Raw genomic sequence first — 57,671 nt, forward strand, 5'->3', positions numbered from 1 at the left:
TAGACGCACCAGATTTAGGTTCTGGCGCCGCAAGGTGTGAGAGTTCAAGTCTCTCCTTCCGCACCATCATTGAAAACCCAGCATTAATTTGCTGGGTTTTTTCTTTTTTCCGATTCTGGACTCGGTAGATCTTTGATTTACCGAATTAAAAAAGCGAGCTCATGGCTCGCTTTTTTTCTATCTGGTTTGCTACGTAATACTTAGCCTACATACCTAACGCGTATTTCAATACTTGTGCTTTGATCGGCCCTGAATTTTCAGCCAGCTTTAATGCTGCATTGCGTGCAAACTTCAAAGGCCCCAAATCATTGCTAAAGCCTTTGTAGAAAAAATCCATACCGGTCTGCATTAGAAGATTGTCCGGGCGACGAGTACGCTCATATTTTGCTAATAGAGCATCCGTTAACTCATCTTGCCCTTGTGTCACTGATAGCAATACATCAACGTCTTTAAAGCCTAAATTCACGCCCTGCCCCGCTAATGGATTGATTGTATGCGCTGAATCACCAACTAGCACACAACCTCTATGCGAATAGGACTGCGCGTGTCGACGTGTCAAAGGGAAAGAACCAAACTGCAGAACTTCGATATCTCCAAGCTCTTTAGGAAAGTGACGCACGATCTCTTCTCTTAATTGAGGTTTGGTCATAGCGCAAAGCTGTTTGATTCGTTTTGGGGAATCATACCAAACTAGAGATCCTTGCCCGACTTCTTGTCCATCTTCTGTCAATGAACACAAAGGTAGGAAAGAGCGAGGCCCACTAGGAGTGAACTGTTGCCAAGTAATGTCTTGTTGTGGCAACTCAGTCTTAACATTGATGAGCATACAATGTTGACGGTAATCCCAAGCAGTTAGGCCAATACCCGCTAGCTGACGTACTTTAGAATTGGCACCATCAGCGCCAATGATCCAGTTCGCATCAAACTGTTCGCCGCTTTCTAGCGTGATACGGTTTCCATCATTGAAATCGATGTCTTTTAATCGCTCAGGACACTTCACCGTTAAGTTGTCGAATTGCGCGAAAGCTTGCCAAAGGCCAAGTTGGATTAGGCGGTTTTCAACGATGTAGCCAAGTTGATCCAATGAAAGCTCATCAGAATGAAAACGAGTACGACACTCAGGATGCTCCCACGTTTCCAGACGACGATAGGGACAGACGCGCATTGCTTCGATCGCCGACCAAGCATCTAATGATTCAAGTAACTTCACCGATTGATGTGAAATAGCAGAAACTCGCACGTCCAGAGCTTGAGCAGCATCAAATGCTTTAGGCTCCGCTCCTTCAACTACCACTACGCTTCTACCTTGCTTGGCAAATCCAACCGCGACAGCTGCCCCGACCATGCCGCCACCGATTACGGCGATGTCATACTTGTTCATTTTTTGCTCTTCATCATGCTGATTATTTGGCGTTTTTCAATTGTACGTTCCGAGGCTATTTTTACAAAATTGTTTAACAAAAAACCTTGCTGTATATAGGGCAAAAAACTAGATTTCATCAGGGTTTGCAGAGAATTCGTCAGATCACTAGTCAGGTGCTTTTTAAAGCAGTACAATACGCCGCTTACCGCCGTGATGGCGGCTATAATTTGAGCAATAGCTCTCCAATTTAAGTACAACTGAACGAGCGAAAGTGAGATGAGTAAGAAACTGCTAATTAAAACCTGGGGCTGCCAGATGAACGAATACGATTCATCAAAAATGGCCGACCTGCTTAATGCTGCAAACGGCTATGAGCTGACGGAAGAGCCAGAGGAAGCAGACGTACTTCTACTTAACACCTGTTCGATCCGTGAAAAAGCGCAAGAAAAAGTTTTCCACCAGCTAGGCCGTTGGAAAACACTAAAAGATAAAAAACCTGGCGTAGTTATCGGTGTAGGTGGTTGTGTAGCAACACAAGAAGGTGACCACATCCGTGAGCGTGCACCATACGTTGACGTAATCTTTGGCCCTCAAACTCTGCACCGCCTACCTGAGATGATCAAACAATCTCAAACTGACGATGCACCGGTAATGGACATTTCGTTCCCAGAGATTGAAAAGTTCGACCGCCTACCTGAGCCACGTGCAGAAGGTGCGACGGCGTTTGTTTCTATCATGGAAGGCTGTTCAAAATACTGTACTTACTGCGTTGTACCATACACTCGTGGTGAAGAAGTTAGTCGACCAATGGATGACGTGTTATTCGAGATTGCACAGCTAGCGGAACAAGGTGTACGTGAAGTTAACCTACTAGGTCAAAACGTAAACGCATACCGTGGCCCTATGCACGACGGCGAGATCTGCTCTTTTGCTGAACTGCTTCGTCTCGTTGCATCTATCGATGGTATCGACCGTATTCGTTTCACGACTAGCCACCCGCTAGAGTTCACTGACGACATCATCGCGGTTTACGAAGATACCCCGGAGCTTGTGAGTTTCCTACACCTGCCAGTACAAAGTGGTAGTGACCGTATTCTAACGATGATGAAGCGTCCTCACACAGCTATCGAGTACAAGTCAATCATCCGTAAACTACGTAAAGCGCGTCCTGATATCCAAATCAGTTCTGACTTTATTGTTGGTTTCCCTGGTGAAACAGACAAAGACTTCCAAGACACAATGAAGCTAATCAAAGACGTAGACTTTGACATGAGCTTCAGCTTTATCTTCTCACCTCGTCCAGGTACACCAGCGGCAGATTACCCTTGTGATATACCAGAGCAAGTGAAGAAAGAGCGTCTATACGAGCTGCAGCAAACCATCAATGCACAAGCAATGCGTTACTCACGCCTAATGCTTGGTACTGAGCAGCGTGTACTGGTTGAAGGCCCTTCTAAGAAAAACCTAATGGAACTGCGCGCTCGTACAGAAAACAACCGTGTAGTAAACTTTGAAGGTAGCGCAGACCTAATTGGTCAGTTCGTTGACGTGAAGATTACGGACGTATTTGCAAACTCGCTACGTGGTGAGCTAGTACGTACAGAAAAAGACATGGACCTTCGTAGTGTGATTTCTCCAACACAAATGATGGCGAAAACACGTCGCGAAGATGAGCTAGGTGTAGCTACTTTTACGCCATAAGCTCGTATAAATCGCCATGGAGAGCCTGGTCGTCATCAGGCTCTCATTGAGTGGCATAAAATGAGAGGCAACATTGAGCAATAAAATCGTAACTCTAGAAATTAACCTAGAACCTTCAGATAACCGCCGACTTGCTAGCCTGTGCGGTCCATTCGACGACAACATCAAGCATTTAGAACGCCGTCTAGGCGTTGAAATCAACCATCGTAGTGACCATTTTACCATTGTTGGTAAGCCTCACACCTCAGCGGCTGCGCTGGACATTTTAAAAACGCTTTATGTAGATACTGCGCCTGTACGTGGCGAGATCCCAGATATCGAACCAGAACAAATTCATCTGGCGATCAAAGAATCTGGCGTATTAGAACAAAATACCGAGTCAAGTATTGCGCACGGTAAAGAAGTGTTCGTAAAAACCAAAAAAGGCGTCATTAAACCGCGCACACCAAACCAAGCTCAATACTTGGTCAATATGGTTACGCACGACATCTCTTTTGGTATTGGTCCTGCAGGTACAGGTAAGACTTACCTTGCCGTTGCAGCAGCAGTTGATGCACTAGAACGCCAAGAAATTCGTCGCATTCTTTTGACACGTCCGGCGGTAGAAGCGGGTGAAAAACTGGGTTTCTTACCTGGTGATTTAAGCCAAAAGGTTGACCCATACCTTCGTCCACTGTACGACGCATTATTCGAGATGCTAGGCTTCGAGCGAGTTGAGAAGCTGATTGAACGCAACGTTATAGAGGTTGCTCCTCTGGCATACATGCGCGGTCGTACGCTGAACGATGCTTTCATCATTCTAGATGAAAGCCAGAACACCACCGTTGAACAGATGAAAATGTTCCTGACTCGTATTGGTTTCAATTCTCGTGCGGTTATTACTGGTGACGTCACTCAGATCGACTTACCTCGTGGTGCGAAGTCAGGTCTTCGTCATGCGATTGAAGTGCTCAGTGAAGTCGACGACATCAGCTTTAACTTCTTCCAAGCAGATGACGTTGTTCGCCACCCTGTGGTTGCTCGCATCGTCAACGCCTACGAGAAGTGGGAAGCGCAAGATCAAAAAGAACGTAAAGAGTTCGAGAAACGTCGCCGTGAAGAGCGTGATGCTAAACTGTTAGAAGCAGCGAAAGCAGAACTTAGCGCTCAAGTCGCTGCAACTAAGGAATAAAAATGGCAATTGAACTTGATCTGCAACTGGCAGTCGAAAATGAAGAAGGCTTACCTTCGCAGCAAGACTTCCAACTTTGGTTAGACAAGACCATCCCTCTTTTCCAACCTCAAGCAGAAGTGACAATTCGAATTGTCGATGAGAAAGAAAGCCACGATCTTAACCATGAGTATCGTGGTAAAGATAAGCCGACGAATGTGCTTTCTTTCCCATTTGAAGCGCCTCCTGGCATGGAGATTGACCTTTTGGGCGATCTTATTATTTGCCGCCAAGTTGTTGAAAAAGAGGCAATTGAACAGAATAAGCCTCTGTTAGCACATTGGGCGCATATGGTTGTACATGGCAGCTTGCATCTGCTAGGTTATGATCATATCGAGGATGACGAAGCTGAAGAGATGGAGTCACTCGAAACCGAAATCATGCAAGGTATGGGTTATGAAGACCCTTATATTGCTGAAAAAGAGTAACCCTTTGGGTACTCGACAGGGAAAGGCGAACCAATAAAACAGTTCTCGCGTTCGCCTCTCTACGTGAGCTATCACACGTCTGATAGCGTTACTTAATTGAGAAACAATGAACGAAGATAATTCTCCCTCTTCTAACGAAGGTAAGAAAGAAAAGGCAGAAGGTCCGAGTAGAAAGTCCTTCTTTGAACGCCTAGGTCAACTATTTCAAGGCGAACCAAAAGACCGCCAAGAGCTTGTGGATGTAATCCGCGACTCAGAAGTAAATGACCTGATTGACCACGACACTCGCGATATGCTCGAAGGTGTTATGGAAATCTCCGAAATGCGTGTGCGTGACATCATGATCCCGCGTTCGCAAATGGTCACCGTTGAGCGCACTGACGATTTAGATACTCTAATCGCACTTATTACCGATGCTCAGCACTCTCGCTACCCAGTAATCAGCGAAGATAAAGACCATGTGGAAGGTATTCTTCTTGCGAAGGACTTACTTAAATACTTAGGCTCAGGCAGTAACCCATTTGATATTGAAGAAGTAATTCGACCTGCAGTTGTGGTACCGGAAAGCAAACGTGTTGACCGCCTGCTAAAAGAGTTCCGTGAAGAACGCTATCATATGGCGATTGTTGTCGATGAATTCGGTGGTGTTTCTGGTCTTGTGACCATTGAAGATATCCTGGAAGAAATCGTCGGGGATATCGAAGATGAATTCGATGAAAGCGAAGAAACAGACATTCGTAAGCTAAGCAAGCATACGTTTGCTGTCAGAGCGCTGACAACCATCGAAGAGTTTAATGAGACATTCGGTACCAACTTCAGCGATGAAGAAGTAGATACGGTAGGTGGCATGGTCATGACGGCCTTTGGTCACTTACCTTCTCGCGGCGAATTGGTCGAAATTGAAGGCTACAACTTCAAAGTGACCGCTGCCGATAACCGTCGTGTCATTCAACTCCAAGTGACCATTCCAGACGAAGAAACGCTGGTTGAAGCCACTCAAGAGTAACGCGATACCCTACTACCGGGAATATCAGAAAACAATAATGATGAATTTACTCTTTCATCGCCTCAAGCGGCCCTTAGTGGCCGCTTTTGTTGGCGCCTCCACTACCCTAGCATTTGCTCCTTACCAGTTGTGGCCGATTGCCATTCTTAGCCCTGCAATATTGCTAATTCTTCTTGCAAACCAAACGCCTAAGCGCGCACTTTGGATAGGTTATGCTTGGGGATTAGGCCAATTTGCAACAGGTGTTAGCTGGGTTTATGTCAGCATTTCTGGCTTCGGCGGGATGCCGCTGATTGCGAACCTCTTCTTGATGGGTATGCTCATTGCTTACCTTGCAGTTTATTCCGGATTGTTCGCTTGGCTAAACAATAAGTTTTTCCCTCAATTTAGCCTCAGTAAAGCGCTTCTTGCTGCTCCTGCATTATGGCTAATTACCGATTGGTTGCGCGGTTGGGTGATGACCGGCTTCCCTTGGTTGTGGTTGGGCTATAGTCAAATTGATGCGCCACTAGCAAGCTTTGCACCGATCGGTGGTGTAGAACTGCTTACGCTGTTTGTTCTTATTAGTGCAGGAGCATTAGCATATGCGTGGATTCACAAACAGTGGTTGATGATTATCATCCCTGTTGTTTTGATGAGCGCAGGTTTTGGGATTCGCCAATATGATTGGGTAACACCTCGCCCAGAAGACACCACCAAAGTGGCCTTGATTCAAGGTAACGTCGACCAGAACCTCAAATGGCTGCCAAGCCAACGCTGGCCAACCATCATGAAGTACGCCGACCTGACGCGTGAAAACTGGGACGCCGACATCATTGTCTGGCCAGAAGCAGCAATCCCTGCATTTGAAGTTGAAGTGCCTTCCTTCTTGAGCAACATCGACAGTGCCGCGAAGATGAACAACAGCGCCATCATCACAGGCATTGTTAATCAATCGGAGGACAGGCAGTTCTATAACAGCATTCTGTCGCTAGGCGTCACACCATACGGTGATTACAGCTTTGATATGAGCGAACGCTACCACAAGCATCACCTATTACCGTTTGGTGAGTTTGTTCCGTTTGAAGATATCTTGCGCCCGCTGGCTCCATTCTTCAATTTACCAATGTCGTCGTTTAGTCGTGGGGCGTTCGTGCAACCTAATATCGTTGCGAACGGCATGCACATGGCACCAGCGCTCTGTTACGAGATCATTTTTAATGAACAAGTGCGTCAAAACGTTACTGACGAAACCGACTTCATTCTAACGCTTTCGAACGATGCATGGTTTGGACATTCGATTGGACCACTTCAACATATGGAAATCGCTCGCATGCGTGCTCTGGAACTGGGCAAGCCGCTGATCCGTTCAACAAACAACGGCTTAACAGCAGTAACCGATTATAAAGGCAAGATTGTAGAGCAAGTTCCTCAATTTGAAACAGCTGTACTACGTGCAGAGCTCACCCCAACAGATGGAACAACACCATACCGAACGTTTGGCACTTGGCCATTGTATTTTTGGGTTGCGCTGAGTTTAATGCTGGCTTGGTGGTTACCGAGAAAGAAAGACTAAAAACGTCATTTTTTGACATAAGACGAATAACGAAAAAGAGGCCACACGGCCTCTTTTTTCTTATCAAGCAAATACAAAAAGATTGTATAGGTGGCTATGGTTTCAAGGACTGACGACTAAAGCCTTTGTGGCCACATTTGATACATGGAATGATGATAGTTGGATGGTTGTAGGTAGTTTTATGTCCGCACTCATCACAGACAAGTGTGCCTAAGCCGATAACCTCGCCAGCTTCATACAAGCCTTGATGCTCCAAGTCATCAAAAAGCTCTACCCATTCAACTTTGGTACGGTCCGTAATCTCTAGTAAGCCTTGCCAAATGGAATCCGCTACCGTTAAGTAAAAAGGACCGCTTTTGCTGTCTTCATAGCTCTCAGAAAACTCTTTTAAGTCGGCTTTCACATACGCGGCAATTAAGGCCAACTCATCTTTGGTCAAGTCATTGGCGGCTTCCACCACTTTGCCCGACGTTTCTAAAGCTTTGTTAACTTCTTCCGGACTTTGCTTCAAGGTTTCAATCACATCCTCGAGCATTTCCTCATAACCTGTTTTACGTTTAGGCATAACTGACCTCCATTCTTTCTCCTACCTAGGCGCATTCAGTGCGCATGGGTACAGATTGGCTATTGTTGTGATCCCTAGCTTTAGGTATTCTATGACGATCTATTTAAGTCTGTTCTAACCGAACTCACAAATTCCAAGATAACCGGATATCATCGATGCAAGAACAATACAATCCACAAGACATTGAACAGAAAGTTCAAAAGCACTGGGATGACAACAAGACCTTTGTTGTAAGTGAAGACCCAAATAAAGAAAAATTCTACTGTCTATCTATGTTCCCATACCCAAGTGGTCGACTGCACATGGGTCACGTGCGCAACTACACCATCGGTGACGTAGTATCTCGCTTCCAACGCCTACAAGGCAAAAATGTAATGCAACCAATTGGTTGGGATGCGTTCGGTCTACCAGCAGAAAACGCAGCGGTGAAAAACAACACAGCTCCTGCGCCATGGACTTACGAAAACATCGAATACATGAAAAACCAGCTTAAATTGCTAGGTTTTGGCTACGACTGGAATCGTGAATTCGCAACTTGTACGCCTGAGTACTACCGTTGGGAACAAGAGTTCTTCACTAAGCTTTACGAAAAAGGCCTAGTTTACAAGAAGACGTCTTCTGTTAACTGGTGTCCAAACGACCAAACCGTTCTTGCAAACGAACAGGTTGAAGACGGCTGCTGCTGGCGTTGTGACACTCCAGTAGAGCAAAAAGAGATCCCTCAGTGGTTCATCAAGATCACAGAATACGCGCAAGAGCTACTTGACGATCTAGACAAACTTGAAGGTTGGCCAGAAATGGTTAAGACCATGCAACGCAACTGGATTGGTCGCTCTGAAGGTGTGGAACTGAAGTTTGAAGTGAAAGGTCAACAAGACCTAGAAGTTTACACAACGCGTCCAGACACACTGATGGGTGTGACTTACGTAGGTATCGCAGCGGGTCACCCTCTAGCAACGCTAGCTGCAGAGAACAACCCAGAGCTTGCTGCATTCATCGAAGAATGTAAGAACACCAAAGTTGCTGAAGCTGAACTGGCGACAATGGAGAAGAAAGGTATGGCAACTGGCCTTACTGCTATTCATCCATTGAACGGTCGTGAAGTACCAGTTTACGTCGCAAACTTCGTATTGATGGACTACGGTACAGGTGCTGTAATGGCAGTACCTGCACACGACCAACGCGACTTCGAATTCGCAACTAAGTACGGTCTAGACATCATCCCAGTGATCAAACCAGCAGATGGTAGCGAACTGGACATCTCTGAAGCGGCATACACAGAGAAAGGTGTATTGTTCGATTCAGGTGAGTTCGACGGCCTAGAATTCCAAGCGGCATTCGATGCAATCGCAGCGAAGCTAGAAGCGGAAGGTAAAGGTACTAAGACCGTTAACTTCCGTCTACGTGACTGGGGTGTATCTCGTCAACGTTACTGGGGTGCACCAATCCCAATGGTAACCACTGAAGACGGTGAAGTTCATCCAGTACCTGCTGACCAACTACCAGTGATTCTTCCAGAAGACGTGGTAATGGACGGCGTAACCAGCCCAATCAAAGCAGACAAAGAATGGGCGAAGACCACATTCAACGCCGAACCGGCTCTACGTGAGACAGATACGTTCGATACGTTCATGGAATCTTCTTGGTACTACGCACGTTACTGTTCTCCACAAGCTGACGACATCCTAGATCCAGAAAAAGCAAACTACTGGCTACCAGTAGACCAGTACATCGGCGGTATCGAGCACGCTTGTATGCACCTATTATACTCACGCTTCTTCCACAAATTGCTGCGTGACGCAGGCTACGTAACGTCTGACGAGCCGTTCAAACAGCTACTATGTCAAGGCATGGTACTGGCTGACGCGTTCTACTTCGAGAACGAGAAAGGCGGTAAAGAGTGGGTCGCACCAACAGATGTTGCTGTAGAACGTGACGGTAAAGGCCGCATCATCTCTGCTAAAGACAACGAAGGCCGTGATGTAACACACTCAGGCATGATCAAAATGTCTAAGTCTAAAAACAACGGTATCGACCCTCAAGAGATGGTAGACAAGTACGGTGCTGATACAGTGCGTCTATTCATGATGTTCGCATCTCCAGCAGACATGACGCTTGAGTGGCAAGAGTCTGGCGTAGAAGGTGCAAACCGCTTCCTAAAACGTGTTTGGAAACTAGTGAAAGAACACGCAGAGAAAGGCGCAGCAGAAGCAGTGGATACAGCAGCACTTTCTGGTGAGCAAAAAGCACTTCGTCGTGACGTTCACAAAACTATCGCGAAAGTGACTGACGATATCGCTCGTCGTCAAACGTTCAACACAGCAATCGCAGCAATCATGGAACTGATGAACAAGCTAGCGAAAGCACCTCAAGAATCTGCACAAGATCGTGCAATTCTTGATGAAGCGCTAAAAGCGGTTGTAACGATGCTTTACCCAATCACTCCGCACATTTCATACGAGCTATGGACTGCGCTTGGTGAGTCAAACATCGACAACGCAGCATGGCCAACGTTTGATGAAAAAGCACTAGTTGAAGACGAAAAAACTATCGTTGTTCAAGTTAACGGTAAGCTACGTGCGAAGTTAACAGTAGCGGCAGACGCAACGAAAGAACAAGTTGAAGAGCTTGGTCTAAACGACGAAAACGTTACTAAGTTCACAGATGGCCTAACAATCCGTAAAGTAATTTACGTACCAGGTAAACTGCTGAACATCGTTGCAAACTAAGCGGTCACTGTAAGCAAATTACAGCTTGCAATAACGCAACGCAGAGCGAACTAATTCGCGCGCTAAGAGTCTTTAAACAGGGTAGTTCACTACCCTGTTTATTTACCTCAAACCATTCACAGTGAGTGGTTTAAGGTAAATAACCCCTTCAATTTAGGATGAATACAATCAATGCGCTTTTTCTCTTTGATTAAACTACCAGTGGTATTGGTACTAGCGGGGCTTCTTTCTGCCTGTGGTTTTCACCTTCGTGGCGAGTATTCCGTTCCGGAAGAGCTGCACACCATGTCATTCTCTAGCTACGATGAATACAGCAAACTCACACGCTATGTACGCTCTCAGCTGCAACTCAACAAAGTTGACCTAGTTCAGCCGTCATCTTCAGTACCAAATCTGCATTTAATCAAAGCAACCATGGATGAGCGAACGCTCTCGCTTTACCAAAACAGTCGTGCGGCAGAAAAAGAATTGACTTACGTGGTGCAATATCGCGTCACAATTCCAGGGTTTGGCTCAAAAAATTTCACCACAACCGTGAACCGCAACTACTTAGACAACCCGCTAACAGCATTGGCAAAATCGGTTGAACGTGACGTAATCGAAGACGAGATGCGTCAACAAGCAGCGAAACAGATGATGCGTCAACTTGGCCGAATCCGTGCTGAGTACGAAGCGGGGCAAATTGCAGCGCCAACTGAGAAAACAAACTCTTAATCAACATGCGAATTTATGCTGACAAGCTAGCTGACCATCTAGCCAAACACTTAAAGCAGGTTTATCTGATCTTCGGAAACGAACCGCTACTGATCCAAGAAAGCCGCCAAGCGATTCAAAAAACCGCTCTACAACATGGTTTTGAAGAAAGACACCGTTTTGCTGTCGATGCAAGTTTAGATTGGAACCAAGTGTATGACTGCTTTCAAGCTCTGAGCTTATTTTCTAGTCGACAACTCATTGAGCTTGAGATCCCAGAAAGCGGTGTCACCACAGCCATCAGCAAAGAGCTACAGACTCTGTGTGACATGCTGCATGATGACATCATGCTAGTGATCATCGGAACGAAGCTGACTAAAGCGCAAGAAAATGCCAAATGGTTTAAAGCACTGAATGCCAAAGGCGACTGGGTCAGCTGCTTAACGCCGGATCTTCAGCGTTTGCCTATGTTTGTGCAAACGCGCTGCCGCGCATTGGGTTTAAAGCCCGATCAGCAATCCTTACAGATGTTGGCACAGTGGCATGAAGGCAACTTATTTGCACTTTCTCAGAGTCTAGAGAAACTGGCTTTGCTCTATCCTGATGGCGAACTGACAGTTGTACGCTTAGAGGAAGCCTTAAGTCGACACAACCACTTTACGACGTTTAACTGGATTGATGCGTTACTTGCAGGTAAAGCTAATCGTGCTCAACGCATCCTGCGTCAATTAGAAGCCGAAGGCATTGAAACGGTCATTCTCATCCGAAGTGTGCAGAAAGAGTTCAACCAACTATTAAGCATGCATCAAGATCTGACTCAAATGCCGATTAGCCAAGTCTTTGAGAAGTATCGCGTTTGGCAAAATAAACGTCCGCTTTATAACGCCGCGTTAATGCGCTTATCAGCAAGCCGTATTTGCGCCCTAATCTCCTTGCTTGCGCAAGCTGAGATTAAAGCCAAAACCCAGTATGACGAGTCCGTCTGGCCAACTATTCATCAATTGAGCTTACAAACCTGCTCTCCTGATATTAAGCTGGCAATTTAAAAATCAAAGCGTGCTATAGTGCGCGACCTATTTTGCCCAACTACACGCAAAATAGGTGAGATGTAAAAGAGATAACCCGAGGAAAACCGAGTGCTTCGCGAAGAACTGAAAGACTTTTTAGCAGACAAAGCCGACGATATGAAAGCGGAAGATATTGTCATCCTAAACGTGGAAGACAAATCCAGCGTAACAGACTACATGATCATTTGTACGGGTACGTCTAAACGCCACGTTTCATCCATCGCCGATCACGTTGCATCTGAAGTAAAAAAAGCAGGCCTTGAACCTTTAGGTATGGAAGGAGAAAACGAAGGTGAATGGGTTGTCCTAGATATGGGCGACGCGATGCTGCATGTCATGCAGGAAGAACACCGCTCTCTGTACCAACTAGAAAAACTCTGGGGTTAATCTTTTGAAAATTCAACTAATTGCCGTTGGCACAAAAATGCCAAAGTGGGTTGAAGAAGGCTTCCAAGAATACCGTCGTCGTTTCCCTCATGATATGCCACTAGAGTTGGTTGAAATCTCAGCAGGAAAACGTGGCAAAAACGCTGATATTGCTCGAATTCTACAAAAAGAAGGCGAAGCGATGTTAGCAGCAGTGCCAAAAGGCAATCGTATCGTGACCCTAGATATTCCCGGTAAAAAGTGGGACACCCCACAACTGGCAGAGCAGCTAGAAGCTTGGAAACTCGATGGTCGTGACGTTTCTATTCTGATAGGTGGTCCTGAAGGTTTAGCACCTGCATGTAAAGCCGCAGCCGACCAAAGTTGGTCACTGTCAGCGCTGACGTTACCGCACCCACTTGTGCGTATCGTCATGGCAGAGAGTTTATACCGAGCGTGGAGCATTACCGCTAACCACCCTTACCATCGCGAATAATCGTTGTTTAACTTTAGAGCCAAGCGTTAATGATTCGTAGACGCCGCAGTCAAATCCGAGATTATCAAGCCGAAGCGCGCCTGTTCGCTAGCCGCGCTATCGTTGCTTTTCTCGGCATCGTTATATTGATGGGCTTGCTGGTCGCCAATATGTACAACATTCAGGTGAACCAGTTTCAAGATTATCAAACCCGTTCAAATGACAACCGCATCAAAGTGGTTCCTATTGCGCCAAACCGCGGTCTTATCTACGACCGAAATGGTGTCCTGTTAGCCGAAAACCGTCCTGTCTTTAACTTGGAGCTGACTCCAGAAAAAATCAAAGACATCGACGCTACTATCCAAGAATTGCAAACCATTCTGGAAATCACACCAGAACAGATCGAACGCTTCCATCGTGAGCGTAAGCGTACCCGTCGATTCAAATCCGTCCCATTGCTAACCCAGCTGAACGAAAAGCAGGTCGCGGTCTTTTCCGTCAACCAATACCGTTTTCCTGGTGTTGAAATTAGTGCCACACTCAAACGTTACTACCCTTACGGGGAAGTGTTAACGCACGTAATCGGCTATGTTTCTCGTATCAATGACCGCGACATGCAGCGTTTGATTCGAGAAGAAAAAGACGCCAACTACCAAGCGACTCGTGACATCGGTAAGTTGGGCATCGAAAAATACTACGAAACGCCAACTACCAAGCGACTCGTGACATCGGTAAGTTGGGCATCGAAAAATACTACGAAGATCTGCTGCACGGCACTGCTGGCTACCAAGAAGTGGAAGTCAACAGCCGAGGACGCGTGATTCGCACGTTAAAGTACGTACCGCCAGTTCCGGGCAAAGACATTGTCTTAAACCTCGATATCAACTTGCAGCTTTACGTTCATCAGCTTTTGGATGGTCGACGTGGCAGCGCTATCGTGCTTGATCCTCGTGACAATGGGGTGCTAGCTATGGTGTCTAGCCCAAGTTACGACCCGAACGCTTTTGTCCACGGCATTTCTGGTAAAGCCTATCGCGATTTGTTGAACGATAAAAACCGCCCGTTGGTAAACCGCACGACGCTAGGTATTTATCCGCCAGCTTCAACAATCAAGCCATTTATGGCTGTCGCAGCGTTGCAAGAAGGCGTAATCACGCCAAATACTACTCGCAACGACCCAGGTTATTGGCGCATTCCTAACTCAGACACTCGTCCATTCCGTGACTGGTTGCGTTGGGGACATGGCCGCGTGGATGTCATTAAATCCATTGAAGAGTCTGTTGATACGTTTTACTACCAAATTGCTTATGACTTGGGGATCGACCGAATTTCAAACTGGATGATGATGTTTGGTTTTGGTGACTACACAGGCATCGATATCTACGAAGAAAGTAAGGCAAATATGCCAACTCGTGATTGGAAAATGTCTCGTCACAAAACGCCTTGGTACAAAGGTGACACTATTCCTGTTGGTATCGGTCAAGGCTATTGGACGGCGACACCAATGCAAATTGCGAAAGCAACATCGGTGTTAGTGAATAATGGTGCGGTTTCCGCTCCTCACCTCCTAAAGTCCACCATCGATAATGGTGATAACTTTGAGGAACAAGAAACCTCTGAATACGTAACCTACCCACCGATTCAAAATGTGCCAGAAAAATACTGGGATATTGCGAAAGAAGGTATGCGCCGTGTAAACCATGGTACTCGTGGTACAGCTCGTCGTTCTTTCTACAATATGAGCTACCAGACAGCCGGTAAATCAGGTACAGCGCAGGTCTTTGGCTTGGGCGAGAACGAAGAGTACAACGCAGATGAAATCGCGGAACACTTGCGTGACCACGCCCTGTTTACGGGCTTTGCTCCGTTTGACGATCCAAAAGTTATCGTTACTCTCGTGCTAGAAAACGCAGGTGGTGGCTCAAGTAACGGTGGTCCAATGGCGAGAAAGATCTTTGACCGAGTGGTACTTGGCCCAGAAGAAATCAAACCAGAAGATGACAAAACCAACGCGCAAAAAGAGGTTACACGCTAATGAAGATGGATCCCTCTACAGGTAAAAACCGCGCCTTGTTTGAGCGCTTCCATATCGACTTGCCCCTCCTACTCGGCATCTTTGCTTTAATGGGATTTGGTCTTGTGATCATGTACAGTGCCAGCGGACAAAGTTTGGAGATGATGGATCGCCAAGCAATGCGCATGGTATTGTCTCTTGTCGTGATGGTGGTTCTGGCTCAACTTTCTCCACGAACGTATGAAAGCCTGGCGCCACTAATGTTTGTTGCCGGTGTAGTTTTACTATTTGGCGTACTGTTCTTTGGTGAGGCCTCGAAAGGTGCGCAACGCTGGCTCAACCTAGGCTTTGTTCGATTCCAACCGTCCGAATTACTCAAACTTGCGGTACCGTTGATGGTTGCGCGCTATATCGGTCGCCAACCATTACCACCAACATTCCGAACGCTGATTGTTGCGCTAATCATGGTGTGCTTACCAACGATTCTTATCGCGAAACAACCAGATTTGGGAACGTCGATTCTGATTGCGGCTTCAGGTATTTTCGTTATTTTCCTAGCAGGCATCAGTTGGAAGATCATCGCAGCGGCTGCCATTGCCTTAGGTGGTTTCATACCAATTTTGTGGTTCTTCTTGATGCGCGAATACCAAAAGGTTCGCGTTCGTACTCTGTTCAATCCAGAATCTGACCCACTTGGCGCGGGTTACCATATTATCCAAAGTAAAATTGCGATTGGTTCTGGCGGTATTTCCGGTAAAGGTTGGTTGCACGGTACGCAGTCACAACTGGAATTTCTTCCTGAACGACACACTGACTTTATCTTTGCAGTAATTGCTGAGGAATGGGGTATGATTGGCTTCCTTTGCCTATTAGCCATCTATCTCTTCATTATTGGTCGAGGTTTGTACCTTGCTAGCCAAGCACAAACCGCGTTTGGACGAATGATGGCAGGCAGTATTGTACTTAGCTTCTTTGTGTATATTTTTGTAAATATCGGCATGGTGAGTGGCATCCTACCTGTTGTAGGTGTACCGTTACCACTGATCAGCTACGGCGGCACCTCGATGGTGACCCTAATGGCTGGTTTTGGCATTTTGATGTCGATTCATACGCACCGAAAAGCATTCTCTAAGGCGACCTAGACATGCAAAAACGCGCTTTATATTCCTTAGTTTTTTCTGCACTGATTTTGGCTGGTTGTTCATCCACCAGCCAAAAGACACAAGAAGGCCGTTACGAACTTGAATCCGATGTAGCACCCGATACGCCGCTTTCAGTCGAACACATCGAGGATGCGCATCCCAAATACGAACCTTACAGCCTAGGTGGTAATACCGATTACCACTTGCGCGGTAATAATTACAAGATCGTTCGCGACGCAAAAGGGTTTACTGAAAAAGGTCGTGCATCTTGGTACGGTAAAAAGTTCCAGGGGCATTTGACGTCTAACGGTGAAATCTACGACATGTACTCCATGACGGCTGCGCATAAAACGCTACCGTTACCAAGCTATGTGAAAGTGACCAACACCGACAATGGCAAAACCACAGTCGTTCGAGTAAATGATCGAGGTCCGTTTCACGATGGCCGTATCATCGACTTGAGCTACGCCGCTGCGCATAAATTGGATGTCATAAAAACAGGAACGGCGAATGTTGAAATCGAAGTTATCAGCGTAGAGAAACCTACCGATCAAAAATCGCTAGGATCTCACCCAAAGTACGTCATTCAAGTCGCATCTTCAAAAAATGAAGATCGCGCACGAACTTTAGGCGCAGAGCTTGGTCAAAAGCTGGATACCGAAACTTTCTTGGAAAACGCGAAAGAGTCTTATCGCTTGTTATTGGGTCCATTTACTGACTATTCCCTGACGCAAGCCACACTGGATAAAGTAAAGTTGCTCGGCTATTCGTCCGCATTTATTAAAAAACACAACACTGCGAAATGACCTTGAGTCATGAATTTCTAAACGAAGCCCCTCTTACATAAGTGGGGATTCTGGTAAGATGTGTGCAGTTAAACCCAAAAATTTGAATTACCATGAATAAAAATAAGTTTGTGAAATCTATTCTCGTTTCTTCGGTTGCCCTTTCTGCAACCTTCGCTCAATCTGCTTTTGCATCACCAGTCGTTGTTCCAGATGCGCCTCAAATTGCGGCAAAAGGCTACGTACTGATGGATTACCATTCAGGTAAAGTGCTAGCAGAAAAAGAAATGAACACAAAATTGTCTCCTGCTAGTCTAACTAAAATGATGACCAGCTACGTAATCGGCCAAGAGCTAGCACGTGGTAATATCTCAGAAGATGATGACGTAACCATCAGTAAGAATGCATGGGCGAAAAACTTCCCAGATTCTTCAAAAATGTTCATTGAAGTAGGTACTACGGTAAAAGTACGTGATCTTAACCGTGGCATCATCATTCAATCAGGTAACGATGCGTGTGTGGCAATGGCTGAACACATCGCAGGTTCTGAAGATGCATTTGTTGACCTAATGAACGCGTGGGCAAATACCCTAGGCATGAAGAATTCTCATTTTGCCAACGTTCACGGCCTAGATAACTCAGAACTGTACTCAACACCTTACGACATGGCGCTACTTGGTAAAGCTCTGATTCGTGACGTGCCAGACGAGTACCGTGTTTACTCTGAAAAGAAATTCACTTACAACGGCATCACCCAATACAACCGCAACGGTCTACTTTGGGATAAGAGCATGAACGTTGATGGCATCAAAACTGGACACACAAGCAACGCAGGTTACAGCCTAGTAAGCTCAGCAACAGAAGGCCAAATGCGTTTGGTTGCTGTAGTGATGGGCACTAAAGATGCAAATGCTCGTAAATCAGAAAGTAAAAAACTACTAAGCTACGGCTTCCGCTTCTTCGAAACAGTAGCGCCTCACAAAGCGGGTGAAACCTTCGTAGAAGAAAAAGTGTGGATGGGTAACAAAGACACCGTTGCTCTGGGTCTTGATCAAGACACTTACGTAACACTGCCACGCGGTGAAGCGAAAAACCTAAAAGCAAGCTTCGTACTTGAAAAAGAGCTAGAAGCCCCAATTAATAAAGGTGATGTAGTCGGTAAGCTATACTATCAAATCGATGGTGAAGATATTGCTGAATACCCGCTAATGGCACTAGAAACCGTAGAGCAAGGCAGCTTGTTCAGCCGTTTATGGGATTACATCGTATTGTTATTCAAGAGCTTCTTCTAAACGAGTCGCAGAATAGCAAACTTATTCGCAAAGCCGCCAATTATGGCGGCTTTTTAAGTCTGTGATCCTCACCTTGAGTTCACCCTAATTTGACTGTACTATTTCGCACCGCAACGAATACCAACTGGAGTTATCGATATGCTAACCATCAACTCTGATGCAAAATTGAAAGACCTGCTTGAGTTCCCTTGTTCTTTTACTTACAAGGTAATGGGTCATGCAAAGCCTGAGCTTCCAGAACTCGTTCTTGAAGTAATCCAGCGCCATGCTCCAGGTGACTACAGCCCAAAAGTCAAACCAAGCGCTAAAGGCAACTACCACTCAGTGTCTATCAACATCACTGCAACGTCTATCGAGCAGGTTGAAACCCTATACAAAGAATTGGGTGAAATCGACATCGTTCGTATGGTTCTATAATTTTTTGATAGATTAAATTTTTTTTGAAAGCAGCTTAGGCTGCTTTCTTTTTATTTATCAACCAGATAACTCGATATCCTTGTGCTTTCAGTTAAAAATCTGTTACTCAGCGGTAGAGCATCTGGGTCATCCGGTTTATAATCCAAAAACTTTATATATTAGCGACAGGAATTCCCATGCAACACCAACTTGTTGTAAAACGACTTGGCCGCCAAGACTATGAGCCTGTATGGAAGGCGATGCATGAGTTCACCGACCAACGCACAGAAGAAACCCCTGATGAAGTCTGGTTGGTAGAACATAACCCAGTATTTACCCAAGGGCAGGCAGGCAAAGCCGAGCACTTAATTAACACTGGTGATATTCCTGTCGTACAAAGTGACCGTGGTGGTCAGGTAACCTATCATGGTCCTGGTCAACTCGTGGCTTACTTCTTGATCAACCTACGTCGCAAAAAATTAGGCGTACGAGATCTCGTTACAACCATCGAGAACCTCGTGATCAACACATTAAAAGCATACAATATCGACTCTGCCGCAAGACCAGACGCCCCTGGCGTTTATGTCGATGGCAAGAAAATATGCTCTCTCGGTCTACGTATTCGTAAAGGTTGCTCATTCCATGGGTTAGCCCTGAATATAAATATGGACTTAACGCCGTTCCTACGCATCAACCCTTGTGGTTATGCAGGTATGGAAATGGTTCAAGTGAGCCAATTTAACGGCCCGAGTGACGTAGAAACCGTAGAAAAACAATTAATAGAAGAACTCGTTACTTTGCTCGATTACGAGCGAGTAGAATTCAGCACAGAAGCACCTTCTCAAGGTAATAAAGCATGAGCAAACCAATCCAGATGGAAAAAGGCGTTAAATATCGTGACGCCGATAAAATGGCATTGATTCCCGTAAAGAACATGCCTACAGAGCAGAAAGAAGTGCTACGTAAGCCTGATTGGATGAAGATCAAGCTACCAGCCGACAGCCAACGAATTCAAGACATCAAAGCTGCGATGCGTAAGAACAAACTTCACTCCGTATGTGAAGAAGCGTCTTGCCCTAACCTAGCGGAATGTTTTAACCACGGTACAGCAACCTTCATGATCCTAGGTGCAATCTGTACTCGTCGTTGTCCTTTCTGTGATGTTGCTCATGGCCGTCCATTACCACCAGAAGCAGAAGAGCCACAAAAACTGGCAAGAACTATCGCCGACATGAAACTGAAGTACGTTGTTATTACTTCAGTAGACCGTGACGACCTACGTGATGGTGGCGCACAACACTTTGCCGATTGTAACCGTGAGATCCGCGCGTTAAATCCAGACATCAAGATCGAAACACTAGTTCCTGACTTCCGTGGTCGTATGGACGTGGCGCTTGACCTGATGAAAGACAACCCGCCAGATGTCTTCAACCACAACCTAGAAACTGCACCGCGTCTTTACCGTAAAGCTCGCCCAGGTGCGAACTACAAGTGGTCACTTGAGCTTCTTAAGAAGTTCAAAGAACAGCATCCAGATGTACCGACCAAATCAGGTCTCATGATGGGCCTTGGTGAAACCAAAGAAGAAATCATCGAAGTGCTTAAAGATCTGCGTGCACACGGTGTAACGATGCTGACTCTAGGTCAGTACCTAGCGCCAAGCCGTCACCACTTGCCTGTAGAACGTTACGTTCCACCATCAGAGTTTGACGAACTAAAAGAAGTCGCACTAGAGCTAGGCTTCACGCACGCAGCATGTGGTCCATTTGTTCGCTCTTCATACCATGCCGATATGCAGGCACAAGGTCTTGAGATCAAATAAGCATCTTGAACTCGAAAACTGAAAAGGTTGGCTTAGTGCCAACCTTTTTTGTATCTGCCAACCAAGAGATGCCCTGCACCACTCTCTTTTATTCGATGGCACGATTAAACAATCCCAGACGCCAGACAAACAAAAAGGCCCTCAGCTGAGGACCTTTAGTATTTTCAAACTGATTCGTTTCTAGTTCAGGGAAAAGGCGCGTAGTTTACAACTGTAAATGAGCACCTTTGACGCAGAAATAGAGCGAATCAGGCAGAACAATTAGGCGTAAACCGGTAGACGCTTACAGATTTCTAATACTTTCTGTTTAGTCGCTTCGATAACTTCTTCGTTGCTGATGTTATCTAGAACGTCACACATCCAGTTTGCTAGATCTTTTGCGTCTTCTTCAGTAAAGCCACGACGAGTGATCGCTGGTGTACCTACACGAATACCAGACGTTACGAATGGGCTGCGTGGGTCATTTGGCACTGAGTTCTTGTTTACTGTGATGTTTGCTGCACCTAGTGCCGCGTCTGCATCTTTACCAGTGATGTCTTTGTCGATTAGATCAACAAGGAACAAGTGGTTTTCTGTGCCGTTAGATACGATTTTGTAGCCACGCTCTTGGAACTGACCAACCATTGCTTTTGCGTTTTTCACTACGCGAGCTTGGTAAGCTTTGAACTCTGGCTCCATCGCTTCTTTGAACGCTACTGCTTTACCAGCGATAACGTGCATTAGAGGGCCACCTTGACCACCAGGGAACACAGCTGAGTTCAGCTTCTTGTACATATCTTCGCCAGCATTAGACAAGATAAGACCGCCGCGAGGGCCTGCTAGTGTTTTGTGCGTCGTTGTTGTTACTACGTGAGCGTGTGGAACAGGTGTTGGGTATTCGCCTGCTGCGATAAGACCAGCTACGTGTGCCATATCAACGAAAAGGTAAGCATCTACTTTGTCCGCGATTTCACGCATGCGCTTCCAATCAACGATTTGCGAGTAAGCAGAGAAACCACCGATGATCATTTTAGGCTTGTGCTCAAGCGCTAGCTGTTCCATCTCGTCGTAATTGATTTGACCCGCTTCATCGATACCGTAAGGGATAACGTTGTAATGCTTACCAGAGAAGTTTACTGGAGAACCGTGAGTCAGGTGACCACCGTGCGCTAGGCTCATACCTAGTACTGTATCGCCTGGGTTAAGAAGCGCCATGTAAACTGCGCTGTTTGCTTGAGAACCTGAGTGAGGTTGTACGTTCGCGTACTCACAACCGAATAGTTTGCATGCACGATCGATAGCAAGCTGTTCTGCTTTATCTACGTACTCACAACCGCCGTAGTAACGCTTGCCTGGGTAGCCTTCAGCGTATTTGTTCGTTAGCTGAGAACCTTGCGCTTCCATTACACGTGGGCTTGTGTAGTTTTCAGAAGCGATAAGTTCAATGTGTTCTTCCTGGCGAAGGGTTTCTTCCTGGATAGCTGCGAACAGTTCCGCATCGTAATCTGCGATGTTCATATCACGCTTAAGCATCTGTATCTCCTGACTCAGATTAGTACTGAAAGTTGCAAAAAAACTGGTTAACGACCTAACGCAAACGTTTTCGTCGCATCAATGGCGCGCATTCTACATAATTTGATCTAGGTCATAAAGAGAAATTTACAATTTTTCTCATGCAGTTTTTTCATGATGACAAGCAATAGTTATCATGGTGATGTTGCAATTGTTCAACCACGATTTATTGCCTGTCAATTTTGTGCTTTACACCCTGTAAAACAGCAATTACATAGGTTTACCGCAAATTTTACCCTCTAGCTACCGAAAAGATCATCTTTTTACTACTATGCACGCCTTATTTCTCACCGATGACTGCACTTTTGATGGAAAAACACTCAAGAAAAGAAGACTGGATAGCAATTCTCACTGGTACCTTTTTGGTAGCTCAGGGCGTTTTCTTTCTCCAATCCGCGAACCTTCTAACAGGAGGCACGACTGGATTGGCATTGCTAATAAGCCAATTTACACCTTTTACCTTTGGTGTGCTGTACTTTTTGGCAAACTGTCCTTTTTACTTACTCGCATGGAAACGCTTCGGCCGTCATTTCGCAATCAATAGCGCTATTTCTGGCGCTTTGGTTTCTATCTTTGCCGATCACCTTTATTTGCTGATCTCACTCGAATCCGTTAACGAAATTTATTGCGCGGTAGCAGGTGGCCTATTGATGGGATTAGGTATGCTGATTTTGTTCCGACATCGCTCCAGCCTAGGTGGCTTTAACGTGTTGTGTTTGTTTATTCAGGACAAGTTTGGCATTTCTGTTGGCAAAAGCCAGATGGCAATCGATGCATGTATCCTGTTTGCTTCGTTCTTCTTTGTCACTCCAGAGGTGATTGGCCTTTCGATTTTGGGTGCCTTTGCACTGAATGTCGTATTGGCGATGAATCACAAACCACACCGATATTCCGTTACCTACGGTTCATAAACTTTTGATGATAATTGACGCGCGATTTATAAGATTTCGCGCTTCAATAACTATATAATATTTCGCGATTTCCAAATAACTCGGTACGGTATGCGCGACTTTCTACAACAAGCCAAACAAACTCACAGTTGTATTGCGATTGGCGAGTTGGTCTACAATCCGAAAACTCAGACTCTTCATCAAGACACTATCGCGATTGATCTCGAACCTCGTACCATTGAGTTATTAGAACTGCTGCTAACAAGCGTGGGGCATCCGCTCTCTGCCGACACCATTATCGAAACCATTTGGCAGAGCAAATTCATCTCCAAAAATGTGCTCACTAACCGCATTAGCACCTTACGTGCGCTGCTACAGCAACACCTACCCGAGTACGATGCGGCTAAGCTCTTGGTCACTTATCCTCGCAAGGGCTATTTTCTTAACCCTGCCAATATCCGTTTAATACCACCAGCGAAAAGCCATCGACGCGTTATTCCAACTCAGGTTGCGAGTAATAAGAACTTCAAGCTAATTTTTGCTTATGGCTTGTGTGCCATACTTGCGGTTTGTAGCGTGACGCTCGCAAGCTTGCTATGGCAACGCCAAGAGATTTCAACACAACAAACACGTCATCAGTTACTTATCCCCAAAGTCGAGTTGCTGCTCAACCGTGTCGATGCAATCGGCTCTCAGGCGCGAAAATATCGCACACTAGTCAAAGCCGTCTTACTTCAACAACAAGTCGAATATCCATATACCGACATCGCTAACCAAGACGCTCCAAGTTACTTTCTGGATCCCATTGGTCATACACCGTATTTCCCTGGTGCACGAAATATGCAGACCAGTGATTACGAACTCAACATAGAGTTAAAAGACGGCGCAGAACAAGGCACCTTGAAAGCGCAGATGAACCTTATTTATCCTGCGACAGGGAAGCTGGCATTTCGCAATGAATACACACTGCGCTTATCCGACCTACAATCGGACATCTTCCAAATTCACTCGGATGTCGCACAATACTTCAACTTGCCTGCACCTTCGGCAAGCACATGGCAACTGTCAGACGTTCACCAAAAAATGCTGTTTGAGAATGTCTTTTCTAACCAACCTCTCCAACAAGCTGATGAGTTTGCAGCTATCACAACCGCAAGGCATCTCGCGTTATACGAGCAAGAGCCTCAAAAGCTGGAAGCGTATTTGACGCAAGTGCAGTCGTCGAGCTAAGCCTCTGGTTGGGCGTATTGCATTTCAAACTAGGTAACCTAGACCGAGCAAAAGTTCTGTTGACTACTCCAGATGGCGACTCACGCATTCAAAACGCGCTGATTTATACGTTTGTGTCTCACATCGCTTATAAGCAAAACAAACTTGAACAGTTCCGTCTCAACTACATGGAATCACTGGTGGCACTGCTGCGCGTTTTACCCTCCGAGACATTGTTTGAACGTCTTTCTCAATCAGAATCGAAAGAAACTTGCCTTCAACCATGGAAAACGTTGCATGTCAGTTTGACCGATCAAGAAATTATCAGCCGATGGAAAGCGCTCATCAATGAGTATTGCACCAACGTAGCTAACGAAATAAGCCCAAATAAAACAAAGATCTAAATATAAAATTAAGCTTTCGTTAAGCGCTATTAGCTTTTGTTTTTTGCCCTTTTTATCTCACTGAACTTAGCATGCTCGCATTCAAGCAACGGCCCAACATGAAGCGGCCTTATCAATCAGGAATGTAAACCATGCTAAACAAAATGACGCTTATCGCAGCCGCAACTCTGGCTCTTTACGGCTGTGGCGGAGGTTCGTCTTCTGGCAGCGCTAATCCAAACAAAGTGCCTCAAGAAAGTTTCGACATCGCGATTCAAAACTCCATTTTCGCTCCCGAGACAAACACACAACTTAGCTACTCGTTTAGCTTGGATGGCCAATCTGAAGGTGACATGAAGCTGAGCTTTCAAGCGATGGATAGCGAGCAAATATTGGCAGCATTGGCACAAATCCCAAACAGCGAGGCAATCATCCAGCTGGTTAATGACTTGGTGAACTACGGCGCTCAACAGTTCTACTACTCTGACGAACAGTTCAATAACGAAGAAGAGAGCAATACACTTTATTTTGCAGGCTCTGATGGTGCACTTCATGAAGTCACCGACGTTTATTCTATTGGCAATCAGTTTATTGCCATGCTAATGCACAGTAGCCCGATTTTCCGCCTGAACGGTAACGACGTAAAAGAGAAAAGCCCAAACGTTGATATCGGTGAAGAAACCATGTCTCTGCAAACCACTCTTACAGGCAACGCAGTACACCACCTGTTAGACAACTTTGAAGAACATGAGTGGGTACAAAACCTGCCCATGACAGCATCTTGCCAAGTGGTTTGGCAACAGCAAATCCGAGAGACTGGCGTACGTAAAACGTTCTCGATTTCAGGCAAGACAATTGAAGCGGCGTACCTGACGGAAGAGAATACTTACAACCTAAACTGCGATGATATGGACTCAATGGAATTCGCCACTTCAGCAGAACGTTGGTTTAACCCGAGCTTAGGTCTGATTGAGCAAATCGAACTACTAAAAGTACAACAAGTACAAATCAACGAAGAGAAAGTGCAGCTAACAGCGATTGAAACAAAATAAGCTCGCATCTTTTAGAGATACGGCATCTCAATAAAAGAAGGCTTTGGGGAGCACACCAAAGCCTTCATCTCGAACATCAATCCTAGGGGTGATGACACCCGAGTTTATTCTTCTATCAATAAAATACGAGTTTCGTAAGGTCGTAACACTTGATGGTTTGACGCGACTGCGCTCGCTGAGTTTTGATAGTTGGATAGCAAGTTTTTCGCTTTACTCAGTTCAAAACGTTCTGGCAGAACACATTCCACCTCTTCAGCGTAGTAGTTATTGATACACAGCAGCGTTTGTTTGTCGTTCTGGCGAGCGTAAGCAAAAATGCGTTGATGCTCTGGCAGTAAATCTTCATAACGGCCATCGGTGATCACCGGAACCTGTTTACGTAGCTCAATCAAACGTTTGTAGAAGTAGAACACCGAGTTCAAATCTGCAACCGCTGCTTCTGCGTTGATTTCAGAGTAATTCTGCGCCACCTCAAGCCACGGTGTGCCTTCGGTAAAACCAGCGTGCTTTTGGCTATTCCACTGCATTGGCGTACGTGAGTTATCACGCGACTTCTGCGCCAAAATCGCCATCATCTCCTCGTGTGATACGCCATCGCGGTTGACCATGATGTCGTACATGTTGGTGCTTTCTACGTCACGGTACTGGCTGATCTCAGTGTAACCTGGGTTGGTCATACCAATCTCTTCACCTTGATAAACATACGGCGTGCCTTGCATCATATGTACAGACGCCGCCAGCATTTTCGCCGACTCAACGCGGTATTGTTTATCATCACCTAAGCGGCTGACCACACGAGGTTGATCGTGGTTACACCAGAACAGTGCGCCCCACCCTTTGCCATTTAAGCCCGTTTGCCAATGGTTGAAGATCTGCTTTAACTGAATGAAATCAAACGGCGCTTTGGTCCATTTTTCACCATTCGGATAATCGACTTTCAGGTGGTGAAAATTGAACACCATCGACAGCTCTTTGCCATCTAATGAAGAGTATTGCTGGCAGTGCTCTAGCGTGGTCGAAGACATTTCCCCCACCGTCACGCTGCCGTACTTTTGAAACACGGCTTCGCTGATTTCTTGCAGATATTCGTGCACGCGAGGACCATCCGTATAGAAACGACGGCCATCGCCAATATCATCACTTGGGAAGTCTTGTTGTTTAGAAATCAGGTTGATGACGTCGAGACGGAAACCATCCACGCCTTTGTCTGCCCAGAAACTGATGACTTCTTTGACTTCTTCACGCACCACTGGGTTTTCCCAGTTCAAATCCGCCTGCTCTTTAGCAAAAAGGTGCAAGTAGTACTGCCCTGTCGCGTCATCCAATTCCCAAGCATTGCCTCCAAACTTCGATTGCCAGTTGTTAGGTTCTGTGCCATCAACCGGATCTTTCCAGATGTAGTAATCGCGGTATGGGCTGTTTTTGTCCCCTAACGCGGATTGGAACCAATGATGCTCAGTCGACGTGTGGTTCACTACAATGTCCATGATGATACGAATACCCAACAGATGCGCTTCTGCCAGCAAGGTATCGAAATCATCCATAGTGCCGAACTGTGGATTGATCGCGTAATAATCGGAAATGTCATAACCGTTATCAACCATAGGAGACTGATACACTGGCGTCAGCCAAATCGCATCCACACCAAGGTGTTTTAGATAATCCAGTTTAGAAATGATCCCTTTAATGTCGCCCGTGCCTTTACTGCCACTGTCACAAAAGCTTTTTGGGTAAATTTGGTAGATGGTTGCGGTTTTCCACCAGCTCTCATCATGCTTGGTCATAGCCATTTCTAACACTCACTTACCAGTAATCGGAAACTTAAAATTTGAAAAGAAAAACAGGAGGAGGCAGCCAAGTCACTGCCTCAAATTGAATTACGCGTTTGCCGCCTCAAGCTCACCTTTCGCTTGTGCACGCTTATAGAGAATTAATGTTAATGCGGCAGGTACCACCATCGCGACTAGCATCGCCAGAGCAAAGATGCCCCAGAACTGCGGTTGGATAGATAAGATACCCGGCAAGCCGCCTACGCCGATACCGTTCGCCATTACACCCGCACTACCACAGATAGCAGCAGCACATGCACTACCGATCATCGCGCTCAACATTGGGAACTTGTATTTCAAGTTGATGCCGTACATGGCTGGCTCTGTTACGCCAAGGTAGGCAGAAATCGCCGCAGGCACTGAGATTTCACGCTCATCCTGCTTTTTACTGATGATAATGATGCCAACCACTGCCGATGCTTGAGCAATGTTCGATAGTGCAATTAAAGGCCAAATCGGCGTGCCCCCCAATTCTTGCATCAACTGTAAGTCAACGGCATTGGTTGTGTGGTGGATACCAGTAATCACAAGTGGCGCGTATAGGAAGCCGAAGATGGTAGAGCCAATCATCGCGAAGTCACCCGTCATGGCCGCTTTTGCTGCGAATGCCACGCCATCACCCAACATGCGACCAAATGGACCAATGATCGAGTGCGCTAAAATCACAGACACAATGAGAGAAACAAACGGCACGACCACGAGGTATAGATAAGATGGGATGATGCGTTTTAAGTGCGTTTCGATAAACGCCAGTGCGATACCTGCTAACATCGCGGGAATCACCTGCGCTTGGTAACCGACTTTCTCAATCGCAAACAACCCAAAGTCCCACACTTCAGGTACTTGCTTACCAATCAGGTAGGCGTTCATTAACTGCGGCGAAACCAATGTCACACCGAGCGTGATGCCCAGAATCGGTGTACCGCCGAGCTTTTTCACGGTCGACCAACACACACCAACGGGTAAGAAGAAGAAAATAGCTTCACCAATTAACCATAGGAATGAGTGAACAGTCGCCCAAAACTGACTGATCTCCGTTAGGGTTTGACCATCAAACATTTTGATGTCGCCAATCACATTACGGAAGCCAAGGAGCAGACCACCAGTGATGATCGCTGGCAGCAACGGTACAAAGATTTCTGCAAGGTGGGAAATACCACGCTCAACAATATTCATGTTTTGACGAGCAGCGTTCTTGGATTCGTCTTTGCTCGCTTCACTTTTACCGCTTAGCTCGATCAGTACTTTGTAAACCTCATCAACTTCAGTACCGATGACGACTTGGAATTGACCTGCGTTGGTAAAACAACCTTTCACCATACGCAAGGCTTCTAACTGTTTCGTGTCCGCTTTGTCGGTATCATTTAGAACAAAACGCAAGCGAGTTAAACAGTGGCTTACACTGGCAATATTGTCCGGCCCCCCGACCAGCTCAATAAGACGCTCCACGTCTTTACGCGCAATCTTACTCATAACTTTGTCCACCCTGTATTGGATACATTCGATTCATCATTTTATTTTTATAAATGGGAACATTCCCACTTCTTAATTTTAATATTGCCACCCAAAGACAAAAAACAAAATGGGAACAGTCCCATTAATTGAGAATGATCACAGTATAATTTTAGAGCAGATCGTTTTAGAACGGGTTAACGGCAAACAGGATGTTGAGTGAAGTGAACGACTTCTTCATCGCCATTTAATTGATTAATCAGCATCTTAGCGGACTTTTCACCCGCAAGGGTATAACCCGGGTCAACACTAAATACTTTAGGGAAAAGGAAAGACAGCAACTCGTTACCACCCACGCCTGTCACGACCACGTCTTCACGGCCTAACTCTTGAAGACGCTTAATTACGCCCAATGCAATGGTATCGCTGGCACACACAATGGCTTGCGTGTCTGCTTTTAGAACGTGATCCACCAACTGATAAGCACTTTCATGGCTAAGCTTACCGGTTTGGAAGCAAGGCGTAAGTTGCTTACGTTGACACCAAGCTTTATAAGCATTTAAACGCGCCAAGCCTGTGGTTTTGTCTTCAGGATCAACACCAATGTAAGCAATGCGAGAGAGAGATTGCTGCTCAAGATGAGACAAAGCCATGTCTATCACGCCTTGGTTATCATAATTGATGGAAGAGACGTTATTGGTATCCATCGCAATCACCACAATGCGATTGCCCCACTCAGCTAAGGCTTGCTCATCGCACCCAGTAAAGCCAAACACAATCACCCCATCCACATTGCGACGCTTAAGCACGTTTAGATGCTCGTTGGTTTTGTCGCGATCAAATTGGCTCTCCATGATCACTGCGTCATAGCCAGCGGAATACAATGCATTGAGCATTGTACCAACAGCACGATTTTCGGATGGTGAGTCCAGACGGGAGATAATAACTCCAATGACTTTTTGGCTACCGCCACGCATTGATTGCGCAGATTTGGACGGTACATAGCCAGATTCACGAATGATTTGCTCTACTTTCTCTCGCGTTTGAGGTTTCACTTTTGGATCATTGGTAAGCACACGGCTTACTGTTGATTTGCCAACGCCTGCCAATTTCGCGATATCAAGAATGGTGAGTTTTTTGCTCATAAGTGATCAAACTAGAATGGATGAATGCTTAGGTGACTGAACTTTAACAGCAATAAAAGAAAAGGGAAGCAAACGCTTCCCTTAAACATGCAAATTGTGGTGTTATTTTTGTAAATACGCTGGCACATCTGCGATGCTATCGAGCACTACTGTAGCTAATGCTTCACCTTGCTCGGTGATTGGCTTACCTGTGCGAACCAGAATCTTAGTGCCAACACCTGCGGCTTCTGCTGCCATCATGTCTTCGGCTTTATCGCCAATCATCACAGATTTTTCCATGTCGATTTTCAAGAAGTCGCGAGCAGAGATAAACATACCAGGTTTAGGTTTGCGGCAATCACAATCTTGCTTGTAGTCACCGATGCCATGCTCAGGATGATGTGGACAATAGTAAAAACCATCAAACTCAACGCCATTATCAACGAAGTTCCAGTCCATCCATTGTGTCAGAGACAAGAAACGGTCTTCACTGAATTTACCGCGCGCGATGCCCGATTGATTCGTTACAAGCACCAACAGGTAACCTTTATCTTTCAGCGCTTTTGTCGCTTCAAACACACCGTCAATGTACTCAAAATCATGTTCGTCATGAACGTAGCCGTGGTCAACGTTGATCACGCCGTCACGATCGATAAAAACAGCAGGTTTTGCCAAAACGTATTTCTCTATTAACTCGGTTTAATCAGATTATTACATACCTTATAAACTTCAACACTATCTAATTCGTTCTAGGCCTCGACAAAACGGTTGATTTGTTGGGCAAGAATCGGTAAATCTGAGGGTGCTCCTCCGCTCATCTTCTTGTTGTTATCTACGCCTCTTTCTTTCCAAAACAGAACATCCATACATTTAGACGTCTAGACGTAAAAATATCTATTGACTTCATTCTGGTTAACCCATAGCATCAACTGAGAATTGAGATAAAGCTCAAAATTAAGTTCTGTCAAAGGCCGTTTTTGACAGCGAAGTTCCCCTTATCTCTGGGCAGGTTGAAACATGATAGAAATAAAAAACGTCAATAAAGTGTTCTACCAAGGCAGTAAGGAAATCCTTGCCCTGAAAGACATTAACCTACACATCGCCAAGGGCACCATCTTCGGTGTTATCGGTTCATCAGGCGCTGGTAAAAGTACGCTGATCCGCTGTGTAAACATGCTAGAAGCACCAAGCTCTGGCTCCATCATCGTTGATGGCGTTGATTTAACAACACTCAGCAAAAAGCAGTTGGTCGAAACGCGCCGCAACATTGGCATGATCTTCCAGCACTTCAATCTGCTTTCGTCTCGTACTGTGTTTGATAACGTGGCTCTACCACTGGAACTGGCTGGCAAAGACAAATCGCAAATCACAACAAAAGTGACTGAGTTGCTAAAGCTCGTTGGCTTAGCGGACAAGCACGAAAGCTATCCGTCCAACCTAAGTGGCGGTCAAAAACAACGTGTGGCTATTGCTCGCGCATTGGCATCCGACCCAAGCGTACTGTTGTGTGACGAAGCCACCAGCGCATTGGATCCTGCAACGACTCAATCCATCCTTGAGCTATTAAAAGAGATCAACCGCAAACTCAACATCACGATTCTACTGATCACCCACGAAATGGAAGTGGTAAAAAGCATCTGTCACGAAGTGGCGATCATCGGTGGTGGTGAATTGGTTGAGAAAGGTACGGTTGGCGATATTTTTGCGCACCCGAAAACGGAACTGGCTCACGAGTTCATTCGTTCCACATTGGATCTTTCCATTCCAGAAGATTACCAAGCGCGTTTGCAACCAAATCGCGTTGAAGGCAGCTACCCTCTTGTCCGTATGGAATTTACTGGCGCAACCGTAGATGCACCGTTGATGTCGCAGATTTCGCGTAAGTACAACATCGACGTCAGCATTCTGAGTTCCGATCTTGATTACGCCGGCGGCGTGAAGTTCGGCATGATGGTCGCAGAGCTGTTTGGTAATGAACAAGACGACAGTGCAGCAATTGAATACCTGCGCGAGCACAATGTAAAAGTAGAGGTACTTGGTTATGTCCTTTAATACGATTTTTGAATGGCTAAGTTTAAACAGCAAACTACTTTTAGGTGCTACGTGGGAAACCATCTATATGGTCGCGGTTGCTGGCGTAGTGGGTTTTGCGGTCGGCATTCCATTGGGGGTGATTCTGCATATTACTAAGAAAGGCGGCTTGCTAGAAAACACCAAACTGAACGGAATTCTTGGTGCAGTGGTTAACGTTGGGCGCTCAGTTCCTTTCCTCGTTTTGATGGTTGCGATCATTCCAGTAACTAAGATGTTAGTGGGCACTTTCATTGGTACAACTGCGGCAATCGTTCCGCTGACTATTGGTGCGATTCCGTTTGTCGCTCGTCTTATTGAAGGGGCATTGCTGGAAGTACCAACTGGCTTGGTTGAGGCTGCGCAATCCATGGGTGCAACACCAACGCAAATCATCACAAAAGTTCTCCTACCAGAAGCAATGCCGACTATTGTTAACTCAGTGACGATTACTCTAGTGACATTAGTGAGCTACTCTGCGATGGCAGGAACGGTGGGCGGCGGCGGCCTCGGTGACGTAGCCATCCGATACGGCTTCCACCGTTACGACATTACTATCATGGCAGTAACCGTTGTGATGTTGATTGTTCTAGTACAAATTATTCAGTCTATCGGTGACGCAGTGGTGCGCCGTGTAGACCACCGATAAGCATTGAAAATACATATTATAAGGAGATAAACATGAAATTTAGCCTTAAAGGTCTTTTGACTGTAGCAACTGCTGCTTCTGCTCTTGTTCTAGCGGGTTGTGGCGATAAAGAAGTGGACGTTAACAAGGTAAAAGTTGGCGTAATTGCAGGTGCTGAAGCGCAAGTTGCTGAAGTAGCGGCAAAAGTAGCGAAAGAAAAGTACAACCTAGACGTTGAACTGGTTACGTTCACGGACTACGTAACACCAAACGCTGCGCTAGATGACGGCTCTGTAGACGCGAACGCTTTCCAACATAAACCTTACCTAGATCAACAAGTTAAAGATCGTGGCTACAAACTGGCTATCGCAGGTAACTCGTTTGTTTACCCAATCGCAGGGTACTCAAAGCAAGTAAAATCTGTGGATGAGATTCAAGATGGCGCACGCATCGCGGTTCCAAACGATCCAACCAACCTAGGTCGCTCACTACTGCTTCTTGAGCAACAAGGTTTGATCACTCTACGTGATGGCGTTGGTCTACTCGCTACAGTACGTGACATCGTAGGCAACCCGAAGAACATTGAAATCATTGAGCTAGAAGCGCCGCAACTTCCCCGTTCTCTGGATGACGTAACGCTGTCTATCATTAACACCACTTACGCAAGCTCTATCGACCTGTCTCCAGAGCGTGACGGTGTGTTTGTTGAAGATAAAGAATCTCCATACGTGAACCTAATCGTAGCGCGTGAAGAGAACGTTAATGCTCAAAACGTACAAAACTTCGTAAAAGCTTACCAAACTGAAGAAGTTTACGAAGCAGCGAAAAAACTATTCAAAGGCGGCGTAGTGAAAGGTTGGTAATCCCACTTTTCTAAAAACGAACTATTCGAAAACAAAAAGCCCTTTTTAGTCTTTCTCAATCTATCAAGTTACGTCAGGTGAGAACCTATTTAATATGATCCCAAGAGATGTTCGAAACAATTCGGCACTCGTCGCACTTAAAATAGAAGATGTCATGTAATGGCTCATCAAGCAGCCATTCTCCACCACACTTCGGACACTTACGTGCTTTCTCACTCTCCAACGACTGACCGCCCACGCGATACTGGTAATAATAAGTTGGAATCTTGGTGATGTATTCGATACGACCACGCAAATCCCAACCGCGGCGGAACAACACACTGTCTACGTCGCAAATCTCGTGCAGCGCCGCATGCTCTGCGCGGCACCCGCCCGCCATTTGGATTTCATCGCACGCTTGCCATTCCGTCTGCCATTTGATGACCGCTTTATGATCGCCGTTGAGTGTCGGATCATTACGATACAGTGGAATTGGCAACAAAGTTTCACCACTGCGTAGTGGCGAGCACGTGTGCACATACGTCGTGTAGAGCACTTGCCAACTTGGCGCTTCGTCTTCGGCCGCTTGTTCTGAATTTAAATCACGACCAAGCATACGCATTTTCGGCGCAAGCAAAGACGCATCCGACAAACGATTCATGCACACTTTAACGAAATCTGAATGATAACGCGGATGCAAACTGTCTTGTTCCGGGCAAACCACGCGCACAAAAAATTCGCCATCGCCCATCACTATCGGGAATTCACGACCTAGCACTTGGCCGTTGTAACGCAACGCATCCATCAAACCGTTAATGGCTTTATCTACCGCACTGACAGTGGTGTTATCAAAACACTCAAATTGCAACTCAACAACGTACATGCTTACACCGCAGCCTCAATTTTGGCCAAAAACTCCACAACATTCTCTGCGAGCACTTCGCGCTTATCTGTTCCTAAACGCTCTAAAATCACATTGCCCGTTAAGTTACAAATTGAAATCACGTCCAATTCTGCATCCGTCGCTGCGATAAACACCGTCGGTTTTAGCTTTAGACGACGCTGTGTCACCAAGTGACCCAAAATGTTCTCTTGTAAGCGAACAAAATCGTCATCGCTCCAAACTTGAAGCAATGTCAGAGGATTCGTCTGCCACGTTGCGTCCATATCCGCACTGTATTGAGAGCCATAAAACGCTTTAATGTCTTCATGCAGCGTCAACTCAATCGCATTTTCAACGTTAGTAAAATCCGCCATCTCTTCTCGCGGGAATGCTTTCCACAATACCGCGCCGTCACACTTCTCTTCGACACATGGAGAAACAAGATCAGCAAGCTCCTCATTGCGAGGCAATTCATTATGCTTATTTTGCCAAGCTTGTTGGTAGCGCAGGCTGAAGTCTTGTAGCGCCTGAGTAACGGTTTGGGTCATGAAGGTCTCCTCATTCCTTATTTGTCAGATAGCAGAATTTGCCGGATAGCAATTAATCAGCGGATTCAGTAAAATTCTCGCCATTCTAATCGAAAACGACCACAAAGTATGAGCAAATATTCTGACGCTAAAGAGCTTGCTGGCCTGACGCTGGGCAAAAAGACTGAGTACGCTAACCAGTACGATGCAAGCCTACTGCAACCTGTACCTCGCAGCCTAAACCGTGATGACCTTGAACTAGGCGACACCTTACCTTTCTTGGGACATGACATTTGGACTCTGTACGAACTGTCTTGGCTAAACAGCAGAGGCTTGCCTCAAGTGGCCGTTGGTGAAGTGTACATTCCTGCAACCAGTGCAAACTTAATTGAGTCGAAGTCATTTAAGCTCTACCTAAACAGCTATAACCAAACCCGTTTCGCGAGTTGGGAAGAAGTAGCAGAGCGTTTAACGCAAGACCTATCCGCATGCGCGGGCGAAAAGGTATTGGTCGAAGTGAACCCTGTAGGTCACTACACCAACCAACCTATCGTGACAATGGAAGGCGAATGCATTGACGACCAAGACATTGAAATCAACAGCTACGATTTTGATGCTGATTTGCTAGCAGGATCTGCTGGCGAAGAGCAAGTAGAAGAAGTGCTGCATAGCCACCTATTGAAATCGAACTGTTTGATCACCAACCAGCCAGACTGGGGGAGCGTTGAAATTCGCTACCAAGGTGCCAAGATCGATCGTGAGAAGTTGCTGCGCTATTTGGTGTCTTTCCGTGAACACAACGAGTTCCATGAGCAATGTGTAGAACGTATTTTCACTGACCTGATGAAATACTGCCAACCAAACAAATTGACGGTGTTTGCGCGTTACACTCGTCGTGGCGGCTTGGATATCAACCCTTACCGTTCGACAGAACAAGATAAGCCAGCTCATAATCATCGCATGGCTCGTCAATAATAGCGTGATAGGCAGAAATAAGTTCGGCAATCAAGAGGATTGCCGGGCGTTTTTATTGCCCAAGCATGTTACTATACCAAACGACTTCAACCGGCTATAAAAAGCAAGTTGAAGTCATTTGGGTTTATCCGCTATCTAAAACAGTTCGAGGGAACGAAAAGAATGTTTTGGGACAGTTCGCGTCTAATTAAATTAATAGGCTTTTTTTGTCTACTCTTGGCACAGCCACTTCACGCGACCATTTTATCTTCTGCTTTGCTTAACGAAGCACAACAACTGGCTGAGATAGAGCCAGCTCAAGCAAAGCAAGCAGCCAAAAACTACTTATCGCAACGCGAACTGACCGAACGTAAAGAAAGCGGCAGCCCTTCAGCGATGTCTCGAGAAGAGACCGATCGCAGTATTCGTACCCCAGCCAGCACCATCGAAGCACACAAGATCATTGCGCAAGCCGACTATACGATGGGCAATGTCCGCTCAGCGATCGATAACCTCAATGAAGCAGAAAAGCTCGCGAAAGAATACCAACTGCCTTACATGACTTTGGATGTGCAACTCATGCGCAACCAAATGATTTGGATGTACGACCACAACTATTCAGCTGCCGAAGACACCCTCAATCAAATTGAAAAACAGCTAGACGAAGCCGACTCTGTACTTCAACGTACAGACAGCGTCCGTTATCGTCTAGTGATGCAACGAGCCCTGCTAGCGGCTCATCGTGGCGATAACGTTGGCGCAGAGCGTTTGTATGCTCAAGCGAAAAGCATGCTTGAGGACAGTCGTTCCGATTTGGCCTTAATTGATTACTACACTTCTGTTGGTGAGTTTTACCTTAACAGTAAAAAATACAACCTTGCGCTTTCAGAACTGCTTTACGGTTATTGGCAGTCCATAGAAAGTGACAGCGGTACTCGCCTTGCCAAAGTAAACCGCTTGCTGGCGAGACTTTTCCAAGAACGTCGTGTTTACGACAAAGCCATTGAATATCTGTCTCAGGCTGCAGATTTCTACGACTCTTACCCAAGCTCCCCTATTTTGGCCGATGTACTTGAACAAATGGGCGACATCTATTTTTATCAAGGCAAGTTCAATCTTGCTTTGGTGCACTACTTCAACGTACTGGATCACGAAAGCACCAGTCGTAATATCAATCGCACCATTAAGATTCGGTTGAGCTTGGCTGCGACTTACCTGCAACTCTACAACTACGCACTTGCAGAGCAATATTTGGAACGTGCGACAGAGTTACTGGAATACGCGGATATCCCTCAACTTGAAGCGAAAGCCGCCCTACTTCAGTCTGGTCTCGCTTATCATCAGAACGACAGCAAAAAAGTAATTGAAAACGCGAAGAAAGCCTTAGAGCTTGTCGAAAAAGCGCCGGAAAACAAAAACTTCATCAAACAGCAATCTTACCGTTTGTTGGGCTTGGGTTACGAACAGGCGGGCGAATATCAACTGTCACTGCAAGCGTACAAAAAATACACCAGCTTAGTGCGTTTGGAGCAAAAACAACTCAACCAAATTAGTGAAGATGCGTTCCGTCAGCAAAAAGAGTTTGCGGAACAGACTATTCACTATGTCGGTCAATCAGAGCGTCTAGAGCAGGTGGAAATGGAACATCGTAAGTTCCAGAAAATTTCCTTTGCTCTATTCATCACCGTTCTGGTTATGTTTTTGTTCATTATGCGCCGCGGTGTGATCATGCAGCGCCAAGCGGGTGAAATCGAAAAACTTCGTAACGACCTCTTTACCCATTCCCGCTCTCGCTTACGTAATCTGCGCATGCTGAACGTGAAGTTGTCTCGCTCACTGAAAAAATCGCGTGACACTTTTGAACAGTGGCAAATGGGTGAACTTATCCATGAACCGCTCAACGACCGACTACGTTTTGTGATGATCGACCTACCGTTCTTACGCAGCATGTACGTTCAAAATGGTTACAAAGCGGGCTTGGAATTAGAACGCGCATTCGGAGAATACCTAGCAGAGCGCATCGAAAAACCGGCACGTTTGTACCACTTCTCGGATGCAAACTTACTCTACATCGAACCTAACGCAGACCGCGACGCCTCTGCCGAAGTCATGTTTGAAAAATTCCAAGCGTGGGTAGACGAATTTGCGACTCAGCATAACGTCAATCGCATCATTCGTATGGGCATCAGCGACTACCCGTTCTTGCCTCGTGCTTACACCGCTATCAATGACGAAGAGCTGCTCGATTTACTGCTACTTGCGACGCACATTGCACGCGAAGTTAGCCTCAAAGATAAACAAAGTCATTGGGTATTTTTGAAAGCCATAGACAACGCGCCAGCAGCAAGCTTTGCAACCGGTAACATAAGAACCGCTTGCCAACATGCCATCAACCAAGGCCTGATCAAGATCCACTCCTCTTACAAGAATGAGGACGACATCAAGAAAATATTAAAAAATGGATAATTAACCATCGGTTAAGCGTAATAACTAATGACGCTATAAAGTTTTTTGTTATTATCAGTTAATTGTCAGTAGTACATGGACTTAACCGTAGTCGTTTCATGGGAATCTTGGAATCCGATATTCAGTCGCAGCTTCATCAGCTGAGTTGTCAACTTGACCAACTCAGGCTGACACATCGTGATACTTCGCTCAAATTTAAGCGAGAACAACAAGTTCTCAAGCGCGTTGTGGCATCTTTGTCGTCTGCTTGCCAAGGCTCAAACACCCAAGTTGCTAACTATCTGTTTGAAATTCAGCAAGAGCTGCAACATCAAAAAGACATCAGCACTCTGATCCCGCGTTTGGCGGTACTTGAAAGAATGCTCAAACAGCAGTCGAAAACGATGGATAAACAGAACGGCTACCTCGATGAACAAATCAAACACAGCGGTGAGACACTCCAACGCGTTACGGGTTTGCCAGCGCAGTTAAAACGCGAACTGCGCAACTTAATGAGCTTCTCGGAAGTACACGCAGGGAAGAAAGTCGATCAAGCTACCCGTCTACTGAGCATCTACGAACGCGCGATTAAAATCATCACTTCGAACTCGCGTTTACAACTCAGCGAATTCGAAAACAACCCAGACAAATCTCAACTAGAATGCCTCGCTGTCGATCTGCAACATACGATTACAGAACTTGATTTTGAAGGCGAATGTGGCGAGAGACTGCTTGATATTCGTGCAAAACTGTTGCTTGGCGTGAATGCAGAATCCTTAATCGAGCTGACGTTAAGCACTCTAAAGTTAGTCGTCGAAGCGACTAAGTTTGAGCGCAAAGCGTCAAGCCAATTTCTCGATCAGTTAAACTCAGCGCTGGCGAGTAACCTCAAAACCGTCCATCAAAACGTCGATCAACACCATACTTATTTTGAGCATCGCCAAGAGCTGAATGCAGAAATGAATGGTTTGGTTGAGCTTAGCCAACAATCTCTCGACCAAGCACAGGATTTAGCAGAACTCAAACAAGAAGTCGCTCCATTGCTAGCCAAAATGGCCTCGTTAACCGAGCGCCTCAAGATGACGGAAGAGAGAGAACAGGCCCTGCAAGAGCGTTTAAGCTACAGCAAAAATCAGCTTGAAGCGGTGTTTGAAACCACACAAGATTACCGCCGCCGCTTAGACGACCAGACACAGCGAATGTTGCTTGATCCACTCACGAAGGTTTACAACCGAACAGCATTTAACGATCGTCTTGAGCTCGAATACCGTCGTTGGATTCGCTCTCAACAAAATCTACGAGTGGTACTGTTTGATGTCGATAACTTCAAAGCCGTAAACGACAGCTATGGTTATACCGCTGGTGATAAAGCGCTGAAGATCATCGCTCGTGCTATCAATAAGCGCGTGTCTGATACCGAAACCGTCGCTCGCTTTGGCGGTGAAGAGTTTATTCTGCTGATCCCAGAACAAAGTGAAGAATACACATTAGAACTGATGAAAAATATTCAGCGCGATATCTGTCAGCTGCCGTTTAAGTTCCGCGAGCAAAACATCATCATTACTCTGACAGCCGTCTCTACTTCATTTAAGGAATCAGACGCACCAGAATATGTGCTCGATCGCCTTGGGCAAATGCTCACTGACGCTAAAAAACGGGGCACAAACCAGCTAAACTGGAACTAAAAACCGTTCAAAAAACAAGCAAACAAACACTTTTACCCCCTATCAAACGCTCATAACCTCCCATTTTCAACGAGTTATCACATTTATCCCCTTTCAGTCTGCTAAGCTGTTAAAACCCAAGTCACTTCAAGATGATGTATTCATTCATGACGAATATGGCATCTTGAGGTTGCTTGGGACTCGATAACCAGAAAACCAAACCCTCCAGCCATCTGAGTAAAACGACACGTACAACTAAGTAAGATGCGTTGGAACTATCCCTCAAAATAATGCAACACAAGGAGGCGTTATGATTACCCATATAAGCCCCGCAGGTAGCATGGACTTGCTATCCCAACTGGAAGTTGAACGCTTAAAGAAAACCGCTTCGAGTGATCTTTACCAGCTTTATCGTAACTGTACGTTAGCGGTATTGAACTCTGGTAGCCACACAGATAACTCCAAAGAGCTTCTCGATAAACACCAATCGTTTGATGTGAATGTAGTGCGCCGCGAGCGTGGCATTAAGCTAGAGCTGACCGACCCACCAGAGCATGCGTTTGTCGATGGAGAGATCATTAAAGGCATTCAAGAACACTTATTCTCTGTACTGCGTGACATCGTTTACGTGAACATGCACTTGGCTGACAGTCAGCGCCTCAATCTCACTAACCCAACGCATATTACCAACCTTGTGTTTGGTATTTTGCGTAACGCAGGCGCGCTCACTCCCGGTATTGAACCAAATCTCGTCGTCTGTTGGGGCGGCCATTCAATCAATGGCGTTGAATACCAATACACGCGCGAAGTGGGTAACGAGCTTGGCTTACGTGAACTTAATATCTGTACGGGTTGTGGACCAGGTGCGATGGAAGGCCCGATGAAAGGAGCGGCAATCGGTCACGCTAAACAGCGTTACACTGAGCAACGCTACCTTGGCTTGACGGAGCCTTCAATCATTGCCGCTGAGCCGCCAAACCCAATCGTCAACGAGCTGATCATCATGCCGGACATCGAAAAACGTTTAGAAGCGTTTGTTCGTATGGCGCATGGTATTGTGATCTTCCCGGGTGGTCCGGGTACTGCTGAAGAGTTGCTGTACATTCTTGGTATCATGATGCATCCAGACAATGCTGATCAGCCGATGCCGATTGTGTTAACCGGACCAAAAGAGAGCGAAGAATACTTCCGTTCTATCGATGCGTTTATTCGCGATACCTTAGGTGAAGAAGGTCAAAAACACTACCAAATCGTCATTGATGATCCTGCAGAAGTTGCACGTATCATGAAGCGCTCGATGGAAGATGTACGCCTTCACCGTAAAGAAAAAGGCGATGCTTACAGCTTCAACTGGTCATTGAAAATCGAACCGGATTTCCAACTGCCATTTGACCCAACGCATACATCAATGGAAGGGTTGAATTTGAACTTGGATCAAGAACCTCAGGTTCTGGCGGCTAACTTACGCAAAGCCTTCTCTGGTATTGTGGCAGGTAACGTCAAAGCCGAGGGCATTCGCGAAATCGAATGCAAAGGTCCATTTTCCATTCATGGCGATCCTGTACTGATGAAGAAGCTCGACAAGCTACTGCAAGACTTCGTTGAACAGCATCGAATGAAATTGCCAGGCGGTTCTGATTACGAACCATGCTATCGAATTGCCCATCCATAAATTGGTGGTCGATAGTCTGGCTTGCATTCGTTACACTAGGGGCATTACGCCCCTTTTTTATTGCTAAGTCATTATGTCTATTCATCTTGTTATTATTGATGCCCTCAACTTGATTCGCCGTGTGCACTCTGCACAGCCGGATCCAACTGACATCGCAAGAACCATCACGACGACTCAGCGAACCCTTACGCGTATTCTTTCCGAAGCGAAACCAACACATATCATCGCGGTGTTTGATCACCATGAACAAGATAGAGGTTGGCGCGCTGAAATCCTTCCTGACTACAAGCAAAATCGCAAACCGATGCCAGAGCCGCTGATGCAAGGTTTGGATGCCATCCAACAAGCATGGTGGGAGCAAGGTATTGATTCACTGCTATCAGAAGGCGATGAGGCGGACGATTTAGTTGCGACACTGGCGACCAAAGTGGCAAGCCACGGCGAGAAAGTAACGATCGTTTCAACCGACAAAGGCTACTGCCAGTTACTTTCACCGACGCTGCAAATTCGCGATTACTTTCAACACCGTTGGTTGGATGAACCGTTTATCGAGAAAGAGTTTGGCGTAAAGCCAAGCCAACTCGCTGATTATTGGGGGTTAACTGGCATTAGTTCAAGCCAAGTGCCGGGCGTTCCGGGCATTGGACCAAAAGCTGCCAAAGAGATCCTAACTCAATTTGAAGACATTGAAGCGGCCTACGCCAGCGATGAACTTGCACCAAAATATCGCAAGAAGCTGGATGAACACATTGAGTCTGCACGTCTATGTAAACGAGTAGCTGCGTTGAAATGCGATATCGAGCTCGGCTTTAACCTGCAAGACATTCGCTTTACCGGACCAAATAAAGCCGAGTAAGCACATCTCTTTTACGCTGTGAGTTTTGGGTTAGACAACACGTTTATAAAATCTGTTGTGTAACCCTTTACATTCACGGCAATGATATTTACCTCGTCACTAACCTACAAGATACTGATTAGTTTATAAGCTAATTCACAGTCTTAGTGAGTAATTTCATTATTTTTAAATCTCTTAATAATGGAGAAAAGTAATGAAAAACATCATCTTAGTATCTTTAGTCACACTCCTATCCTTCCCTACTCTTGCGGAAACTTGTGGTCAACACCTTGATAAAGGCATACCTTCAAGCAACAGCGATCAGTTCCTTTGCCGAGATGGCTATGCGGTTGGGTACAACTACAACACCAAAAATGCAGACTGGGTTGCTTACCACATTACCGCGGAAAGCGTGAACATCACCAACAAACGCAGTAACGCCTTCCAAGAAGACACTGAAATGCCGGATTACGCTCGCTCTACCCTAGCAGACTACAAAGGCTCAGGATACGACAGAGGGCACCTTGCGCCGTCAGCGACAATGGATTTCACCCAAGAGTCAATGAAGCAAAGCTTTTTGATGAGTAACATGTCGCCTCAACTGCCGGGGTTTAACCGAGTTGGTTGGCGAGTTCTAGAGGAACATGTTCGTGATCTCGCCAATGAGTACAATGAGCTTTATGTGGTGACCGGACCGATTTACCAAGGTAACGAAGGAACAATCGGTAATGGTGTGGCGATCCCGAGCGCATTTTACAAAGTCATTCTTGATCCAAGCTTTGATGAAGCCATTGCGTTCATTGTCCCGCATCGTGATGTTTCAAGCTCTGAGTTAGCCAACTTTATTACCACCATTGACGAAGTTGAACGTCAAACTGGATTAGACTTTTTTGCTCAAACGCCAGATAGCATCGAAGACAACATGGAATCAGTAAAATGGGAACAGATGTGGCCAACCAACCAGTAATTGAGTGACTGTCGCGATTCCTAAACCACAATAAAAAAGCGCCTGAAGTAGGCGCTTTTTTGATAGTGTTCAACCACATAGAAACGATAACTTAGTGCGGAGAGATATTAGATAGACACTGAATGTGAATCGTGATCTCTTCACGGTCATGATACAGATGCTTCGCTTGCAGCTTGAATTTCACCTTGTTCTCAATCAAAAACATTTTTAGATTTTCAAGATCTTGCAGTACTTCATCGTAACGACCTTTCATTGGCAATTTCAGGTTAAAGATGGCTTCTTTCGCCCAACCTTTAAGCAGCCATTGGCCCATAAGATGTGCCACGCGAGCTGGTTTCTCAACCATATCACACACAATCCAAGTCACGTTCTTGCGGTCTGGTTCAAACTTAAAGCCATCCACCATGTGGTGCTTAATTTGACCGGTTTCCATCAAGCTGTCTGCCATCATGCCATTATCAACACAATGAACGAACATAGAACGTTTCACTAATTGGTACGTCCAACCACCTGGACATGCACCTAAATCAACGCCCCACATGCCTGGCGCTAAACGCTCATCCCACTCATCTCGCGGAATAAATACGTGGAAAGCTTCTTCCAGTTTTAGCGTTGAACGGCTTGGTGCGTCTGCTGGGAATTTCAAGCGAGGGATACCCATAAAGAACTGCGAGTTGTTGCCCGGTAGTGAGTACCCCACGTAGCAATGACCCGGTGCGACAAAACAGATGTGTAGCACTGGCTTCTTCGCGTTGTCTTTATTCCACATCAAGCCTTTTCCACGCAACGCTTGGCGCATTGGTACGGTGAACTTGCGGCAGAACTTCAATAGCTCTTTTGCTTCGTTCGTATCTGGCGTTTCGATACGTAGATCGCCACAACGTGGGAACGATTCAAACTCTGACAGCTCGGCAAGAATTGGGCTGATGCGGTCTTCACTTGGCAGCGCTTCAAATTCAGCCGCTACAGCAAACATCTGACGCGCAAAAATCAATGAGCTAAAGTCTAAGCCTTTAACTAGCTTCTCTGCGTCTCCATCTTGGTAACACTCGAAGACAACATAACCTGAGTTTTTCTTCACACGAGGGAAGCCATACACTTCCAACTGTGTCGCTTTGTCCTGAATTTCACCAGCACACTCTTTCTCAAAGCCAGCACGGCAATAGAGCATTAGTTGTTTCACTTGGAGACCTCTTTGATATTAAACGCAGCAAAAAAGAACAGACACCAGCCGATCATGAACATGAATCCTCCCATTGGGGTGATTGGTCCAAACCATTTAATGCCCGTCAGCGCCAGCGCGTAAAGACTGCCGCTAAAACAAAAGATGCCGATGATAAAGCAAATCGCCGCGATGAAAAAATATTTTTGTGCTTTTTGTCCCAAATTGAGCAGAAGCAAAATGGCACAAAATGCAACCGCTAAGGTGTGGATGAACTGATACAACACGCCCGTCTCAAACACGCCAAGCAGATAAGGCGCAAGCTTGGCTTTTAGGCCGTGCGCTGCGAAAGCGCCTAGTGCAACAGAAACTAGTCCCGAAAGTCCCGTAAAAGAGAGTAACCACTTACTTTTCACTGAACACCTCATTGATGAATGCTGACAGTTGCTCTACTGCAAGTGCAATATTGCCCGCTTCGGTATGTCCCGAGCTCTTGCGCGGCTTAAAGCTATGGTCGCCATCAGGTAAGAAGCTCACTTTCACTTGCTGAGAAAAGACAAACTCATCAAACTCTTCACGCTTACCAAAAGTATCTCGCTCACCTTGAAGAATCAGAGTGGGCTTGTCGATGCTTGCAAGATGATCACCTTTGAATTTTTCTGGCTTACCCGGAGGGTGAAATGGAAAGCCTAAACAGGCAATGCCCGCCACCAGCTCGTGCTCTGCGAGTAAACTCGCCATTCTCCCTCCCATCGACTTGCCACCAATGACCACGGGAGAAGAAGCAAAGTGAGCGATCACTTCGCTGTATGCTTCGAGCAACTTTGGTGCGCGATCGGGCGGACGCTTTTTGCCATCTTCCGAACGTTTCACCATGTAAGGGAAATTAAAACGCACCACACGAATGCCTTGCTCAACTAATCCTTTGGCGACAGCAGTCATGAAGTCATGCTCCATCCCCGCCCCTGCGCCGTGAGCAAAAACAAACAGCGGCCCGTTTTTAGGCCCCTCAACTATCCACTGGCTCATCCAATACTTCCTCTTGTTCTTTTCTCGCCGTTGCCAGCATCCAATCTCTAAATGTCGCGATGCGTCCCATGTCTGCCTGCTGCTCATGGCACACCACATAGAAGGCATTTTTGGAGATAAGCACCTCATCAAATGGCGCAATCAGCCGTCCCGCTTCCATTTCTGGTTTCGCTAACACGTTGTTACCCAATGCTACGCCTTGTCCGTGTGCAGCAGCCTGCAGCACCATAGTCGAGTGACTGAAAATCGGGCCGTGATTCACGTTAATGCCTTCAATGTTGTAATGACGAGCGAACTGCTTCCAATCTTTACGCGAAGTATCATGTAACAAAGTGTGTAATTTGAGGTCACTTAGAGATTCTAATGGTTTGTTACCTAAAAGTAACGAAGGTGAACAAAGTGGGATCAGAAACTCTTGGTACAGTTTATCCGCTCGCAAACCCGGCCAGTTCCCACGGCCATAGTAGATCGCTACATCTACATCATCAGTCAGTGAACCTTCATCCATATCCACGGCTTTGATGCGCACATCGATGTCTGGCTCTTGAGCATTAAAGTCCGCCAAACGAGGCACCAACCACTGAATGGCAAAACTCGGTGGCAAGCTGATGGTCAACGCGCCTTTTTCACTACGTTCCAATACCTTATCGGTCGCTTCAGCAATCGAGGTAAAGATGTCTTTGATATCGAGAAAGTAACTTTGCCCTTCTTCTGTTAACAGCAAAGAACGGTTACGGCGACGGAAAAGTTTTAGAGATAGAAACTCTTCTAGGGCTTTAATTTGATGACTCACTGCGGCTTGAGTCACAAATAACTCTTCTGCCGCACGCGTAAAACTGAGATGACGAGCGGCTGCTTCAAATACTCGAAGCGAATTTAAAGGAGGCAATCTGCGAGACATATGGGACCTCAAATAGGATTAGTTTTTTTAATCTGAAACATTATAAAATGTCCGTTGTCGAACAGCCAGATAAATTCTATATTTCACCCCGCAACACGAGCCTGAACGGCTTGATTTCCTTGGAAATCAATTGGCTTCGTTGTTGCGATGTTGTGTTTGCAAACTCGTATTTCGAGTTAGGTAGATTTCTACCATGATGTTTTGTCCACACTCCCTGTGACAAAACAGATACTTCCTGTATTTATTTTTGACCTGTCTGTCAAATTTGTTACACCGCCTTTTTAGGCGGTGTTTTTTTATCTAAAGAAAATCCCACCTTTCAAATCTGGCATCAACATCACTTTTTATCTGTATTTCGGATTAATTATCGTTATATCAACACAACCAATATAGCTTTGCGATAAACCTCAACATTATGCTGAATTCCGCTTCTTTATTGCGCGATCAAAAACAAAAAAGCGCAAATTACATCAGCAATTTGCGCTTTGGGTCTGCTTCAGATCACCGCCATTGGCGGACATCGAAAGTGTGTTTATTTACTGAGTGACTATGGACGGTAAACTTTCACGTTGTTAAAGCCTTGCTCTTGCAAGTAAAGCGCTTGCAGACGGCTCATTACGCCACGGTCACAGTACAGTAGGTAAGTTTTCGACTGGTCTAGGTCACCGAATTGCGTACCCAGCTTGTAGAACGGAATGTGTTTCACATCCACACCTTCGATTTCTAATGGGTTATCATCTTCCTCATCAGGGCTACGAATATCCAATACTACCGCGTGTTCTTCTACTGCTTGTACTTGCTCAACTTCTGGTGCCGCTTGCTCAGATTCTTTTGCGATATCACGAATGTCCATTTGACGCGCTTCGTAAACCACTTTTTCTAGAATGCTGAAGTCAAACTTCGCTTCTTCTGCTTCTAGCTTCTCTTTCACCGCTTTTACTGTTGGCTTCTTAGAGATCACGCCACAGTACTCAGGCATGGTTTTCGCGAAGTCTTCTGTACCGATTTCACGAGCTAAGTTGATGATGTCTTCTTTATCCCAGTTGATAAGAGGACGCAGAATCAGCGTATCCGTAACATTATCGATGTGACGAAGGTTCGTTAGCGTTTGGCTAGATACCTGGCCAAGAGCTTCACCTGTTACCAATGCTTCGATCTTCATCTTCTGAGCAATCATACCTGCTGCACGCATGAACATACGCTTCAGGATCACGCCCATTTGGCCGTCATCAACTTTCTCTAGGATTTCTGCAACTACAGGCTCGAAATCAACAGAGATGAAACGCACTTTCGCTGATGAGCCGTATTTGTTCCATAGGTAGTGAGAAACCTGCTTAACGCCGATTTCATGAGCTGGGCCACCTAGGTTAAAGAAACAGTAGTGAACTTTAGAGCCACGTTTGATGTGTAGGTAGCTTGATACACCAGAGTCGAAACCACCTGAGATCAGGCTTAGTACGTCTTCTTGAGTACCTAGAGGGAAGCCACCTAGACCTTTGTGACGCGCCAACACTTGGTTAAGTTTGTCACCCGATACTTCAACTTTTACCGTCACATCAGGGTTGTGCAATTTAACGCGTGCGCTTTCTACTGCTTGGTTTAGACCACCACCAACGTAACGTTCAAGCTCGATAGACGTGAAGTCATGCTTACCACGGCGTTTTGCACGAACCACAAACGTTTTATTTTCAATAAGCGGACGGCTCAGTTCCAGCACCTGCTCGTAGATGTCGTGCAGGTCTTTAAACTCTGATTGCTTCACTTCTAGAACGTGATGAATGCCTGGCGTGTGAGTCAGGATTTCTAAAACTTCAGCGTGGTATTCGTTGCTCTCAGAGGTCACTTCAATGTGATCACGACGGTTAAATACTGCGACAGATTCCGTGCGGCTCTTGACGATATTACGAATGTTGCACTCTAAAATCTTTGTGAAGCGCTTACGCACAGATTCACTTTTTACAAAAATTTCTGGATGGGGCTTTACAATAAATTTCATAGTCTAATTCGCAGGTTAGTTTCGCAATCAACAATGAGTGAACTCTCATAACTATAGAATCAAATCGAAATCCGCGTGAAAGGCACGCCGTTTTCAACGATGTAATGAGCTCACTTTTAGGGCGCAAGATTATATACCCAAACAACCTTAAGATGCTAGGTGCAGCGAGAATGCCTTGGATTGCAGGCAAGGCTACGATTTTAAGAACAAGCGACTCTCGACTAAAAGTCTTTAATAAAAAAGCGAGCACTCTGCTCGCTTTTTATCTTCTGAACTATTTATAGACGCGCTTTGTTATTGAATAACGGGCACTTCTTCACTGTATAAAGGTTCACCTTGCATGATACTGATTTCAACACGACGGTTAAGTGCGCGGTTTTCATCAGAATCATTCGGCACCAAAGGCTCGGTATCCGCCATACCTCGCACACGAAGACGCTGATGCGAGAAACCTCTGACCTTTTCCATCTCTTGAGCGACCGACACCGCACGCTGCGATGACAAGTCCCAATTCGAGCGATACAGCTCAGAATCCAAACGCTGATTGTCTGAGTGACCAGAGATTCGGACAATACCTGGCACATCTTTCACTAGCTCAGCAATCTGTCGCACTAATGGTCTGAACTTCGGTTGCAGGAATGCAGAACCTTCTGGGAATGCGCCTTTCTCTCGCATTCGTATAACGATTTGCTGACCGAGGTTCTCCACTTCAATCGCACCTTGTTCGATTTCACGTTCGAGCGCCTTCTTGATGCTCTCCATCAAGGTTTCCATCTCTTGTGACATCTCTTCAGACTGCTGCTGTTGCATGTCTGACTCTGCGGACTGATTGCTTTGCGTCGAGGTTTCCGGTGATTGACCGCCCGTCAGCTTGCCTTCATCACGCTTAGTACCACCAGCTCGGTCAGACTCACCTTCGTGGAATTCTAGCGTCTGCTGAGTGATATCCATGGTTTGTTGCATGATGACATCAATCGGTGTCGGCTCAGGACGGCCTGGTCTAAATTCTTGTGCGATGATGCTGGTGCCTTTAGGAATGTCTTTCACTTCCAGTTGGTTTTGCACACCAAATGCAAATTTCATCGAACCAGCAATCTGTTTGAACTTCAAAACATCCATTTCAGAGAATGAAAGCAGCAGTACGAAGAAGCACATCAACAGCGACATCAAGTCCGCGAATGTCCCCATCCACAACGGGAGACCGGGTGGCGGACAATCGCATTTGTTATCTTCATCATCCATCACAAATCTCCGCGATTACTCATCAATCTCAAGAGCACGTTTACCCTCGTTGAGGTAGTTCTTCAGGTAGCTGTCGATAACTCGTGGGTTTTGACCATCTTGAATGGCAAGTACGCCGTCCATGATCAAACGGCGGTTAAGCGTTTCTTGATCTCGGCGTAAAGAAAGCTTATCGGCAATTGGGAAGAACAGCATGTTTGACAACACCGCACCGTAAAGTGTGGTTAAAAGGGCTACCGCCATTGCAGGACCGATCGCTTTTGGGTCATCCATGTTCGAAAGCATCGCAACCAGACCAACCAGCGTACCGATCATCCCCATCGCTGGAGCAACGTCACCAAACGCTCGGAAAACGCCCGTGCCTTGCGTGTGTCGCTCATCCGTCAAGGCAATGTCTTTTTGCAACGCAGCGCGAACCACGTCCGCATCGTGACCATCCACCAAAAGGTCAATGCCTTTCTGCATAAAGCTGTTGTTGATTTCCATCTCTTCCAGAGCGAGAAAACCGCCTTTACGCGCCGCATCGGCCATTTCAACAATCTTTGCGATGAGGTCTTCTGGCTCATCGGCTTTAAACATGAATGCCTTGCCTGCAATTTTCGCCGCACCAAAGAACTGGCCGAGCGTGAACTTCATCAATACTACAAATGCAGAGCCACCTACTACGATAAGGATCGATGTAACGTCGACGAACATGCCGATACTGCCACCTAGCACCATTGCCATGATGACGAAGGCAAAACCACCGATCAAACCTATTAGGGTTGCTAAATCCACAAAGCACTCCTCACGCTATTTAAATACTGCCGTTAGGCGGATTATTACTTGTATCGACAACTAGAACAGATTTTTTAGGAAAATCTTAGCTAATAGATCACAAATTAACGCCAACAACCCTAACTAAAATATGGGGTTTGTCTAATCAGACCCGTTTAGAGCCAATTTTGTGACAATTATGTAAGGTTAAATTTGACCAAGTAACTAGGCTAAGGTAACTTTCGTGCATCCTATTCAAGGCTTGATTAAGGCAGAAAAAAGATGGCGGTCAAGAAACCAGAAAACATGACCTTCGAAGCAACCATTGAAGAGCTTGATAGCTTGGTTGATCAATTAGAAAACGGCGATCTTGCCCTAGATGATGCCTTACGTAAATTTGAACGAGGCATTGCCTTAGCTCGTGCTGGCCAAACCAAACTGAGCGACGCAGAACAGCGCGTAAGCATTCTTCTTAGCGAAGATGACGAAGCCCCTCTTAGCGACTTCAAACCAGATTCAGAATAACCATCAGTAGTGAGCAATGTGATGCAACAGACATTGACGTCTTTCCAAGAAAGAAACAATCAGCAATTGAATTTGTGGCTAGAACAGCTTCCATATCAAGAGCAGCCATTGATTCAAGCAATGAAATACGGCCTTTTGTTAGGCGGCAAACGCGTTCGCCCATTTCTTGTTTACATCACAGGTCAAATGCTCGGCTGTAAACCTGAAGATCTAGACACTCCAGCTTCAGCCATCGAGTGTATTCATGCCTACTCGCTCATCCATGACGATCTTCCTGCTATGGATGATGATGATCTGCGCCGCGGTCAGCCAACCTGCCATATCAAATTTGATGAAGCGACCGCCATTTTAACCGGTGATGCCCTACAAACTCTTGCTTTTACCATCATTGCTGACGGTACGTTGAGCCCAAGCGCAGAAAACCAACGTGTCAACATGATCAAAGCGTTAGCTCACTCCTCTGGTGCGAACGGCATGTGTGTCGGCCAAGCATTGGATTTGGGTGCGGAGAATCGCCAAGTTTCTCTTGCAGAAATGGAAGAGATACACCGTAAAAAAACCGGAGCTCTGATTGATTGTGCGGTAAAATTAGGTGCTCTGGCCGCTGGTGAAAAAGGTATCGAGGTTTTACCTCATTTAGAACGCTATTCAAAAGCAATTGGTTTGGCGTTTCAGGTTCAAGACGATATTCTTGATATCATTAGTGACACAGAAACATTGGGTAAACCTCAAGGTTCAGACCAAGAACTGAACAAAAGCACTTACCCATCCCTGCTGGGTTTAGAGGGAGCCATTGAGAAAGCTCACACTCTATTACAGGAAGCACTTCAAGCATTGGAAGCTATCCCATACAATACTCAGTTACTCGAAGAGTTCGCCCGATACGTCATCGAGCGCAAAAACTAACACTATAAGCGCGCATTTATATGACTCTTGATATTTCAAAGTACCCAACACTGGCGTTAGCAAATACACCGGAAGAATTGCGTCTTCTTCCAAAAGAAACATTACCAACTCTGTGTGATGAGCTGCGAACGTATCTGCTAAATTCAGTGAGCCAATCTAGCGGACACTTAGCGTCTGGCTTAGGCACCGTAGAGCTAACTGTGGCTCTGCATTATGTTTACAACACACCAGTAGATAAACTTATCTGGGATGTTGGTCATCAGGCTTACCCACATAAAATTTTGACGGGTCGTCGCGATCAAATGCCAACGATTCGCCAGAAAGACGGCTTACACCCTTTCCCTTGGCGCGAAGAGAGCGAGTACGACACGCTATCAGTTGGTCACTCTTCTACTTCCATCAGTGCAGGGCTTGGCCTAGCCATCAGCGCTCAAAAAGAAGGGAAAGGTCGTAAAGTCATCAGTGTGATTGGTGATGGTGCGATTACTGCAGGCATGGCATTCGAAGCCATGAACCACGCAGGCGATGTTCACCCTGACATGTTGGTGATTCTTAACGACAATGAAATGTCGATCTCAGAAAACGTTGGCGCTCTAAACAACCACCTAGCGAAAGTGCTTTCCGGTAGTCTTTACACCTCAATCCGTGAGGGTGGGAAAAAAGTGCTATCAGGTGTGCCACCAATCAAAGAACTGGTTCGTCGCACTGAAGAACATCTAAAAGGCATGGTTGTCCCTGGCACTCTGTTTGAAGAGTTTGGCTTTAACTACATTGGTCCAATTGATGGGCACGATGTGAATGAGCTCGTTAAAACACTGAAAAACATGCGTGAGCTAAAAGGCCCTCAGTTCCTGCACATCATGACTAAGAAAGGCAAAGGTTATGAGCCAGCAGAGAAAGATCCTATTGGCTACCACGGCGTCCCTAAGTTCGATCCAAGCCATAACTGCTTACCAAAAAGCAGTGGCGGCAAACCAACTTTCTCAAAGATTTTTGGTGACTTCTTATGTGACATGGCAGCGCAAGATCCTAAGCTAATGGCAATTACGCCAGCAATGCGTGAAGGTTCTGGCATGGTGCGTTTCTCGAAAGAGTTCCCAGACCAATACTTTGATGTGGCAATTGCAGAGCAACACGCTGTGACACTTGCGACAGGTATGGCAATTGCTGGCGATCATCCGATCGTGGCTATCTACTCAACCTTCTTGCAACGTGGTTACGATCAACTTATCCATGACATCGCTATCATGGACTTACCAGTAATGTTCGCTATCGACCGCGCAGGTTTGGTCGGTGCAGATGGTCAAACACACCAAGGTGCATTTGATCTTAGCTTTATGCGCTGCATTCCTAACATGGTGATCATGGCACCAAGCGACGAAAACGAATGTCGCCAAATGCTGTACACCGGTCATAAGCACACTGGACCAAGTGCCGTACGTTATCCTCGTGGTAGTGGTATGGGTACAGAGATCGAAAAAGAGTTTACCGCTCTTGAGATTGGTAAAGGTCGAGTGGTACGCAAAGGTGAAAAGGTGGCAATCCTGAGCTTCGGTACTTTCTTACCGAATGCACTAGAAGCAGCTAAAAACCTCAATGCAACGGTTGCTGATATGCGTTTCGTCAAACCTCTTGATGAAGCATTGATTCGCCAACTCGCTGATGAACATGACGTTCTTGTCACGCTAGAAGAGAACGCAATCGCAGGTGGTGCTGGTGCAGGTGTTATTGAATTTATGATGAAAGAGAAAATCATCAAACCAGTACTCAATCTTGGTTTACCTGATAAATTCATCCATCAAGGTACTCAAGAAGAGCTTCACGAAGAACTTGGTTTAGACGCAAAAGGGATTGAAAAATCCATTGCGGAATACCTTGCGAAGTAAGCAATTAAATAGCAAAAAGGGATGCCAGTGGCATCCCTTTTTAATTCTTGTTGTTCTTCGAGTGATAGGTGATGTACTAACTCATCCAACCCGCATACTTTGCAACGAGAAACAAAGCAATACCCGCCATAATACCCGCCACAATATCATCGAGCATAATGCCAAGCCCGCCATGGATGCGTTTGTCTAACCAACCTATTGGCCACGGTTTGACCATATCGAAAAAGCGGAAAAGAATGAAACCCGTCAACAACCATTTCCATTCCGTGATAGGAATATTCAGGGCTGGTACAATACTCATGGTGATCCAAAAGCCCGCAAACTCATCCCATACAATTGAACCGTGATCATGCACCTTCATATCATCTGACGTGACTTGGCAGATTTTGATGCCAATCACGCACGAAAGTAATACCACAACGACATAAGCCGGAAATGGCAGCTGCGCCAACAACAGAAAAAACGGAACCGCAGCAAGCGTGCCCATTGTTCCAGGAACTACTGGCGACAAACCACTGCCAAACCCCGTCGCCAACAAATGCCACGGGTTCTTTAATGAGATCAGAGAAAGAGGGTTGGTCATATCCTTAAACCTATACTGCTAGTTTAACTCGATGAGCTTATTTAAAGTGGTCGAAACCACTTAAATCCCAGTCGAGAGGTTGGTTGTTATCGTGAAGCTCAAACGTTCCATTTGGTCTAATTTGGCCAATGCACGTCACTTTGCACCCGCTATAAGACAAAGCACTCTGCAAAGAACCTCGATTTTGTTCTGATACAGTGAAACACAACTCGTATTCTTCACCGCTAGATAAAGCATACTGCTGTGCGCTGACCTTATCATCTAAAAATTGTACCAGCTCTGAAGAGATTGGTAATTGAGACACATCGATACTCACACCAACTTGTGAGCGTTTTAAAATATGTTTGATATCCGAAATCAGGCCGTCTGAAATATCAATCGCCGAAGATGCTAATCCTACCAAAGCTTGCCCCGCTAACACTCTCGGAGTACTTAAGTAGTGGGCTTTTTCTAGTTCATCAGCACCAATGCGACTGCGAAGTGTTTCATCTAAGATGACATCCAGCCCTGCTTTTGCGTCACCCAAATTCCCCGTGACATACACCCAGTCCCCGACTTTCGCTCCAGAGCGAGTCAGCGCTTTGCCCTCAGGCACAAAACCTTGCACTGTCAGTGTTAAGCTTAATGGGCCTTTCGTTGTATCACCGCCGATTAACTGAATACCGAAGTAATCCGCCAGTTCGAAAAACGCATCACAGAAGGGTGCGAGCCATTCTTCATCCACTTCAGGCATGGTCAATGCAAAGCTTACCCAAGCAGGTGTTGCACCCATCGCAGCTAAGTCGCTGATGTTGGATGCAAGCGCCTTGTGAGCAACCCAAGCAGGGTTCGCGTGAGGAAGGAAATGGGTTCCAGCAACCAAGGTATCGGTGCTGATAGCAATCTGTACATTTGCTGGCGCCTTAACGAGAGCGCAATCGTCCCCTGCGGCGAGGTGTACGTCTTTGCGCTGGTTTTGTCGGCCAACAAAATACTTATCAATCAGGTTAAATTCACCAGACATAATTCATTTATCTTTTCATGCCAATGGCATTGATATCATACAAAAAAGGTCAGCATGTGCTGACCTTTTTATTGAAGAAATCGTTATTTCTTACGTACGTGTGGTGCGGCTTTATCTAGCACACCGTTCACGAATTTGTGGCTGTCTTCTGCAGCGAATACTTTAGCAAGTTCAATCGCTTCGTTGATTACCACTTTGTAAGGAACATCTTCGCGACGAGTCATCTCGTACATAGCAAGGCGAAGAAGAGCAAGTTCCATCATATCTAGATCCTGCATAGGACGAGATACGTAAGGACGAATTTTGCTATCTAGCTCAGCGTGGCTAAGTACAACACCGCTTAATAGTTCACGGAAGTAAGCAACGTCTGTTTCTGGGGCAGCAAGTGCTGGCTCAGATGCACGAAGTTCTTCTTCATCGTATTTGTCGCCAGACAAAAACTGTTCTTCAATCGTGGCAACATTCTCTTTAGTAATTTGCCATGAGTAGATCGCCTGTAGAGCGAATTGACGTGCGTTACGACGTGCGGCTGGTTTCACACTGGCCCCCATTAGGAATCAATTTCAGATAGTACATTAATCATTTCAAGTGCGCTTAGTGCAGCCTCTGCACCTTTATTACCAGCCTTGGTTCCTGCGCGTTCAATCGCTTGATCGATAGTATCAACAGTCAGCACACCGAATGCGACTGGAAGACTGTATTCCAGAGACACTTGCGCTAGGCCCTTGTTACATTCACTACAAACATAATCAAAGTGTGGTGTACCGCCACGGATTACTGTACCTAGAGATACGATCGCATCGTATTTACCAGTTTTAGCAACACGTTGAGCTACTAGAGGTAGTTCTACGGCACCTGGACAACGAACAACAGTGATGTTGTCTTCGCTTACTTGTCCGTGACGCTTTAGTGTATCGATCGCACCAGAAAGTAAGCTTTCGTTAATAAAACTGTTGAAGCGAGAAATAACGATAGCAATTTTTGCATTTGGCGCTGGGAAGCCACCCTCGATCACTTTCATAAGCTTTCCTTTAACTCTATTTATAAGTGAAATTTGTTCATCAAGTGAGAATCGCCGGATTCTAGCACAAATTTGTGAGCAATATCTAATGGAAATTGGCCGCGTGTCACGAGTTCCTAGTCCACACCAAAATAGGTGTGCATGGGACTAGGAACTTATCGTTCACTTCTTATTCGCAAACGTATTCAACCACATTCAAGCCGAAACCGCCCAATGCATGGTATTTTTTGTTGGTCGAAGACAGAAGACGCATATCGTGAACACCAAGGTCAGCGAGAATTTGCGACCCCACTCCCACGCGGCGAGACGTGCCCTGCTTTTTCGCTAAAGTCGGTGCTTCGCCTTTATCTTGCGCTTCGAACATCTTCACGCGGTGGATGAGCAACTCGGTTGATTCTTCATTGCCAAGAACAACCAGAACACCACCTTCTTCACCGATACGCTTCATCGCTTTATCCAGTGTCCAGCTGCGCTCTGCATTGCGGTCACTGCGTAATACATCGGTGAATACGTCTTGTAGATGCACACGAACCAGTGGCGCTTCGCCGGCCAAATCACCTTTGCACATCGCGTAATGCACTTGATTGTCGATGGTGTCTTTGTAAGTCACCAAAGTGAACTCACCGTGCTCAGTTGGCAGTTTGCATTCTGCTACACGCTCAATGGTCGTTTCTGTGTTGTTGCGGTATTCGATAAGGTCCGCAATAGTGCCTAACTTCAAGCCGTGTTTTTCAGCAAAGATTTCAAGATCAGGGCGGCGAGCCATGGTGCCGTCGTCGTTTAGAATCTCAACAATCACAGAAGCAGGCTCAAGCCCCGCCAGGCGAGCTAAATCACAACCTGCTTCGGTGTGACCAGCGCGAGTCAATACACCACCATCTTGCGCAGCAAGGGGGAAAATATGACCCGGTTGAACCAAGTCCGCCGCTTTTGCGTTTGGCGCAACCGCAGCTTGAACGGTACGTGCGCGGTCAGCCGCTGAAATACCCGTGGTGACGCCTTCAGCAGCTTCGATAGAAACGGTAAAGTTAGTGGTGTACTGCGCGTTGTTGTCTTGCACCATTGGCGGCAAGCC

At 46.0% G+C, this 57,671-nt stretch carries 51 protein-coding genes and 2 pseudogenes (1 of these 53 running past the window's edge); 32 read left to right on the plus strand and 21 right to left on the minus strand.

Annotated elements, in window-relative coordinates; translation table 11 throughout:
- Positions 1–205: 205 nt before the first annotated feature.
- Positions 206–1,381, minus strand: a complete 1,176-nt coding sequence (locus OU793_RS06465) for a 2-octaprenyl-3-methyl-6-methoxy-1,4-benzoquinol hydroxylase (protein WP_025547130.1) — start codon at positions 1,379–1,381, stop codon at positions 206–208.
- 258 nt (positions 1,382–1,639) lie between these two features.
- Here OU793_RS06465 and miaB point away from each other — a divergent pair, with 258 nt between their 5' ends.
- The 5 genes from miaB to lnt all read left to right on the plus strand — a co-directional run bounded on the left by miaB (position 1,640) and on the right by lnt (position 7,263).
- Positions 1,640–3,064, plus strand: coding sequence for a tRNA (N6-isopentenyl adenosine(37)-C2)-methylthiotransferase MiaB (gene miaB, locus OU793_RS06470; RefSeq protein ID WP_005496209.1), 1,425 nt, complete (start codon positions 1,640–1,642; stop codon positions 3,062–3,064).
- Between the two features lie 73 nt (positions 3,065–3,137).
- On the plus strand, positions 3,138–4,235 hold the full coding sequence (locus tag OU793_RS06475; RefSeq protein WP_005483495.1) for a PhoH family protein: 1,098 nt from the start codon (positions 3,138–3,140) through the stop codon (positions 4,233–4,235).
- Positions 4,236–4,237: 2 nt separating this feature from the next.
- Positions 4,238–4,702 (plus strand): rRNA maturation RNase YbeY, encoded by a 465-nt coding sequence (gene ybeY / locus OU793_RS06480; protein WP_017448782.1) that lies wholly within the window; start codon positions 4,238–4,240, stop codon positions 4,700–4,702.
- Between the two features lie 106 nt (positions 4,703–4,808).
- Positions 4,809–5,708: a CNNM family magnesium/cobalt transport protein CorC gene (gene corC / locus OU793_RS06485; protein WP_005483493.1), complete on the plus strand. Its 900-nt coding sequence runs from the start codon at positions 4,809–4,811 to the stop codon at positions 5,706–5,708.
- Between the two features lie 37 nt (positions 5,709–5,745).
- Complete coding sequence (gene lnt / locus OU793_RS06490; protein ID WP_025535088.1) at positions 5,746–7,263, plus strand: apolipoprotein N-acyltransferase; 1,518 nt, start codon at positions 5,746–5,748, stop codon at positions 7,261–7,263.
- 94 nt (positions 7,264–7,357) lie between these two features.
- Here lnt and OU793_RS06495 read toward each other — a convergent pair whose 3' ends face one another.
- The gene (locus OU793_RS06495) at positions 7,358–7,828 is read right to left on the minus strand and encodes a zinc ribbon-containing protein (RefSeq protein WP_005454505.1); all 471 of its coding nucleotides are present in this window, start codon (positions 7,826–7,828) and stop codon (positions 7,358–7,360) included.
- 155 nt (positions 7,829–7,983) lie between these two features.
- On the opposite strand from OU793_RS06495, the gene leuS reads away from it, so the two are divergent.
- The 12 genes and pseudogenes from leuS (at position 7,984) to lipA (ending at position 20,609) form a co-directional block, all read left to right on the plus strand.
- Positions 7,984–10,557: a leucine--tRNA ligase gene (gene leuS, locus OU793_RS06500; RefSeq protein ID WP_140103214.1), complete on the plus strand. Its 2,574-nt coding sequence runs from the start codon at positions 7,984–7,986 to the stop codon at positions 10,555–10,557.
- Between the two features lie 171 nt (positions 10,558–10,728).
- A complete protein-coding gene (gene lptE, locus OU793_RS06505; RefSeq protein ID WP_005454508.1) occupies positions 10,729–11,271 on the plus strand; it encodes an LPS assembly lipoprotein LptE in 543 nt (180 codons plus the stop codon).
- Positions 11,272–11,276: 5 nt separating this feature from the next.
- Positions 11,277–12,296 (plus strand): DNA polymerase III subunit delta, encoded by a 1,020-nt coding sequence (holA, locus tag OU793_RS06510; RefSeq protein WP_140103215.1) that lies wholly within the window; start codon positions 11,277–11,279, stop codon positions 12,294–12,296.
- Positions 12,297–12,386: 90 nt separating this feature from the next.
- Positions 12,387–12,704 (plus strand): ribosome silencing factor, encoded by a 318-nt coding sequence (gene rsfS / locus OU793_RS06515; RefSeq protein ID WP_005456130.1) that lies wholly within the window; start codon positions 12,387–12,389, stop codon positions 12,702–12,704.
- A gap of 4 nt (positions 12,705–12,708) precedes the next feature.
- The gene (rlmH, locus tag OU793_RS06520; RefSeq protein ID WP_005456129.1) at positions 12,709–13,179 is read left to right on the plus strand and encodes a 23S rRNA (pseudouridine(1915)-N(3))-methyltransferase RlmH; all 471 of its coding nucleotides are present in this window, start codon (positions 12,709–12,711) and stop codon (positions 13,177–13,179) included.
- Between the two features lie 29 nt (positions 13,180–13,208).
- Positions 13,209–15,193: pseudogene (mrdA, locus tag OU793_RS06525) on the plus strand (penicillin-binding protein 2).
- Positions 15,193–16,314, plus strand: coding sequence for a rod shape-determining protein RodA (rodA, locus tag OU793_RS06530; protein ID WP_005483658.1), 1,122 nt, complete (start codon positions 15,193–15,195; stop codon positions 16,312–16,314). Before mrdA ends, rodA begins: the two are co-directional and overlap by 1 nt.
- 2 nt (positions 16,315–16,316) lie before the next feature.
- Positions 16,317–17,120, plus strand: a complete 804-nt coding sequence (locus OU793_RS06535) for a septal ring lytic transglycosylase RlpA family protein (RefSeq protein ID WP_140103216.1) — start codon at positions 16,317–16,319, stop codon at positions 17,118–17,120.
- A 92-nt stretch (positions 17,121–17,212) separates the two neighbouring features.
- Complete coding sequence (locus OU793_RS06540) at positions 17,213–18,391, plus strand: serine hydrolase (protein WP_005488796.1); 1,179 nt, start codon at positions 17,213–17,215, stop codon at positions 18,389–18,391.
- Between the two features lie 138 nt (positions 18,392–18,529).
- Positions 18,530–18,808, plus strand: a complete 279-nt coding sequence (ybeD, locus tag OU793_RS06545) for a DUF493 family protein YbeD (protein ID WP_005488798.1) — start codon at positions 18,530–18,532, stop codon at positions 18,806–18,808.
- Between the two features lie 176 nt (positions 18,809–18,984).
- Positions 18,985–19,647: a lipoyl(octanoyl) transferase LipB gene (gene lipB / locus OU793_RS06550; protein ID WP_140103217.1), complete on the plus strand. Its 663-nt coding sequence runs from the start codon at positions 18,985–18,987 to the stop codon at positions 19,645–19,647.
- Complete coding sequence (gene lipA, locus OU793_RS06555) at positions 19,644–20,609, plus strand: lipoyl synthase (RefSeq protein WP_005496220.1); 966 nt, start codon at positions 19,644–19,646, stop codon at positions 20,607–20,609. Before lipB ends, lipA begins: the two co-directional genes overlap by 4 nt.
- A 261-nt stretch (positions 20,610–20,870) precedes the next feature.
- On the opposite strand, the gene glyA is transcribed toward lipA, so the two are convergent.
- Positions 20,871–22,121: a serine hydroxymethyltransferase gene (glyA, locus tag OU793_RS06560; protein ID WP_140103218.1), complete on the minus strand. Its 1,251-nt coding sequence runs from the start codon at positions 22,119–22,121 to the stop codon at positions 20,871–20,873.
- A 347-nt stretch (positions 22,122–22,468) separates the two neighbouring features.
- On the opposite strand from glyA, the gene OU793_RS06565 reads away from it, so the two are divergent.
- The 3 genes and pseudogenes from OU793_RS06565 to OU793_RS06575 all read left to right on the plus strand — a co-directional run bounded on the left by OU793_RS06565 (position 22,469) and on the right by OU793_RS06575 (position 25,694).
- Positions 22,469–23,071 (plus strand): YitT family protein, encoded by a 603-nt coding sequence (locus OU793_RS06565; protein ID WP_005496223.1) that lies wholly within the window; start codon positions 22,469–22,471, stop codon positions 23,069–23,071.
- A 90-nt stretch (positions 23,072–23,161) separates the two neighbouring features.
- A pseudogene (locus OU793_RS06570) lies at positions 23,162–24,663 on the plus strand (transcriptional regulator).
- A gap of 131 nt (positions 24,664–24,794) precedes the next feature.
- Positions 24,795–25,694, plus strand: a complete 900-nt coding sequence (locus OU793_RS06575) for a hypothetical protein (protein WP_140103220.1) — start codon at positions 24,795–24,797, stop codon at positions 25,692–25,694.
- 104 nt (positions 25,695–25,798) lie between these two features.
- On the opposite strand, the gene treC is transcribed toward OU793_RS06575, so the two are convergent.
- From treC to gmhB, 4 genes are all read right to left on the minus strand, one after another.
- A complete protein-coding gene (treC, locus tag OU793_RS06580; protein WP_140103221.1) occupies positions 25,799–27,484 on the minus strand; it encodes an alpha,alpha-phosphotrehalase in 1,686 nt (561 codons plus the stop codon).
- 87 nt (positions 27,485–27,571) lie between these two features.
- Positions 27,572–28,996, minus strand: coding sequence for a PTS trehalose transporter subunit IIBC (treB, locus tag OU793_RS06585; RefSeq protein WP_140103222.1), 1,425 nt, complete (start codon positions 28,994–28,996; stop codon positions 27,572–27,574).
- A gap of 176 nt (positions 28,997–29,172) precedes the next feature.
- Complete coding sequence (treR, locus tag OU793_RS06590) at positions 29,173–30,120, minus strand: trehalose operon repressor TreR (RefSeq protein ID WP_005479596.1); 948 nt, start codon at positions 30,118–30,120, stop codon at positions 29,173–29,175.
- Positions 30,121–30,222: 102 nt separating this feature from the next.
- Positions 30,223–30,774: a D-glycero-beta-D-manno-heptose 1,7-bisphosphate 7-phosphatase gene (gene gmhB / locus OU793_RS06595; RefSeq protein WP_005459163.1), complete on the minus strand. Its 552-nt coding sequence runs from the start codon at positions 30,772–30,774 to the stop codon at positions 30,223–30,225.
- A 342-nt stretch (positions 30,775–31,116) separates the two neighbouring features.
- Here gmhB and metN point away from each other — a divergent pair, with 342 nt between their 5' ends.
- The 3 genes from metN to OU793_RS06610 are packed head-to-tail and all read left to right on the plus strand — an operon-like array spanning position 31,117 to position 33,660.
- The gene (gene metN / locus OU793_RS06600) at positions 31,117–32,151 is read left to right on the plus strand and encodes a methionine ABC transporter ATP-binding protein MetN (protein WP_005459161.1); all 1,035 of its coding nucleotides are present in this window, start codon (positions 31,117–31,119) and stop codon (positions 32,149–32,151) included.
- On the plus strand, positions 32,141–32,818 hold the full coding sequence (locus OU793_RS06605) for a methionine ABC transporter permease (protein ID WP_005459160.1): 678 nt from the start codon (positions 32,141–32,143) through the stop codon (positions 32,816–32,818). The genes metN and OU793_RS06605 overlap by 11 nt, the downstream gene beginning before the upstream one ends.
- A 32-nt stretch (positions 32,819–32,850) precedes the next feature.
- Complete coding sequence (locus OU793_RS06610; protein ID WP_005459159.1) at positions 32,851–33,660, plus strand: MetQ/NlpA family lipoprotein; 810 nt, start codon at positions 32,851–32,853, stop codon at positions 33,658–33,660.
- A gap of 85 nt (positions 33,661–33,745) precedes the next feature.
- Here the strand turns inward: OU793_RS06610 and OU793_RS06615 are convergent, their stop codons facing one another.
- Complete coding sequence (locus tag OU793_RS06615) at positions 33,746–34,522, minus strand: Zn-ribbon-containing protein (RefSeq protein WP_005486775.1); 777 nt, start codon at positions 34,520–34,522, stop codon at positions 33,746–33,748.
- Positions 34,523–34,524: 2 nt separating this feature from the next.
- Positions 34,525–35,070, minus strand: a complete 546-nt coding sequence (gene syd, locus OU793_RS06620; protein ID WP_005459156.1) for a SecY-interacting protein — start codon at positions 35,068–35,070, stop codon at positions 34,525–34,527.
- Positions 35,071–35,178: 108 nt separating this feature from the next.
- On the opposite strand from syd, the gene queF reads away from it, so the two are divergent.
- The 6 genes from queF to OU793_RS06650 all read left to right on the plus strand — a co-directional run bounded on the left by queF (position 35,179) and on the right by OU793_RS06650 (position 43,586).
- Positions 35,179–36,024, plus strand: a complete 846-nt coding sequence (gene queF / locus OU793_RS06625; RefSeq protein ID WP_005486798.1) for an NADPH-dependent 7-cyano-7-deazaguanine reductase QueF — start codon at positions 35,179–35,181, stop codon at positions 36,022–36,024.
- 162 nt (positions 36,025–36,186) lie between these two features.
- Positions 36,187–38,469 carry a hypothetical protein gene (locus OU793_RS06630; protein ID WP_015296341.1) on the plus strand — a complete coding sequence of 761 codons (2,283 nt, stop codon included), beginning with the start codon at positions 36,187–36,189 and terminating at the stop codon, positions 38,467–38,469.
- Between the two features lie 98 nt (positions 38,470–38,567).
- Positions 38,568–40,133 (plus strand): diguanylate cyclase, encoded by a 1,566-nt coding sequence (locus OU793_RS06635; RefSeq protein ID WP_017448796.1) that lies wholly within the window; start codon positions 38,568–38,570, stop codon positions 40,131–40,133.
- Positions 40,134–40,422: 289 nt separating this feature from the next.
- Entirely contained in the window at positions 40,423–41,784 is a 1,362-nt protein-coding gene (gene ppnN / locus OU793_RS06640; RefSeq protein ID WP_005496242.1) for a nucleotide 5'-monophosphate nucleosidase PpnN, read from the plus strand.
- 73 nt (positions 41,785–41,857) lie between these two features.
- Positions 41,858–42,640, plus strand: a complete 783-nt coding sequence (gene xni / locus OU793_RS06645) for a flap endonuclease Xni (RefSeq protein WP_005459149.1) — start codon at positions 41,858–41,860, stop codon at positions 42,638–42,640.
- 193 nt (positions 42,641–42,833) lie between these two features.
- Complete coding sequence (locus OU793_RS06650) at positions 42,834–43,586, plus strand: DNA/RNA non-specific endonuclease (protein WP_140103224.1); 753 nt, start codon at positions 42,834–42,836, stop codon at positions 43,584–43,586.
- 91 nt (positions 43,587–43,677) lie between these two features.
- Here the strand turns inward: OU793_RS06650 and rlmM are convergent, their stop codons facing one another.
- The 7 genes from rlmM to pomA form a co-directional block, all read right to left on the minus strand.
- Positions 43,678–44,769: a 23S rRNA (cytidine(2498)-2'-O)-methyltransferase RlmM gene (gene rlmM / locus OU793_RS06655; RefSeq protein ID WP_015296337.1), complete on the minus strand. Its 1,092-nt coding sequence runs from the start codon at positions 44,767–44,769 to the stop codon at positions 43,678–43,680.
- Positions 44,766–45,164, minus strand: a complete 399-nt coding sequence (locus OU793_RS06660; RefSeq protein ID WP_005496247.1) for a DUF423 domain-containing protein — start codon at positions 45,162–45,164, stop codon at positions 44,766–44,768. The genes rlmM and OU793_RS06660 overlap by 4 nt, the downstream gene beginning before the upstream one ends.
- The gene (locus tag OU793_RS06665) at positions 45,154–45,777 is read right to left on the minus strand and encodes an alpha/beta fold hydrolase (RefSeq protein ID WP_140103225.1); all 624 of its coding nucleotides are present in this window, start codon (positions 45,775–45,777) and stop codon (positions 45,154–45,156) included. Before OU793_RS06665 ends, OU793_RS06660 begins: the two co-directional genes overlap by 11 nt.
- A complete protein-coding gene (locus OU793_RS06670; RefSeq protein ID WP_011105705.1) occupies positions 45,758–46,678 on the minus strand; it encodes a transcriptional regulator GcvA in 921 nt (306 codons plus the stop codon). Before OU793_RS06670 ends, OU793_RS06665 begins: the two co-directional genes overlap by 20 nt.
- 547 nt (positions 46,679–47,225) lie before the next feature.
- Positions 47,226–48,674, minus strand: coding sequence for a tRNA uracil 4-sulfurtransferase ThiI (gene thiI, locus OU793_RS06675; protein ID WP_031415501.1), 1,449 nt, complete (start codon positions 48,672–48,674; stop codon positions 47,226–47,228).
- Positions 48,675–48,968: 294 nt separating this feature from the next.
- The gene (locus OU793_RS06680) at positions 48,969–49,916 is read right to left on the minus strand and encodes a flagellar motor protein MotB (RefSeq protein WP_029854868.1); all 948 of its coding nucleotides are present in this window, start codon (positions 49,914–49,916) and stop codon (positions 48,969–48,971) included.
- A gap of 15 nt (positions 49,917–49,931) precedes the next feature.
- Complete coding sequence (gene pomA, locus OU793_RS06685; RefSeq protein ID WP_005482965.1) at positions 49,932–50,693, minus strand: flagellar motor protein PomA; 762 nt, start codon at positions 50,691–50,693, stop codon at positions 49,932–49,934.
- A 261-nt stretch (positions 50,694–50,954) separates the two neighbouring features.
- Here pomA and xseB point away from each other — a divergent pair, with 261 nt between their 5' ends.
- The 3 genes from xseB to dxs are packed head-to-tail and all read left to right on the plus strand — an operon-like array spanning position 50,955 to position 53,989.
- Complete coding sequence (xseB, locus tag OU793_RS06690) at positions 50,955–51,197, plus strand: exodeoxyribonuclease VII small subunit (protein ID WP_005381566.1); 243 nt, start codon at positions 50,955–50,957, stop codon at positions 51,195–51,197.
- 21 nt (positions 51,198–51,218) lie between these two features.
- Entirely contained in the window at positions 51,219–52,103 is an 885-nt protein-coding gene (gene ispA / locus OU793_RS06695; RefSeq protein WP_005496250.1) for a (2E,6E)-farnesyl diphosphate synthase, read from the plus strand.
- Between the two features lie 20 nt (positions 52,104–52,123).
- Positions 52,124–53,989 (plus strand): 1-deoxy-D-xylulose-5-phosphate synthase, encoded by a 1,866-nt coding sequence (gene dxs / locus OU793_RS06700; RefSeq protein WP_005483016.1) that lies wholly within the window; start codon positions 52,124–52,126, stop codon positions 53,987–53,989.
- Between the two features lie 76 nt (positions 53,990–54,065).
- Here dxs and pgpA read toward each other — a convergent pair whose 3' ends face one another.
- The 5 genes from pgpA to ribBA all read right to left on the minus strand — a co-directional run.
- Positions 54,066–54,572: a phosphatidylglycerophosphatase A gene (gene pgpA / locus OU793_RS06705; RefSeq protein ID WP_005482983.1), complete on the minus strand. Its 507-nt coding sequence runs from the start codon at positions 54,570–54,572 to the stop codon at positions 54,066–54,068.
- A gap of 37 nt (positions 54,573–54,609) precedes the next feature.
- Positions 54,610–55,575, minus strand: coding sequence for a thiamine-phosphate kinase (thiL, locus tag OU793_RS06710; RefSeq protein WP_021822340.1), 966 nt, complete (start codon positions 55,573–55,575; stop codon positions 54,610–54,612).
- 83 nt (positions 55,576–55,658) lie between these two features.
- Positions 55,659–56,126 carry a transcription antitermination factor NusB gene (gene nusB, locus OU793_RS06715; protein WP_005456038.1) on the minus strand — a complete coding sequence of 156 codons (468 nt, stop codon included), beginning with the start codon at positions 56,124–56,126 and terminating at the stop codon, positions 55,659–55,661.
- The gene (ribE, locus tag OU793_RS06720; RefSeq protein ID WP_005440184.1) at positions 56,126–56,596 is read right to left on the minus strand and encodes a 6,7-dimethyl-8-ribityllumazine synthase; all 471 of its coding nucleotides are present in this window, start codon (positions 56,594–56,596) and stop codon (positions 56,126–56,128) included. Before ribE ends, nusB begins: the two co-directional genes overlap by 1 nt.
- 169 nt (positions 56,597–56,765) lie before the next feature.
- Positions 56,766–57,671 carry the 3' portion of a bifunctional 3,4-dihydroxy-2-butanone-4-phosphate synthase/GTP cyclohydrolase II gene (gene ribBA / locus OU793_RS06725; protein ID WP_005496254.1) on the minus strand. Its footprint extends 204 nt past the window's final position, so 906 of the gene's 1,110 nt are visible here — the last part of the coding sequence; the start codon falls outside the window, past its right edge; the stop codon is at positions 56,766–56,768.

The organism is Vibrio sp. VP6, assembly GCF_028823755.1.
GTDB lineage: Bacteria > Pseudomonadota > Gammaproteobacteria > Enterobacterales > Vibrionaceae > Vibrio > Vibrio parahaemolyticus.

Coding starts and splice junctions, on each gene's coding strand:
- OU793_RS06540 (WP_005488796.1), top strand. CDS start 17,213: ATGAATAAAAATAAGTTTGTGAAATCTATTCTCGTTTCTTCGGTTGCC.
- OU793_RS06630 (WP_015296341.1), top strand. CDS start 36,187: ATGTTTTGGGACAGTTCGCGTCTAATTAAATTAATAGGCTTTTTTTGT.
- thiL (WP_021822340.1), bottom strand. CDS start 55,575: ATGTCTGGTGAATTTAACCTGATTGATAAGTATTTTGTTGGCCGACAA.
- OU793_RS06615 (WP_005486775.1), bottom strand. CDS start 34,522: ATGTACGTTGTTGAGTTGCAATTTGAGTGTTTTGATAACACCACTGTC.
- holA (WP_140103215.1), top strand. CDS start 11,277: ATGCGAATTTATGCTGACAAGCTAGCTGACCATCTAGCCAAACACTTA.
- OU793_RS06605 (WP_005459160.1), top strand. CDS start 32,141: ATGTCCTTTAATACGATTTTTGAATGGCTAAGTTTAAACAGCAAACTA.
- corC (WP_005483493.1), top strand. CDS start 4,809: ATGAACGAAGATAATTCTCCCTCTTCTAACGAAGGTAAGAAAGAAAAG.
- lnt (WP_025535088.1), top strand. CDS start 5,746: ATGATGAATTTACTCTTTCATCGCCTCAAGCGGCCCTTAGTGGCCGCT.
- treC (WP_140103221.1), bottom strand. CDS start 27,484: ATGGCTATGACCAAGCATGATGAGAGCTGGTGGAAAACCGCAACCATC.
- ppnN (WP_005496242.1), top strand. CDS start 40,423: ATGATTACCCATATAAGCCCCGCAGGTAGCATGGACTTGCTATCCCAA.
- OU793_RS06680 (WP_029854868.1), bottom strand. CDS start 49,916: ATGGATGATGAAGATAACAAATGCGATTGTCCGCCACCCGGTCTCCCG.
- xni (WP_005459149.1), top strand. CDS start 41,858: ATGTCTATTCATCTTGTTATTATTGATGCCCTCAACTTGATTCGCCGT.
- pgpA (WP_005482983.1), bottom strand. CDS start 54,572: ATGACCAACCCTCTTTCTCTGATCTCATTAAAGAACCCGTGGCATTTG.
- lipA (WP_005496220.1), top strand. CDS start 19,644: ATGAGCAAACCAATCCAGATGGAAAAAGGCGTTAAATATCGTGACGCC.
- thiI (WP_031415501.1), bottom strand. CDS start 48,674: ATGAAATTTATTGTAAAGCCCCATCCAGAAATTTTTGTAAAAAGTGAA.
- lipB (WP_140103217.1), top strand. CDS start 18,985: ATGCAACACCAACTTGTTGTAAAACGACTTGGCCGCCAAGACTATGAG.
- xseB (WP_005381566.1), top strand. CDS start 50,955: ATGGCGGTCAAGAAACCAGAAAACATGACCTTCGAAGCAACCATTGAA.
- treR (WP_005479596.1), bottom strand. CDS start 30,120: ATGAGCAAAAAACTCACCATTCTTGATATCGCGAAATTGGCAGGCGTT.
- miaB (WP_005496209.1), top strand. CDS start 1,640: ATGAGTAAGAAACTGCTAATTAAAACCTGGGGCTGCCAGATGAACGAA.
- OU793_RS06635 (WP_017448796.1), top strand. CDS start 38,568: ATGGGAATCTTGGAATCCGATATTCAGTCGCAGCTTCATCAGCTGAGT.
- glyA (WP_140103218.1), bottom strand. CDS start 22,121: ATGCTTAAGCGTGATATGAACATCGCAGATTACGATGCGGAACTGTTC.
- metN (WP_005459161.1), top strand. CDS start 31,117: ATGATAGAAATAAAAAACGTCAATAAAGTGTTCTACCAAGGCAGTAAG.
- dxs (WP_005483016.1), top strand. CDS start 52,124: ATGACTCTTGATATTTCAAAGTACCCAACACTGGCGTTAGCAAATACA.
- rodA (WP_005483658.1), top strand. CDS start 15,193: ATGAAGATGGATCCCTCTACAGGTAAAAACCGCGCCTTGTTTGAGCGC.
- ybeY (WP_017448782.1), top strand. CDS start 4,238: ATGGCAATTGAACTTGATCTGCAACTGGCAGTCGAAAATGAAGAAGGC.
- ribE (WP_005440184.1), bottom strand. CDS start 56,596: ATGAAAGTGATCGAGGGTGGCTTCCCAGCGCCAAATGCAAAAATTGCT.
- queF (WP_005486798.1), top strand. CDS start 35,179: ATGAGCAAATATTCTGACGCTAAAGAGCTTGCTGGCCTGACGCTGGGC.
- OU793_RS06575 (WP_140103220.1), top strand. CDS start 24,795: ATGCTAAACAAAATGACGCTTATCGCAGCCGCAACTCTGGCTCTTTAC.
- OU793_RS06495 (WP_005454505.1), bottom strand. CDS start 7,828: ATGCCTAAACGTAAAACAGGTTATGAGGAAATGCTCGAGGATGTGATT.
- OU793_RS06650 (WP_140103224.1), top strand. CDS start 42,834: ATGAAAAACATCATCTTAGTATCTTTAGTCACACTCCTATCCTTCCCT.
- treB (WP_140103222.1), bottom strand. CDS start 28,996: ATGAGTAAGATTGCGCGTAAAGACGTGGAGCGTCTTATTGAGCTGGTC.
- ispA (WP_005496250.1), top strand. CDS start 51,219: ATGCAACAGACATTGACGTCTTTCCAAGAAAGAAACAATCAGCAATTG.
- ybeD (WP_005488798.1), top strand. CDS start 18,530: ATGCTAACCATCAACTCTGATGCAAAATTGAAAGACCTGCTTGAGTTC.
- nusB (WP_005456038.1), bottom strand. CDS start 56,126: ATGGGGGCCAGTGTGAAACCAGCCGCACGTCGTAACGCACGTCAATTC.
- lptE (WP_005454508.1), top strand. CDS start 10,729: ATGCGCTTTTTCTCTTTGATTAAACTACCAGTGGTATTGGTACTAGCG.
- OU793_RS06665 (WP_140103225.1), bottom strand. CDS start 45,777: ATGAGCCAGTGGATAGTTGAGGGGCCTAAAAACGGGCCGCTGTTTGTT.
- OU793_RS06535 (WP_140103216.1), top strand. CDS start 16,317: ATGCAAAAACGCGCTTTATATTCCTTAGTTTTTTCTGCACTGATTTTG.
- OU793_RS06610 (WP_005459159.1), top strand. CDS start 32,851: ATGAAATTTAGCCTTAAAGGTCTTTTGACTGTAGCAACTGCTGCTTCT.
- OU793_RS06465 (WP_025547130.1), bottom strand. CDS start 1,381: ATGAACAAGTATGACATCGCCGTAATCGGTGGCGGCATGGTCGGGGCA.
- leuS (WP_140103214.1), top strand. CDS start 7,984: ATGCAAGAACAATACAATCCACAAGACATTGAACAGAAAGTTCAAAAG.
- syd (WP_005459156.1), bottom strand. CDS start 35,070: ATGACCCAAACCGTTACTCAGGCGCTACAAGACTTCAGCCTGCGCTAC.
- OU793_RS06565 (WP_005496223.1), top strand. CDS start 22,469: ATGGAAAAACACTCAAGAAAAGAAGACTGGATAGCAATTCTCACTGGT.
- OU793_RS06670 (WP_011105705.1), bottom strand. CDS start 46,678: ATGTCTCGCAGATTGCCTCCTTTAAATTCGCTTCGAGTATTTGAAGCA.